Below are 57,397 nucleotides of genomic sequence, written 5' to 3'. Positions count from 1 at the left end.
AGCTGGTGGGCCGGGCCGGCGTACCGGCGGGCGAGCTGAACCCCGGCCCGCCGGCGGAGCTCACCCGGCGGGCGGGCGGCGCTGGACCCGGTCCTGCTCGGGGACCTCCCCGGCGTCGTACAGCTGCTCCACCCTGGCCCAGACGGCGTCCGCGGCCCGGTCCGGCTCCTGACCCGTCAGGGCCTCGGCCAGCCGGGCCTGCGCCTGGATCTCCAGGTAGGCGGCGTCGACGGTGGCGAAGCATCGCGCCGCTCGCCGGAGCTCCGCGACCTGCTCGGTGCCCCGGCCCCGGGCCCGCCACAGTTCGGCCAGCGACAGCCGGACCCGGCCCTCCAGCAGGGCGTCGGCGTGCTCGTGGGCCAGGGTCACGGCCTGACCCAGCTGGTCCTGCGCCCGGGCCAGGTCCTGCCGGTGCCGGGCCAGGTCACCGAGCCCGTGCAACGCGTACGCGTAGCCCAGGCCACTGTCGCCGACCACCTCCAGCACAGCGGCGAACGACTGCTGCGCCCGTACCGGATCACCGGCGGCCAGGTACGCGCACCCCGACCAGTACCGGGTCTGCGCGATCAAGCGCGGCTTGTCCAGCTCGGCGGCGATCTCGTCGGCGCGGGCCAGGGCGGCGGTCGCCTGATCGTGGTCGCCCCGGTCGAGGTGCACCTGGCCGATGAACCGCAACGTCTGCCAGCGGCCCACCGTGTCGCCGGCGCCCTCGTAGCCGGTCAGCGCCGCGTGGAACAGCGCGAGCGCCTCGGTCGACCGGCCGTGACGGCGTACGGCATTGGCCAGCGTCCGCCGCGCGATCGCCAGACCGTGCTCGTCCTTCTCGGCGCCCAGCAGTTCCACCGCCCGGACGAGGTCGCCGAGGCCGGAGAGCCCGGGCCGGCGCCCCCCGGCGACCAGGGCCGGCTGGCCGAGGCAGGTCAGCACGATGCCCTCGCCGCGGCGGTCACCGGCTTCCCGGCACGCCCGTAATGCCGTCATGTGCGTGTCGTACCAGTCGTCGTGCAGGCTGAGGATCGTATAGAACTCGTGCGCCGAGACGGCCAGGTCCCAGCACAGTGCGGTGAGCCCGAGCCGCGCGGCGAGCTCGACCGCCACCCGTACGGAGAGCCGTTCGGCCTGGAACCACGCGACGGGATCCGCGGCGACCTCGGCGTAGGCATCCTCCGGGAGGTCGGTGCCCGGCACGTCGCTGTGCACCACTTCGAAGTCGCCGCCGTACAGGCGGGCGTGGGCGTGCCGGGTCAGGTCCAGCAACGCCGCGCACACCCGGCGCAGCAGCTCGTCGCGGTCACGCTGGTCCGGGTGTTCGGCGAGGGCGCGGCGGTGGGCGTACTCCCGGGTCAGGTCGTGGAACCGGAAACGGCGCGGCACCGGCGCCGCCGTGGTCTCCACCATCGAGGCCGCGGCCAGTTCGACCAGCGCGGCCCGGCCCTGCTCGGGGTCGTCGCTGAGCGCGGCGGCCGTCCAGGCGCCGAAGGTCGCCAGCGGCAGCAGGCCCAGGTCGACGAACAGGCGCCGGTGCGCCGCCGCGAGCGGGGCCAGGCCGGTGTCGAGCGTGCGGGCCAGGCTGTCCGCGCCGTACGTGTACGCCGCGGGCCCGTGGGTGCGCAGCCGCCGCACCAGCTCGGCGGTGGGCTGAGGATCGTCGTGCACGCGCAGCGCGGCGGCGATCCGCAGCGCCAGCGGCAACCCGCCGCACAACCGCACCACCTCGCGGACCGCCTCGTGCTCCCGGCCCAGATCGATCCTCGACGCCGCCACGACGGACTCGAAGAGCACGGCCGCGTCCGGCTCGGCGAGCGGCTCCAGCGTGCCCACGTGGTGCGCGCCGGCCACGTCGGGCAGGTGGCGCCGGGCCGTGACCAGCACCTTGCAGCCCGCCCCGGCCGGGACCAGCGGATTGATCTGCGCGCCGTCGGCCGCGTCGTCGAGCACCACGAGCATGCGCCGGTCGGCCAGCAGGCTCCGGTAGAGCGCGGCCCGCTCGGCCAGCGACTCCGGCACGACCGGTGCGTCCAGTGAGCGCAGGAACTGCGCCAGGATCTCCGCCGGGGTGGCCGGGTCGGCCGAGGTCCCGCGCAGCTCGGCCCAGAGCTGGCCGTCCGGATAGTCCCCGCGGCGCTGGTGCGCCGCCCGCAGCGCCAGCGCGGTCTTGCCGATGCCGCCGGGCCCGGGCACCACCATGACCCGGTACGGCGAGTCGGGCCCGAGCAGCCAGTACAGCTCGGCGACCAGCGGGTCCCGGCCGACCAGGCCCGGCAGGGCGGCCGGCAGCTGCTTGGGCGCCGTCGGTGCGCTGCGGACCGGCCGTTCGTCCAGGGGGAACGCCCGGGCCACGGCCTCGTCGTTCCCGCTGCCGATCGCATAGGCCAGATCCCGCAGGTCGGCGTCGATGTCGCCGACGGCCGCACCGAACTCCCGCTTGTACCGCTCGTACGCGTCGACGGCCTCCGCCCGGTGCCCGCTGTGGTGGAGAGCCACCATCAGCAGCTTCTGCAACTGGTGATCGGTCGGGAACTCGGCCGCGATGCGCTGCAGGTCGTCCAGCACGCCGCTGAAGTCACGCCGCCGGATCAGCAGGGTGAACAGCCGTACCGCGAGCCGTTTGCGCCGCTGTTGCAGCGCCCGGACCAGCGGGGCCAGCATCGGCGCGGACACATTGGACAACGGCTGCGGCCCGCGCCACAGCCGCAGGGCCTGCCGGAGCAGCTCGGCCTCGTCCCCGGGGCCGGCCTGCTCGGCGGCGGCGGTCAGCTTCTCGAAGGCGAGCAGGTCGAGGTCGTCGTCGCCGGCTCTGAGCTCGTACCCGAAGCGGGGATGGGTGATGAGGTCCTCGGCCCGGCCGATCGGCCGCAGCATCGCCCGCAGCGCCGACACCGCCTTGTGCAGCTGGGCCTCCGCGACGCCGGCCGGGCCCCAGCCCATCCGCAGCAGGTCGCCGTGCGACAGTCGTTTGTTCGGCTGGACCAGCAGCGCAGCGAGCACGTTGAGCTGCCGTCCGGGCGGCAACCTCAGCGGTTGCCCGCTGCGTGGGTCTCGTATCTCCAGCTCACCCAGGACCCCGTAGATCACGTAGTGGACCTCCGCCCCTCACACCGCGTTGATCCCCCGCTCTCCGACCGTAGAAGGCGCGGGCAGTTGCCGCCAGCGCCGAACGGATTACCGCGAAGTCCGGGTAGTCATTCGGAAGCACTTCGGTAGCCGGTCGTGGATGAATTGCGCCACGTCATCGTCGGATGACGGACAGTGTTGAGGTGACCACAGATGATCGATGACCGTCACGGCGGCCTGGCCCGGATCGTGGACACGGAACGACGCCCGTTGCGCCCGATCGGGACATCGGCGTACGAGGTGGCGCGGCGGACCGGTGAGCTGCTGACCGGTCTGCTGCGGCTGCCCGGCGTCCGGCTCTACCAGGGCGTTCGGCTCAACGGCGACCCGCCGCTGCCGTACGCGCTCAGCGCCGGCTCCCGCGTCGTGCTCGTGGACGCGGTCGCCTGGCCACCCGGCTCGTACGCGACCAGCGCCGCCGGCGCGGTGTACTGCGGGGACGTCTACATCGGCCAGTCGGCCCGGCCACTGCTCGCCGCGGTCCGCCGCCTGCGCCGCCTGCAACCCCGGGGCCACCGGGTGAGCGCCGTGGTCGTGGTCCACCCGAGCCTCGACGGCCGCCTGGACCTGCCCGCGGCCACCGGCACCGAGGTGACCTGGATCGCGGCGGGCGATGCCGTGGCCGCCATCCGTGGCCGGCTGCGGTCGGGTCAGCTCCGCCGGGGACCGTCGCGCGCGGTGGCGGCGCTCGCTGCGGCCAGCGGCGGACTGCCTATCGGCTGAGCTGCTCATCGGCCACCTCGTACGGGCGGCCCACGGCCCACACGCGGTCGAACTCGGCGACGAAGTGCCGGAACCAGCGGGCGTCGCGGTCGGCGTACAGCGGCAGGGTCGGCTCCTGCGTGCCGCAGCGGTGTGAGTAGATGTCGACGCGTACCTGTCCGTGCGGGGTCTCCGCGTCCACCGCCACCAGCCCGAACGCCGGGACGAAGTCGAGCAGCCGTACCTGGAGCCGGCCCGGTCCGGCCGCCGCGCACTGGGCCAGGCCCTCGAGCAGGTCGAGGGTGGGCCGCAGCCGGTGCTCGAAGATCGCCGGGCTGTCGGCGATGGTGCTGCGCCGGGCGGCCTCGGCGATGGTCGCGGCCTCCGGCGCGATCAGGGCGATCCGTACGGTGGCGCCGGCGTCGAGCCGCTGCTGGAGGGCCGCGTAGTGGTTGCGGATCGTCCGGGCCAGGGTGACGCCCACGGCGCGGATGTCGTCGGCCGTGCCGAGGTCCAGGTCCACACCGGAGGTGGACGGGGCCAGCAGCCGATCGGCGCTGGCGCGGTCGCTCATCGTCCGGCCCAGCTCGGTGACCGAACGCGCTAGAGCGCCCAGAGTCGAGCGGCCGTGCAGGGAGCTCAACGCGAGCAGTCCGAGGGTGGTGAGGGTGGCACCACCGGTGACCGCGGGCCCGACCACATCCAGGGCGCCGAGCACACCGACGGCTACAGCCACCGCGATCGTCAGGACCAGATCGAGCGCACGAAACATCATGCCATCACCTCAGGGTGTCGGGGGGATACACCCACCGTAACAGACTTAGTGTCCTGTTGACACAAACCCCGGGCATAGTTATTGTGAGTTTGACAGTAAGGCGGATGAGCCGACGGCCGAGGCGGACGACCGGCCCGGGCCCACCCGCCGCACTGGGCAGGCCGGCGTTCCAGCCGGCCCGCCGGGGACCGGCCGCGCGGGGCGCCGCGTGGAGGCCGGCCAGCCTCCGGATCCCGCGTCGTCCGAACGCGGGAGAACGCGAGCGCCGGGTCCCCTCGCCGTCATCACGACTCCATGAAGCTCCGGGAAGGAATCACCATGCCCGCAACCCTGCGCCGCGCTGTGACCCTCGTCGTCACCGCAGCCGCCCTCGCCCTGGGCGCGGCCACCGCCGCGTCCGCCCCCGCCTCCGCCGAGCCGGTCTGCCAGGCCGGCACCAACTGGGACGGGGTCCTGAAGATCTGCCGCTGAACACGGCCCAGCACAAGGTGCCGGCGTCCCTCGGGACGCCGGCACCGCCGTGCGCCCGGCTCAGCGGGAACCGGTGCGCATGATCGGCGGGTTCAACGTGGTGGCCGGCCCGGCCCGGTAGAGCGCCGCCGGCCGGCCCGTGGCCGGCACCCGCTTGGTGTCGGTGGGCTCGACGAACCCCTCGGTGTTGATCACCTTGCGGCTGAAGTTCCGCGGATCCAGCGGCTCACCCCAGACCACCTCGTAGACCGAGCGGAGATCCCCGATGGTGAACTCGGCCGGACAGAACCTGGTCGCCAGCGTGGTCAGCTCCAGCCGCCGGCGCGCATTCTCCACGGCGTCGTCCAGGATGCGGTCATGGTCGAAGGCCAGACTGCCCCGGACCTTGTCGACCGGGATCCAGGCGGCGCTGCTGGCATCCGACCCGGCGGTCGGGATGGGCAGATCCGGCATGATCGCCAGGTACGCGACGCTGACGACCCGGCCCCGGGGGTCACGCTCGGGGTCGCCGTACACGGCGAACTGCTCAAGATGCAGCTGACCGCCGTCGAGGCCGGTCTCCTCACCGAGCTCCCGCACAGCGGCGGCATCGACGTCCTCACCGGTGCGCACGAAACCGCCGGGGAGAGCGGGTTGGCCGGCGAAGGGCTTGTTGCCCCGGGTGATGACTAGCACCTGCAGACTGCCCTCACGAACGGTGAGAACGGCAAGGTCCGTGGCGATGCGCAGCTGCGCATGGTCCCGATTGGTCACGTGCCGAGCATAGCTTGATGTTGTTCTGACATGAACCGCCCTGGCGGCCGGCGATACATTCGGTGGGAACGCGGGGAGGTATTGGTGGACGGCCCTGGTTTCCATGTCGACATCGCTGCGCTGGAGCGGGCGTCGGACGGCATCGTCCGCACTGTCGACGAGCAGAAACGATCGCAGCTCGAGGATGTCGGTAGAGGTGCCGAGATCTACGGCGACGAAGGCCTGCACGGTGCGTTGACCAACTTCTGCGACCGGTGGAGCGACGGGCTGGACCTGCTCACCGAGGACGCGAGGACGGTCGGCGACATTCTGGGCCGCGCCGCGAAGGCGTACCGGGCGGTGGACAACGCGGCGGCCGCTCGGCTGACGACCGACCCGGGAATGCGGGCCGTCGATGGCTGAACTCGGCGAGACAGACGATCCGCGGGCGCTCGTTCCAGGCGACCCCGGCGGAGTGCGCGCCGATGCCGGAACGCTGGGGCGGCGCGCGCAGAATGCCGAGCGTGCCGGTGACGGCCTCATCGACATCGACACCGGCGCTTGGGAGGGCAAAGCCGGGCAGGCGTTCCGCGACAAGTTCAGCTACGAGCCCAGCAAGTGGTACGACGCCGCGAACTGCCTGCAGACCGCGGCGGATGCCTTGTCGACGTATGCGGCAACCCTGGAATGGGCTCAGGGCCGGGCGGCGGAGGCGATTCGGATGTGGCACGCGGCGCAGACTGCGTCGCAACGCGCCCGGCAGGCGTACGACCAGGTGGCAGCGCAGGCCACGACGGCCCAGGCCATTGCGCCGTTCATTGATCCTGGGGATGCCGGCCGCCAGGCCGCGCATGATGCTCTCAGCGGCGCTCGACGCCAGGTGGCGGAGCCCGCCGGTGCGGCGGCCCGCGTCCTGAACGCCGAGGCGAACGCCGCGCCGGAGGAGAGCGGCTGGCTCGACGACGTAGGGGACTTCTTCACCGATGTCGGCGCCGATGTCGTCAACTCGCTGGCCTCGGTCGGCAACGCGATGCTGCACCATCCGGGTGAGGTGGCCGCCGCGGCAGCGGGGATCGGGCTGACGATGGTGAGTGCCGGCGGTGACGGCCTCGGGCTGGCTCTCGACGCGACCGGCGTGGGGGCGGTGGCGGGCGTCCCGCTCAACATCGTCTCGACCGCCGGCATCGTGGCCGGCGTCAGCATCACCACCGCCGCGGGGGCGTCACTGCTCCAGCACGCGGCGACCGAGGACGCGGTGTCCCCGATGCGGGGCAGCACTCCGGCGCGGTCGGCTCCCCGCAAGACCGACCGGATCAAGGAGCACCTGACCGAGAAGGACCTCGACGCCGCCCGGCGGGAGTTGGACGGCGAGGTGGTCGCGCGTAAGCCGGACGGGACCCCGTGGGATCACGTCGACGAGGTGCGCAACGCGCAACGCGGTCTGGTCAACCGCATCCGTCAGCTCAAGCGGGAGGTCGGTGACCCGCACCTCTCCGCAGCGGAACGCGCCGATGCCCAGGCGGAGCTGGGGGAGGCCAGCCGCCTGCTGGACCACTCCGAGCAGTATGTTCCCCGTATCAACCCGTGATCTGCATTGGTCCGACGAAGGCGAAGGAGCACCTGTGGCGGACACGCGAGAGTTGTCCCTCGAGCAGATCGAGGGCAGCGCCTGGGGCGATGCGCCGGCTGATGCCAGCACCTTGATCTCGACGGTGCACCGTCTGCGCCGCCAGCCGGTCGGTAGCCTGGACGCGGAGGATCTGCGCGTGCTGATCGGTCAGCGGGTGGGTCTGCCGGTGCTGGTGTCCCGCGCGTTGGACCTGCTGCAGAACGACCCGCTGGTGGAGGGCGCCTACTACCCGGGCGACCTGCTCGCCGCAGTCCTGCGGGTGCCGGCCGAACACTGGTCGGCGCGCCCGCAGGAACTGGCCCGGCTCCGCGCTCTCCTGCCGACGGTGGACCTGGACGACATCGACGACGACCTCCGCGCGGACGTCGTCGCCTTCCGATCTCAAGCATGACAAAGCCCGGCCGATCGCAGCGGATCGGCCGGGCTTCTCCGGTCGTAGCGGGATCAGGCGAGGTCGAAGCGGTCCAGCTCCATGACCTTGGTCCAGGCCGCGACGAAGTCCGTCACGAACTTCTCCCGGGCGTCCTGGCTGGCGTAGACCTCGGCGAGCGCCCGCAGCTGCGAGTTCGAGCCGAAGACCAGGTCGACCGCGGTGGCGGTCCACTTGACCTCGTCGGTGGTCACGTCGCGGATCTCGTACACGTTCTCGTCCGACTGCGACGTCTTCCACCGGGTGCCGGGGGAGAGCAGGTTGGCGAAGAAGTCGTTGGTCAGCACGCCCGGCCGGTCGGTGAGGACGCCGTGCTGCGACCCGCCGACGTTCGCGCCCAGGGAGCGCAGGCCGCCGATCAGGACCGTCATCTGGGGCGCCGTCAGGTCGAGCATGTAGGCGCGGTCGATGAGCAGGACCTCGGGCTGGGTCTTCTCGCCGGGGCGCAGGTAGTTGCGGAAGCCGTCGGCGCGGGGCTCGAGGACCCGGAAGCTGTCGGCGTCGGTCTGGTCCTGGCTCGCGTCGGTGCGGCCCGGGTGGAACGGCACGGTGATCTCGACGCCGGCGTCGCGCGCCGCCTTCTCGACCGCGGCCGAGCCGGCCAGCACGATCAGGTCGGCCAGCGAGATCTTCGCGCCGCCCGCGTTGTTGAACTCCTGCTGGATGCCCTCGAGGGTGCCCAGCACCGTCGCGAGCTGCTCCGGCTGGTTGACCTCCCAGTTGCGCTGCGGCTCGAGGCGGATCCGGGCCCCGTTGGCGCCGCCGCGCTTGTCGGTGGAGCGGAAGCTCGCGGCCGACGCCCAGGCGGTGGAGACGAGCTGGGCGGTGGTCAGGCCGGACTCCAGCACCTTCGTCTTGAGGGCGGCGATGTCGGCGTCTCCGACGAGCTCGTGGTCGACGGCCGGCACCGGGTCCTGCCACAGCTGCGGCTCGGCGACCCACGGGCCCAGGAAGCGGCTGACCGGACCCATGTCGCGGTGCAGCAGCTTGTACCAGGCCTTGGCGAAGGCCAGCGCGAACTCGTCCGGGTTCTCCAGGAAACGGCGCGAGATCTTCTCGTACGCCGGGTCGAAACGCAGCGACAGGTCGGTGGTGAGCATCGTCGGCTTGTGCTTGCGGGCCGGGTCGTACGCGTCCGGAATGATCTCCTCGGCGTCCTTGGCGACCCACTGCTTGGCGCCGCCGGGGCTCGTGGTGAGCTCCCACTCGTAGCCGAAGAGGATCTCGAAGAAGCGGTTGCTCCACTGCGTGGGGCGGTCGGTCCAGGTCACCTCGAGACCGCTGGTGATCGTGTCGGCGCCCTTGCCCGCGCCGTACGTGCTCAGCCAGCCCAGGCCCTGCGTCTCCAGGTCGGCGCCCTCCGGCTCCGGGCCGACGTGGTTGTCGGCCGGGCCGGCGCCGTGGGTCTTGCCGAAGGTGTGACCGCCGGCGATCAGCGCGACGGTCTCCTCGTCGTTCATCGCCATCCGGCCGAAGGTCTCCCGGATGAAGTGGGCCGCCGCCCGGAAGTCCGCGCTGCCGCGGGGACCCTCGGGGTTGACGTAGATGAGGCCCATCTCGGTCGCGCCGACGTCCTCGGCCATCTCGTTGTCGGAGACGTACCGCTCGTCGCCGAGCCAGGTGTCCTCGGGGCCCCAGAAGATCTCCTCGGGCTCCCACACGTCCTGGCGGCCGAAGCCGAAACCGAAGGTCTTGAAGCCCATCGACTCCAGGGCCACGTTGCCGGCCAGCACGAGCAGGTCGGCCCAGGAGATCTGCTGGCCGTACTTGGCCTTGACCGGCCACAGCAGGCGCCGGGCCTTGTCGAGGTTGGCGTTGTCGGGCCAGCTGTTGAGCGGGGCGAACCGCTGGCCGCCGTCGCCGGCGCCGCCGCGGCCGTCGTGGATCCGGTACGTGCCCGCGGCGTGCCAGCTCATCCGGATCATCAGGCCGCCGTAGTGGCCGAAGTCGGCCGGCCACCAGTCCTGCGAGGTGGTGAGCACCTCGGTGATGTCGCGCTTGAGGGCGTCGACGTCGAGCTTGGCGAACTCCCGGGCGTAGCTGAAGTTCTCCCCGAGCGGGTTGCCCTTGGACGAGTGGGCGTGCAGCACGGACAGGTCGAGCTGGTTGGGCCACCAGTCCCGGATCGTGTGCGGCCGGCCGCCGGTCTTCGGCGTCGGCGAGTCGATCGCCGGGTTCTCGCTCTCACTGCCGGTCGCGGTCACCGAGTCGTGCGCGACCGGGCAGCCTTCCGCCGCCATCTTGTCCACGCCCTGCGCGCTCGCCGGGGCGTTGTCCTGGGTGTCGCTCATCTGTTTCCTTCCGAACTGGCGGATCCTTGGGCAAGGCGTTCGGTCGCGCAGTCGGGGCAGGTGCCCCAGTAGACGACCTCCGCCTCGTCGACCACGAAGCCGTGGTCGTCGGAGGCGGTGAGACAAGGGGCATGACCGACCGCGCACTCGACGTCGGCGATGGTGCCGCAGGAGCGGCACACGACGTGGTGGTGGTTGTCTCCCACCCGGGACTCGTAGCGAGCCGTCGCGCCGGCCGGCTGGATGCGCCGGATCAGGCCGGTCTCGGTGAACGCGCGCAGCACGTCGTAGACCGTCTGGTGGGAGATCGCGGGATGCTCGGCCCGGACCAGCGCGATCACCGTGTCGGTGTCGACGTGCGGATGGTCCCGCAGCGCGGCCAGCACAGCCAGCCGTGGCCGGGTCACCCGCAACGAGACCGCCCGCAGCTGAGTCTCGAAGTCGGGCGTCACCTGATCAACGTAGAGGCTTTTCTGGAATAGTTCAAGTTTACGCGGTCAGCCCAGCGTGGCGGGTTCAAGTATGCGCGGTCAGCTCAGCGTGGCGGCGGCGTTCACCGCCAGCTGCCGGTTGAGCTGGTCGGCACGGTTCACGCCGATGGCGTCGGTGTCCTGCTCCCAGCCGCGCGGCAGCTCGACGGAGATGCCGCCGTGCTCGGCGACCCAGGACGCCGTGGCCTCGGCAGTGCCACCGGCCGCCTGGATCTTGGCGAGGGTGCCGGTCTGGAACTGGATCGGATGCCCCGCCGCGGCGCCGGAGATCATGTGGTCGTACATGCCCTGGTAGTCGGGGCGGGTCTGCTCGAGCACGCCACCGGTCCGGCGGGCGATCAACGAGTTGTTCTCCCAGACCCCGAACGCCCCCATCGTGGTCCGCTGGTAGTCCATGAGCTGCACGGTGACGGCGGGGTCGGTCTCCATCCGCCCGCTCGCGGCGATGAACTGCCAAGGGTTGTACGCCACCGAGGAAGTGATGCCCATGGGGGAGAAGGTGTCGTGGTGGACGGCGATCACCGTCTCCAGCGCCGCCCGGTCGGCCGCGGCGGTGTACCCCCGGTCGAGCGCCTGCTTCCGGTTGGCCGCCACCCCGAGCTGCTTGACGCACGGCTCGGCGAAGACGGTGCACGTCCCGGAAACGGTCACCTCACCCCAGAGCGGCTCGTCCTCCAGCGCGGCGGCCAGCCCGGGCAGGAAAGCGCTGTACGCGGCCAGGAAATCCTCCGCCCACCACACCGGTACGTCGTACAGGTCAGGCTCGACCGCGTCGGGATCCTCCCACTTGCACATCGGCCCACCGCCGAGCGCGAGCGCCCAGCCGGGCGACTGCCAACCGGCGAGCAGGCGCAGCTTGAGCCGGGAGTAGCCGCGCTGCCGGGCAAGGTCGGCCGCGGCCTGGAGTTTCGCCAACGCCGGGCTGCTCAGATCGCCGCCGGGTTCGGGCTGGGCCTCGGCCCAGGTGAGCGGCTGGACGAAGCCACGCAGGCGGGCCGCGCTCGCGTCGCGGACCAGCACCGGATCGCGGACCAGCAGACCGGTGACGCGGCCGCGCATCGGGGCGGCGCCCGAGGCCGCCCCCGCGGCAGTGCCGAAGGTCGGATCGGCGGCCGGCGTGGCGGTGCCGAAGGCGGGATCGGCGGCCGGCGTGGCAGTGCTGACGGTGGGCGCGGCAGCGGCGAATGCCGGTGAGGTGACGACGCCGGCGGCGGCAAGGGGCACGCCGGCGGCGACGGTCAGAAATCCACGGCGATTCATGTCCGGCGACGCTATCAGTCCGCGGACACCGGCGAGGGGTACCCGGACGGGTGCCCGTCCGCGGAACCGCCATGGGTACGCGGACCGCGTCCTAAGGTGAACCTATGGACTATCAGGTGAGCGTGAACGTGGAGAAGATCGCGCAATGGCAGGTACGCCTGAGCGGCCTCGCCGACGCGCACAAGGGACAGCCGATCGAGACGCACCTGCGGGCGGTCGCTGCTGAGCTGTACGCCGAGGTGCCGGAGGAGTGGTGGGCCAGCCAGCCCGCGCCGTTGGACAACCGAGTCCGCAACAGCTGAGAGTCGCCGCCCATCCACTGCCGGAGCGCGGCCGGCGCAGCGGTTGCCGGCGTCTTCAATCGCGACGATCGTCTCCCGTGCCAGGGCCGGAAAGGCGCTTGGTGCGGCGCCGCCTGGGCGTCTTCGAGCGGGACGGTACAACTGAGTTCGCCGCACTGGACGGCTTCCTCGGCTGTTGGCGGCGCAGCGGTGATGACGATCATCGTGGGCACTGGTGAGGTCACTCCGCCGGGTGTCGCGACCGGGTAGGTCGCTTCGAGCGTTACGGCCCGGCTCGGACAGCTGGTTGCATTCGCGTCCTCGTGTGCTTGTGTGGCCGGGACGTGTTCGTGTGCTCGCGCGGCCGGGACGTGTTCGTGTGCTTGCGCGGCGGGGACGTGCCTGTGTGGTCGGGACGTGCTTGCGTAGTTGGGGCGTGTTCGTGTGCTTGCGCGGCGGGGGCGTGTTCGCGCGCTCGCGCGGCCGGGACGGATTCGCTTGCTCGTATGGCCGGGACGTTTCCGCGCGCTCGCGTGGCCGGGGCGCCTCCGCGCGCGCCTCGGTCGTCTGCCGCGCCGGCTGGCACTACGCCGCGCGATCCGGTCGGTTGCCTCGCGAGGGGTTCCTGGCCGCAGGAACGCTGCTGCGGCCGTGCCCTGGCACCAGCCGCCGGTATCGCGCCGGGTTCGCGCCTAAGTCACTGCCTCCCGTTCGGCTGCGGTGCCGGCCGGTCGCTCACGGTCCGATGCCGACATTCCCGCCAGCAGGTGCCCCCGCCGGTCGTCCCCGGTGGTGAGCTGCCAAGATCTGTCACGCCAGGCGCAGCTCTGGATTTCCGGGCGTGTCGATCATGCTCGAACCCCGTATCCAGCTGCGGAGATGCGCACCGCCGACGATTTCAGCGGCATTTCGGCGGGGTGACGCCGACCCCCGCAGGATTCGGACTTTTTGGTTTGTAATCTTTACTTTCGTCGATGGCAAACATAGATTGCTGTCATCCGACGAAAGTTGTGGCGGTCGATGCGGAAAGCGCGGCCCCACCGTGGACATCCCTCGATCTTCTGCACCCCGTGACCGGTTGCGAACAGGTGGGCGAGACGCATGGAAGACAACGTTGTCAGCTGGCCTCGGAAGAACGTCTCACGGCGTTCGCTGGTCGTCGGTGGCGCCTTGGGGTTGACCTCAGCTGCCGGTGGTGCGGCTGCACTGCGCGCTGAACCGGCGCGGGCCGCGGCCGGTGCTACCCGCAAGATCACCATCTACGCCGAGGCGTTGCCGGGTGGGCTCTTCGGCTACGGGCTGGCCCCCGGCAAGGCCACCGTGCCGGGTCCGGTGCTGGAGATGTGGGAGGGCGACACCCTCGAGATCACCCTGGTCAACACGACCAACCAACGGCTCTCCATCCACCCTCACGGCGTCGACTACAGCACCGATTCCGACGGTAGCCCGCTCAATGATTCCTTCAACAAGCCGGGGGAGACCCGCACTTACGTGTGGCGGTCGCGGGAGATGTTCGCCGCCGAGGGGCGCCGGTTCATGCCCGGCAGCGCCGGCTACTGGCACTACCACGACCATGCGATGGGCACCGATCACGGCACCGGCGGAGTCGCCAAGGGACTGTACGGCGCTCTGATCGTGCGGCGCCGCGGCGACATCCTGCCTGAGAAGCAGTTCACCGTCGTCTTCAACGACATGATGATCAACAACCGGATGGCGCCGGACACGCCGATGTTCGAGGCGAATCTCGGGCAGCGCGTCGAGTGGCTGGCGATCGGCCACGGCGGCACGTTCCACACGTTCCACCTGCACGCGCACCGCTGGGCCGACAACCGCACCGGCATGCTCGAAGGTCCCGCTGATCCGGCTCAGGTCATCGACAACAAGGACCTCAACCCGGGCAGTTCCTTCGGTTTCCAGGTGCTGGCGGGCGAGGGCGTCGGGCCCGGCGCCTGGATGTACCACTGCCACGTGCAGTTCCACTCCGACGGCGGGATGGCCGGGATCTTCCTGGTCCGTAACGCCGACGGCAGCATGCCGCCCGGTGCCGAGGAGGCCATCCACCGTTTTCAGGGTCACGTCCACACAGCGCAGCACGGCTGACGAGCAAGGGGGCTTGGGATGAGACGAGGACTACTCCTGCGGAGGGCACTGGCTGTGGCCGTGCTCATGGTGGGCGGGTCGGCTGCGGTCGCGCACGCCGCTCCGGCCGTACGGGAAAATGCCGTGGCCGTGGAAGTGCTGGTCTTTCACGGGCCGGTCGCGGAGCAGCAGGATCCGGTGGCCCGCGCGGCCCAGGCGATCAAGGAGCTCGGGCAGGCGGACGGTATCGCGGTCACCGAGACCACCGACCCGGCGACGTTCACGCCCGCCACGCTCGCCCGGTACCGCGCGGTCGTGTTCCTGTCGGCCGCCGGTGCCGCGCTCAGCCGGCCGCAGGAGGACGCGCTGCAGAGCTATGTGAAGGCGGGCAACGGTTTCGTGGGCATCGCCGACGCGGCGAGTGCTCAGCTGGACTCGGCCTGGTTCACCGGGCTGATCGGCACCCGGCCCGCCGGCAGTGTCCCGGTGCCCGAGCCGGTCGCCAAGGTGACCGCGAGCGGGGAGAACGCGCCCAACGAGACCAAGGAAAAGCTGATTGATGGTGACGCGAACACGAAGTGGCTGGTGCGGACACCAACCGCCTGGGTCGCGTACGAGCTGAACAAGCCCACCGCGGTCACCGGATACTCGCTCACCTCCGCCAACGACTTCGTCGGCCGGGACCCGAAGGACTGGACCCTGCAGGGCTCGGCCGACGGCACCACCTGGTCCGATGTGGACAAACGTTCCGGGCAGACCTTCCCGGACCGTTTCGTCATGCGCAGGTTCGAGGTCACCGGCGCGGCCGAGTACAAGCACTACCGCCTGAACATCACCGCCAACGGCGGCGAACCGCTGATCCAGCTGGCCGAGCTGCGGCTGTTCACCGGCGCGACGACAGCGCCGCAGCCGCCGGGCGTCAACGAAGCGGTCGTGGACATCCTCGACCGGCAGCACCCGGCGACGAAGAGCCTGCCGACGACGGTCAAGCGCGCCGATCGCTGGTACAACTGGGATCCGAACCCGGTCGGCGCCGTGCACACGGTCGCGCAGGTCGAGGAACGCTTCTACGACCCCGGACCGAGCGCCAACGGGCCGTTCCACCCGGTCTCGTGGTGCCGCGACTACGACGGCGGCCGGTCCTTCTACACCGGCATGGGTCACACCGAGGGCAGCTACGGCGAAGCCGCTTTCCGCACGCACCTCGCCGGCGCACTGCGCTGGACCACCGGCGTCGAACGCGGTGACTGCCAGGCCACCATCGCCGCCAACTACAAGGTCGAACGGCTCACCGCGGCCAACAAGACCGGCGAGCTGGACCAGATCGGCGAGCCGCACGGGCTTACCATCGCCGACGACGGCACCGTCTTCTACGTCGGCAAGGCCGCCTGCCCGAGCGGACCGGTCGTGGACTGGGCGGATCCCAAGGTCGGCCTCGGCTGCGGCACCATCCACGCGTACGACCCGAAGACCAAGCAGGTCAAGCTGTTGACCACGTTGCCGGTGATGGGCAACCGGGGCAGCGGCTCCGAACTGGTCAAGAACGAGGAGGGCCTGCTCGGCATCGTGCCCGACCCGGCGTTCGCGACCAACGGCTGGCTCTACGTCTACTGGATGCCGCACGACTCCATCGACCGGGAGAAGCGGATCGGCCAGCGGACCATCTCGCGGCTCACCTACGACAAGGCGACCCGGACCATCGATCAGGCGAGCCGCAAGGACCTGCTGAAATTCCCGGTGCAGATCCACAGCTGTTGCCACGCCGGCGGCGGCATGGCTTTCGACAAGCAGGGCAACCTGTACGTCGGATCGGGCGACAACAACTCGTCGGAGGGCTCGAGCGGCTACTCCGGCAACAACTGGACCGCCGAGTACCAGGGCGTCTCGTTCCAGGACGCCCGCCGGACCTCGGGCAACACCAACGACCTGGCCGGCAAGATCATCCGGATCCACCCGGAGGCCGACGGCACGTACACGATCCCGGCCGGAAATCTGTTCCCGCCCGGCACCGACAAGGCCCGCCCGGAGATCTACGTGATGGGCGTGCGCAACATCGCCCGGCTCGCGATCGACCCGGAACGCCAGTGGCTGACCGCCGGCTGGGTCGGCCCCGACGCCGCCTCGCCGAGCCCGACGCTGGGCCCGGCCAAGTACGAGACCGCCACGATCATCACCTCGGCGGGCAACCAGGGCTGGCCGTACTGCATGGGCGACAAGCAGCCGTACCGGGACCGCAGCAGCACCGACGCCACCGTTCTGACCGGCTGGTACGACTGCGACAACCTCAAGAACGAGTCGCCGCGCAACACCGGCCTGGTCGACATCCCGCCGGCCCGCGACAACATGATCTGGTACGCGCCCGACGGCGGCGGACCGGTCTTCCCGCCCCGGGCCGACGGCAGCGGCATCCCCACCTACGTCAAGGCCGACGCGACCTACACCCAGCCGTACCTGCGCGGTGGCGGTCAGGCGATCATGTCGGGTCCGACGTACCACCGCGACCTGGTGGACACCGCCAGCGGTGTCGCCTGGCCGCAGTACTGGGACGACAAGTGGTTCATCGGCGACCAGTCGAACGCCGCGAACCGGGTCGCGGTCACCGTCGACCCGGCCGGGGTTCCGCGGCAGGCACCGCCGGTCTTCGGTGAGTCGCTGCGGGCCATCATCCCGAGTGGCAACGGCGACGCCCGGCTGCAGAGCTGGATGGACGCCAAGTTCGGCCCGGACGGTGCGCTGTATCTGCTGGACTACGGCGGCGGCTTCTTCAGCCTTCATGCCAACCAGAAGCTGATCAGGATCACCTATCAGGGCGGTGCGCCGACCCCGGCACCCACCGCGTCCTCGGTCGCCGTCCAGAACAAGCCGCTGACCGTCGCGTTCTCGGGGTCCCGGTCCGGCGGACTGTCGTACCGCTGGGAGTTCGGCGACGGCGGCACCTCGACCGAGGCCAACCCGCGTCACACCTACGCCAAGGTCGGCAAGTACACCGCCAAACTGACGGTGACCTACGCGGGTGGCGAGACAGCGACGACGCAGGTCGCCGTGACGGTCGGCTGTGCGACGCCGGACGCCCGCACCACAGTGTGGGTGGACGAGACCGACACCGTGGTTCCGAACAGGACGGTCGGCGAAGGCTGCACCATCAACGATCTCATCGACGACGAGAGCAACTGGGCGGACCACGACAGCTTCGTGCGGCATGTCACCGCGGTCACCCGTACCCTCGATCTCACCAGCCGCGAAGCCGGCGCCCTGACTCGCGCGGCAGCCGGATCGGCTGTCGGCCGGCCCGGGCACAAGGGCTACGAACCGCTGTACGACGGCACGGCCCAGTCGCTGCTCGGCTGGGAACAGGCACCCGCCGGGCAGTTCACGATCCAGCCGGACGGCTCTCTGCGGTCCAGCGGCGGGCTCGGGATGCTCTGGTACACCAAGCCGTTCGGCGACTTCTCCCTCAAACTCCAGTTCCGGGACGTGGCCCCGGGTACGGCCCGTGCCAACAGCGGCGTCTTCACCCGGTTCCCGGACCCGCGCATCCCGCTCGATGAACGCCCGCCGGGCAGCTGCGGCACCACGGGCTCGGCCCGGACGTCGCAGGCGTGGGTGGCCATCTACTGCGGGCACGAGATCCAGCTGTACGACGGCGACACCGGCGAACCGCAGAAGACCGGCTCGATCTACAACTTCGACCCGGTGACGCTCGCCGACGCCCGGGTCACCGCGAAGAACGTCTGGAACACCTACGAGGTGCGGGTCGTGGGCCAGCACTACACGATCCTGCGCAACGGCGTGGTCATCAACGAGTTCGACAACACGCCCGGCAAGCAGTCCTCCCGCGCCGGTGATCCGCCGACCGATCTGCGGCAGTTCACCAGCGGCTTCATCGGGCTGCAGAACCACAGCGACACCGACCTGATGGACTTCCAGAACATCCGGGTGAGGCCCCTATGATCCGCTTCTTCAAGGTGGCGCTGCTCGGCCTCCTGCTCGTGGTGTCCCCGGTGGCGGTCTCTCCGGCCGCCGCCGCGGGAACCCTGACCTGGACGGCTGATGACGACATCACCCGCTACAAGTCGACGCCCGCCTCGGCCACCGCGGGGGCGACGACGATCGTGTTCGAGAACAGCGCGGCTACCGGCAACACCACCGGCATGCCGCACACGCTCACCTTCGACACCACCAGTGAGGGTTACAACCATGATGTGAACCTGAACATCCTGGCGAGCCCGTTCGACACGAACAACGGCCGGCACCAGGCGACCGTCACCCTGACCCCGGGCAAGTACCGCTACTTCTGCTCGATCCCGGGGCACAGCTCGATGGTCGGCGAGCTGGTCGTCACCGATGGCGGTGGAGGCGGGGACACCACAGCGCCCACTGTCTCCGCGCAGGTCTCGGGAGAGCGAAACGCCGCCGGTGACTACCTGGGCAGTGCGACGGTGACGGTCTCCGCCTCCGACGCGGGTTCGGGCGTCGACACGGTCGAATATCAGGTCGACGACACGAGTTGGACGCCGTACTCGGCTCCGGTGACGGTCACCGCCATCGGTGACCACTCGGTGCAGTTCCGGGCCACCGACAAGGCGGGCAACGCCTCGGCGGCCGGCTCGGTCTCCTTCACGGTGGTCGAGCCGGGGCCGGGGGAGGACACGACTCCACCGGTGGTCACCTCTCAGGTCACCGGCGACCGGAACACCGCCGGACAGTACGTCGGCAAGGCCACCGTCACCATCACGGCCACCGACGCGGAGTCGGGGGTGAAGACGATCGAGTACAACGTGGACGGTGGTGCGTTCGCGGCGTACACGGCGCCGGTCGTGGTCGACACGGTCGGGTCGCACATGGTGCACTTCCGGGCCACGGACGCCGCCGGCAACACCACGGCCGAGCAGATGGCCAGTTTCACCGTGGTCGCCGCGCCGGTTCCTGACACCACGGCGCCGGTGACTTCGGCGGCGGTGCGTACCGAGGCGGACGGCAGCGCGGTCGTGACGGTCACGGCCTCGGATGCCGGATCGGGGGTCGCCTCGATCGAGTACGCGCTCGACTCGGGCGCCTGGACGGCGTACACGTCAGCGGTCGCCGTCCGGGCACCGGGCGCGCACACCCTGCGCTACCGGGCCACCGACGCAGCCGGGAACGCCGCGGCGGAGAAGTCGGTGACCTTCACGGTCGTGCCGCCGACGACCGGCGACTGCCCGGTCCCGGACACCCGCGCCACGGTGATCATCGGGGATCAGGACACCGGCATCGCCAACGCCGACACCGGCAACGGCTGCACGATCAACGACCTGATCGCCGAACACGCCGGCTATCCGACCCACGCCGCCTTCGTCCGGCACGTCGAAGCGGTCACGGCGCCGCTGGTCGCCGCGGGCCGGCTCACGGCCCGCCAGCAGGGAACCATCGTGCGGGCCGCGGCCCGCTCCGACGTCGTCAAGGGAGTACAGCGATGAGACGTACCGCCGCGAAGCTGGCCACCGTCACTGCCGTCGTCACCGCCGCGGCGCTGACGATCGCCCCCACCAGCGCCAGCGCCGACCTGGTCACCCACTGCGTCGGCACCGGCGGCGCGGTGACCGTGCCGAACGACCTGCTGGTGCCGGCCGGTAAGTCGTGTGCGCTGACCGGCACGACCATCACCGGCAACGTCAGCGTGGCCGCGGGCGCCAACCTCGTCGTGACCGGCGGCCGCATCAGCGGCGAGATCCAGGTCGCCGCGGACGGCTATCTGGACGCCGGCACGACCGCCATCGGCGGCGGCATCGAGCTGGCGTCCGGCGGCTACGGCGTGTTCCTCAAGGACACCGGAACCGGCTCGATCACGGTACGGCCCAAGGGATCCGCCACGAACGACAGCTTCCTGTTCGTGGAGAACGCGGCCGTCGACGGCACGGTGACCGCAAGCGCGGGTGAGATCCGGCTCGACCGGAACACGGACGTGACCGGCAACGTGAGCACGACGGGCAGCTACTACACCGACGTGCACGACTCATTCGTCGACGGCACGCTGTCGGTCCTCAACAGCGCGACCGGAAGCGTGGTCTGCGGCAGCGCGGTCCGCGGCCGGGCCACGTTCGCGGGCAACCTCGGCGGCGTCCAGCTGGGCCCGAACGGCACCTTGGACGGGTGCGCATCAGGTGGGTACTGGGGTCGTGACGTGAGCATCAGCAACACCACCGGCGGGGTGAATGTTGACGACAACATCATCGACGGCAAGCTGACGACAACATCCAACACGCCGGCGGCCAAGGTGGCGGCGAACAACCGCATCCGCGGCGGCGTCGCGGGGGAGCAGGGGTCGGCGGCGGCTCGGGTGTCGGCCAAGCGCAGCTTGCCGGAGCGCGAGGCGAAGGGCGAGGAGCGCGCCGCGGCGCGGACATCCTCAGCGGTCCAGGAAGCGGACGCGGCGGGAGACGCCGGACTCTGATCGGCAGGTGGCCCGGGGATCAGGCGATCCCCGGGCCGGCCTCCGTTCGACTGGACGCACATTTGCCCGGTCGTTAGCCGAGCGGCCCGTAGCCGTGGGGGTCCAGATGCTCGTCGCGGACCAGGTCTTCGGTCGAGCCGCCCTCCGCCCCCGTCAGGACGGAGACATCAGGTCCGCGGAGGCTCGCGCCCGTCGATGCCGTCAATCTCCCGGAGCCGGAGCCGGAGCCGGAGCCGGAGCCGGAGCCGGAGCCGGAGCCGTCGGGCCGAGCCGGCGGAATTCCACCTCGAACGTATAGGCCCGGTCGGCCGCCAACTGGTACTGCGGCAGTACACCCGGCCCGCATGAGGCAGACCCGAGCCCGTTCTGGCCGAGGTCAACATTGAGGTGCACCCGGTCGGACGGCTTCAGCTCGTACGGGTGCCGGGCCGCGGCCAGGTCCGCGCTCGTCCAGCGCCGCGCCGTCAGCTCGAACGTCGGGCGGCCGGTCATCTCCAGACCTGTGCCGTCCGGTGCGGTGATGCGGGCCCAGCGCACGCCGGTGCGGTTGCCGTTCTCCTGAGGGTGGACGTACGGCGTCTGCATCTCGTCCACCCGCAGGCGGTACCGGCCGAACCGCACCGCCTGCCGGCTGTCGGCGTACGCCTCGCCCGGGCCGTCGCCGAGCCACTCCACCACGTCCAGGTCCGCCGGGACGGCCAGGTGCAGACCCAGCCGGGGCAGTACGCCGCTCCAGGCTCCGATCGGCTCGGTGGCAACCGACAGCGTCACGCCGTCGTCCGCGGCCGTCCAGCAGTACGTGGCGAGGATCCCCAGGTCGGTGGCCGCCGGGGCGACGCGGGTGCGGACCACGAAGGTGTCGCCGTCCGCGCCGAGGTCGATGACGCGGTGCTGCAGGCGGTCCAGGCCGATCCTGCGCCAGTCGCTCGCCACCGCGTCGCGGACGTCGCGGGGTGGGGCGTCGTTGTCCGTCGGCGCGCGCCACAGGTCCAGCCGGGGGCCGGTCACCAGCAGGTCCGGGTGATCTCCGGGTTGAGCTCGACCATCCTGTCCCGGAACGTGGCCGTCGAGGCTCAGCAGCAGACCGGTACGCGGGTCGAATCGGGCGGCGCCGACCAGTACCCGTCCGCTGTCGTCGGTCCGCACCGGATGCCTGATCTTTCCGGGGGCGGGCTGCGCGCGGGCCGGGAGCCGCACCTGGGTCCAGGCGATCTCGTGGCCCATCGGGGCCCACGGCTCGTCCTGGGCCAGCCGGGCCCGGACCGTCAGCCAGGTGTCCGCGCCGGCGGCGGGCAGCTCCGGCAGACGGCCGGTGACCTGAGCGCCGGCCGCGGCGACCGGCACGGTGAGTCTGCCCTCGGTCAGGGTGACGCCCTGCTCCTGCACCGTCCAGTCGTAGGCCAGGTGTGAGGTGTCACGGAAGTCGTACTTGTTGGTGACCTGAACCTCAGCCAGGGCCGGATCGACGGACAGCCTGACCGGTGCACTGACCTTCTTGAGCTCGAGCAGGCCCGGTGACGGGGTGCGGTCCGGGAACACCAGGCCGTCCGCCACGAAGTTGCCGTCGTGCAGCGGTTCACCGAAGTCGCCGCCGTACGCGAAATAGTGCCCCTCGCCGCCCGGTACCGGTTGCCGGATGCCGTGGTCGATCCACTCCCAGACGAAGCCACCCTGACATCGGGGATACGTGTCGAAGAGCCGCTGATACTCCGCCAGCCCGCCCGGACCGTTGCCCATGGCGTGCGCGTACTCGCAGAGGATGAACGGCAGCGACCGGCGGTGGGCGTCGGCGGCCGGATCGCGGGTCGGTGGCTCCTCGCCGCGGCCGATCGTGGCGACCTCGTCCACCGAGGCGTACATGCGGCTGTAGCAGTCGGTGTAGCCGCTGTCCCGGTCGCCCTCGTAGTGGATCATGCGGGACGGGTCGCGGTCGCGGATCCAGTGGGCCATGGCCGCCAGGTTGCGGCCCGTGCCCGCCTCGTTGCCCAGGGACCAGGCGATGACGCTGGGATGGTTCTTGTCGCGTTCGACCATCCGCCGCGCCCGGTCCACAAAGGAGGGCGCCCAGCGGGGGTCGTCGCTGGGATTGCCGTGCCAGCCGGTCACGGCGAACCCGTGGGTCTCGAGGTCGCACTCGTCCACGACCCACAGGCCCAGTTCGTCGCAGAGCTCCAGGAACTCCGGCGCCGGCGGATAGTGGCTGGTGCGTACGGCGTTGAGGTTGTGCTGCTTCATCATCAGCAGGTCCTGGCGCATCACCGCCACCGGTACGGCCCGCCCGGCGTCGGGATCCCACTCGTGCCGGTTGACGCCGCGCAGCGACACGGGAGTCCCGTTGACCGTCCACCGGCCGTCGGCCAGCGCCACCGTACGGAAACCGATCCGGATGTCGGCACCTTCCGTTCCCGTCTCGAGCCGCGCGGTGTAGAGCCGGGGCGTCTCGGCCGACCACGGGTCCACCCGGTCGACGGCGTGCGGGCCGGCCGCGTCCACGTCGACCAGGCCGAGCTCGGCGATCGTCAGCCGGGCCGGGACGTCGGTGTCGACCGACACTGTGCCCTGCCCGGTGACATGGTCATAGGTGGCGTGCACGAACACGTCGCCCAGTCCGCCCTCGGGCCGGGCCAGCAGCCGGACCGTCCGGAAGATGCCGGACAGCCACCACATGTCCTGGTCCTCGAGGTAGCTGCCGGAGGACCACTGATGCACCCGTACCGCCAGCACGTTGCGGCCCGGCCGCAGCAGGCCCCCGACGGCGAACTCCGCGGGCAGCCGGCTGCCCTTCGCGTGCCCCAGCTCCTCGCCGTTCAACCACACCTTGTAGCAGGAGTCGACGCCCTCGAAACGGATCACCGCGGGACCGGCCGGCCAGCCGGCCGGCCGGTCGAAGACCCGGCGATACTCGCCGGTGGGGTTCTCGTCGGGCACGTGCGGCGGATCGACCGGGAACGGATAACGGACATTGGTGTACGCCGGTGCGCCGTACCCGTGCAGTTGCCAATGCGCTGGAACGGCGAGGGTGTCCCAGCTCCGGTCGTCGAAGCCGGGATCGGCGAAGCCGCCGGTGACAGCGTCGACCGTAGGGGCGAGGTGGAAGCGCCAAGGGCCGTCCAGGGACAGCGTCGCGGCGTCCGAGCCGACGTCGGCCCGGGGCGGGCACAGCCCTTCCCCGGGTCGCAGGTCCTCGTGATACCGGTCGGTCATCGGCCGCTCAGCTGGTGGGAACCATCGCGACTCCGCCGACTCGCCCATGGGCACCAGCGTAGATCCGGGCCGGCGTGGGTATGCGGCGGGCCGAGCCGAAACCGAGGAGACGACCATGTACGACGTCAGTGCGGCCGAGCAGGCCGCTCACCCGGCCCCGAGACGCCGCCGGACCTGGCTGCGGGTGTTCCTCACCGGCCTGGTGCTGTGGATCCTCACGGTCGCGGTCACCTTCGTGACGGGCAACCCCAATCTGATCCCGACCCTGGTCCTGCTGGGCAGCTTCCTCGTACCGGTGTCCTTCGTGGTCTGGGCCTTCGGCCGCCGGCACAGCGGTGAGGTCACCGCCGAGCTGCTGTTCACCACGTTCGTCACGGGCGGGGTGCTCGGGGTGCTGGCGGCCTCGCTGCTGGAGTCCTACCTGCTGCACCCCTCACCGGGCCTGTTCCTCGGCGTGGGCCTGATCGAGGAGGCCGCGAAGCTCACCGTCCTGGCCGTCCTGACCCGCCGGCTCCAGCACAAGTACGCCGCTGACGGGCTGATCCTGGGCGCTTCCGTCGGGTTCGGCTTCGCCGCCTTCGAATCGGCCGGCTACGCCTTCACCGCCCTGTTCACCGAGCAGGGGCTGTCGCTGATGCAGCTGGTCCAGACCGAGCTGCTGCGCGGGCTGCTCGCTCCCGTCGGCCACGGCCTGTGGACAGCCATCCTCGGCGGCGTGCTGTTCTCCGCGAGCGGCCGGGAACATTTCGCGCTGACCTGGCGGCTGCTGCTGGCGTACCTCGGAGTCTCCGCCCTGCACGCGCTCTGGGACAGCATGCACAGCATCGCCCTGCTGCTGACGCTGGTGCTGACCGGCACGCCGTACCAGTTCTCGCTGCTGGACCGCGGCTATCAGCCGCAGCCGACCGCCGGCCAGGCGCATCTCTTCACCGTGCTGTCCTGGGGTGGCCTGGTCGTCGTGTCGCTGGTCGGGATCGGCTGGCTGCTCGCCGTCCGGCGGCACGCCGACCAGGAAGCCCGGGCCGTGCTGTGGAAGATCCCGGCCCATCGGTGACCGGGCCTGCCATGACGGCGCGCGATGATCGACGTGATCGCCGATCGGCCGGCTGACCACGACCGTTGTCATGGCAGCATGGGCCCGGTGCGTCACGTGTCTGATCATGAGCGCCGCGCCCGGTTGGGGGTCCGGCACGCGCTGGCGCCCGCGTTCCGGGCCGGCTCCCCGGAATCCGTCACGCGGGCGATGACCGTGCTCCACGCCACCGAGCCGGCCACGGTCTACCTGTCCTGCTGGGCGCGGACCGGGTCGATCACGATCGCGGCCGTCGACCGGGCGCTCTACGGCGACCGTACGCTGGTCAAGCAGCTGGCCATGCGGCGCACGCTCTTCGTGGTCCCGCGCGACCTGCTGCCGGCGGTCTGGTCCAGCGCGTCCGCCCGGGTCGCGGGCACCGAACGGGCCCGCATGGCCAAGGACGCCGTCCTGGCCGGACTCGCCGAGGACGGGCACGACTGGATCGACCGCGCCCGCGCCGAGGTCCTCGCCGCGCTCGCGGACGCCCCGGACGGGCGCTCGGCGCTGGAGATCCGGCAGGCGGTGCCGCTGATCGACGTGACGGCGGTGGGGGCCGGTGGACTGTCGCCGGCGGGCCGGGTGCTGACCCACCTCGGGGCAACTGCCGACATCGTACGGGGCGTCAATGGGGCGGGCTGGTACACGTCCCGGCCGCGCTGGACCCTCATGCGGCACTGGCTCACCGAGGTGCCCGCGGTCGGCGGGGCGGCTGAGGGTTATCGCGAGATCGTGCGCCGCTGGTTGTACACCTTCGGACCGGGCACGGAGGACGACCTTGTCTGGTGGCTCGGGGCGACCCGAAGCGTGGTGCGGACGGCGTTCCGGGAGCTCGGTGCGGTCGCGGTCTCGCTCGACGGTGGCGCCACCGGCTGGCTGTTGCCGGACGACCTCGACGAAGTGCCCGACCCGGGACCGTGGGCGGCGCTGCTGCCGGTTCTCGATCCGACAGTCATGGGGTGGCAGCGGCGGGACTTCTACCTCGGGCCGCACCGCGAGCAGCTCTTCGACAACCGGGGGAACGCGGGCACGACGGCTTGGGTCGACGGGCGGGCTGTGGGCAGCTGGGTGCAGGACGAGACCGGCGTCGTGCGGGTGCGGTTGCTGGAATCGGTCCCCGCCGCCGCTCGCCGGTTGCTGAACGCGGAGGCGGCCCGGCTGACCGCCTGGCTCGGCGGCTTCCGCGTCCCGAGTCTCTACAAGTCGCCGGCCATGCGGCCGGAGCCGGCACCGGCGCCCGGACCGACCCCATGATGTTCAGGTCGGCCTCGTGATGTTCAGGTCGGGCTCGTGATGTTCAGGTTGGCCTCGTGATGTTCAGGTCGGGCCGGTGATGCTCAGGCCAGTCCGGTGAGGAAGAGCAGTCCGGCAACCATCAGGCCGGCCTCGACCAGCGCGACGAACACCCGGTCGCTGATCAGGGCGACGATCCTGCGGCCGGTCCACGCGCCGGCCATGATGACCGGCGTCAGCGCGGCGCCGTAGAGCACGATCCGCCCGGTGAGCAGATCACCGGCGCCGTAGGCGGCCGTCTTGGTCAGGTGCAGGGTGAGCGCGGCGGCGGCCTCGGTGCCGATGTACGCCGCGCGCGTCAACCCGTACGCCAGGAAGAACGGCGCCGTCAGCGGGCCCACCGACCCGAGCAACGCCGAACCGAATCCCGACGCGGCGCCGACACCGATGAACGCCCGGTCGCCGGGCCGGCCGGGGCGCGGGCGGAGCCGGCGCCAGGCCACCACCCCGATGAGGAACGCTCCCAGCACCCGCTTGAGCGGACTGAGCGGTGCGTGGCTCAACAGAACAGCACCGCCCACGGCGAACGGCACAGCGCCGAGCGCGAACCAGCCCACCAGCGGCCACCGGATCTCCCGGCGGTTGAGCCACAGCCGGCTGCCGTTGCTCGACAACTGCGCCAGCGTCAGCACGGGCACCGCGACCCGCAGCCCGAACAAGGCAGTGAGGACGGGCAGCAACAGCACCCCGCCACCGAATCCCGTGACGGCGGACAGCAACGCCAGCAGGAACGCCGCGGCGGCGGCGAGCGCCAACGTCTCCATCGGCTGCCGACTGTAGTCGCGGCCGGTCAGGAGCCGCGTGGGGCGTACATGATCACGGCGACGCCGGCCAGGCAGATGCCGGCGCCGATGATGTCCCACCGGTCCGGGTGGAATTTGTCCACGACCATGCCCCAGGCGAGCGAGCCGGCGACGAAGACGCCGCCGTAGGCGGCCAGAATGCGTCCGAAGTTGGCGTCAGGCTGAAGGCAGGCCACGAAACCGTACGCGCCGAGAGCGATCACACCGGCGGCTGTCCACCACAGGCCGCGGTGTTCGCGCCAGCCCTGCCAGATCAGCCAGGCGCCGCCGATCTCGGCGAGGGCCGCCAGGACGAAGAGCAGCAACGAACGAGCGATGATCACCCTGAGCACGGTATCCGTGCCGGATCGGTGGGACTGGTCACGGGGTGGCGCAGGAGCAGGTGTCGCCGGCGCAGCGGCGCTTGTGGCTGGTGCGCCACCAGGCGGCGGCGGCCAGGACAGTGAGTGCTGCGGCGGTGCCGGGCAGCCAGGACACGGCCACGGCCCAGGTCGCGCCGGAGAGGACTCCGGCGGTCAGGAGCAGTGGGATGGCGCAGCAGGCCGCGCAGGCGAGGGCGGCCAGGCTGGTCAGTCCGGGCGGTAGCAGTCGGCGTGTCCGGGCGGTCAGGCCGGGCGGTAGCAGTCGGCGGGTCCGGGCGGTCAGGCCGGGCGGTAGCAGTCGGCGTGTCCGGGCGGTCAGGCCGGGCGGTAGCAGTCGGCGGGTCCGGGCAGTCAGGCCCGTCAGACCGGGCGGCGGCAGTCGGTGGGCCTGGGCGGCCAGGCCGGAGGACTGCAGTCGGCGGGCGCGGTGAGCGGGGCCGGTAGAGCCGGAGGGCGGCGGGGGCGGGCGTTCGCGGTCGGCGGGGCCGGTCCGGGTGGGCGGCGGCAGCGGGTGGGCGGGGTCAGCGGGGGTCGGCATCCGGGGCTCCTACCGCGATGGTGGCGAACGGGATCGGGCAGCAGGGCTGGGCGGCGCAGGTCACCAGGTCGTCGCAGCCGGCGTCGACGGCCGCTCGGAGCGTGCCGGCGATGATCTGCAGGTCGCTGATCTTGGCTTCCACCTCGGCGAGCTTGGCCTGCGCCCGGGACCGCAGCCCGGCGTCGGCGCCGCCTCGTCCGTGCCGGTGCCGGCCGGTCTCCAGCAGGTCGGCGATCTCGTCGAGGGTGAAGCCGAGCCGCTGCGCCGCCTTGATGACGCGCAGCACGGTGACCGCCTCGGCCGGGTACATCCGGTGGCCGCCCAGGCTGCGGTCCGGTTCGGCGAGCAGGCCGCGGCGTTCGTAGTAGCGCAGCGTCTGGAGGTTCACTCCGGCGGCCGCGGCGACCGCACTGCTGCGCAGGCCGCTCACGCGGCCATCCCGGCGACTGCCCGGCCGGCGAGCGCGTCCAGCACGGCGATCTGTGCGGGCGGTACCTGTACGTCGACGTTCACCGCATCAGGCTCACCTTCACCAGATGTGGCGAAGGTGAAGGTGAAGAAGGAGCAGCACGAGCTCTCCCGGGCGGTGAGGTCGCGGACCACCGGCTCGGCGGCCGGATCGAGCCGCCACCGCAGCACGGTGGGCGACAGCCGCCGCTGATCACGCAGCGCGGTGGCGAAGAGGTCGTCGAACTCGGCCAGCCGCAGCGGCTGGTCGACGGTGGGCAAGGTGCACGCCTCGGGCACCCACACCTGGTCTTCTCCGGTCATGGTCCGACGGTAAACCTGTACCTGAGTACCGAGTGCAAGTCGGCCGGCCCTTGTCCTGACGCGGGACCGAGGCGTTCGGGTACTCGGCGGACCGGGATGAGTGCGGCGCGGGGAGCGGTGCGTTCGGGTGGGCGGACCGGGATGAGTGCGGCGCGGGGACCGGTGCGTTCGGGTGGGCGGACCGGGGTCAGTGCGGGGCGGAGACCGGTGCGCTCGCGTGGTGGGCTGGGCGGTCGGAGAACCGGTGCTCCGCCATCCGCAGCGCCTCGACCACCAGGCGGCGCACGTGCGGGTCCGTGACCGCGTACACCGACCGGCGGCCGTCGCGGCGGGCCCGGACCAGCCCGGCCAGGCGCAGCTTGCCGAGATGCTGCGACACTGCCGGACGCGCCGCACCCACCAGCCGGGTCAAAGCAGTCACGTCGCTCTCCGCGTCGACCAGAGCCGCCATCAGGCGCAGGCGAGTGCCATCGGCGAGCATCCCCAGGGTGACCGTCGCCGCCTGGATCACGTCGTCGCTCGTGAGTGGTTCCTGCAGGTCAGTGGCAGTTGCACCGTTGTCGCGTGCGTACATGAGCACATATTATCGGCGAGCGGCACCGACCGCCGGCACGGCAGGGGAGCACCGATGAGCGACCACCACCACAGCCACCACGACGGGTGGTGGGAGCGGCTCCGCCACCAGCTCACGCCGCACTCGCACGACAGCGCCGACAAGGTCGACTCGGCGCTCGAATCTTCGCGGGAAGGACTCCGCGCCCTGTGGATCTCGCTGGTCGTGCTGGGCGTCACCGCGGCCCTGCAAGCGGGCGTCGTCGTGTTCTCCGGCTCGGTGGCGCTGCTCGGCGACACCCTGCACAACGTCGCTGACGCGCTGACCGCCGTACCCCTGGGGGTCGCGTTCCTGCTCGGCCGCCGGGCCGCGACCCGGGCGTACACCTATGGTTTCGGCCGGGCCGAGGATCTGGCCGGCATCTTGATCGTGCTGGTGATCGCCGCTTCGGCGATCGCCGCCGGGTGGACCGCGGTCAACCGGTTGCTGCACCCGCAGACCATGACGCACCTGCCGTGGGTGCTGGCCGCCGGCGTCATCGGTTTCGCGGGCAACGAGGTCGTCGCCCGCTACCGCATCAGTGTGGGCCGGCGCATCGGATCGGCGGCGCTGGTCGCCGACGGCCTGCACGCCCGCACCGACGGCTTCACCTCGCTCGCGGTCGTCGTCGCGGCGGCCGGCGCCTGGGTCGGCTGGCGCTGGGCCGACCCGGCCGTCGGGCTGGCCATCACGGCGGCGATCGCCTTTGTGCTCAAGGACGCCGCCCGGGAGGTGTACCGGCGGCTCATGGACCGGGTGGATCCGGAGCTGGTCGACCGGGCCGAGGAATCGCTGCGGGCGGTTCCGGGCATCCGCGACGTGTCCGGGCTGCGGCTGCGCTGGATCGGGCACCGGATGCACGCGGAGGCGGCCGTGGTGGTGGATGCCGGCCTGAGCCTGCTGGCCGCGCACGAGATCGCCGCGGATGCCGAGCATCAGCTGACCCACCGGGTACCGCGGCTGACCGGCGCGACCGTGCACGTGGACCCGGCCAGTCATCCGGGCGACAGCCACCACACCGACCTGTCCCACCACCGCCGCGACCGCCTCTCCGCGCCGGCGGCCGGGCACTGACAGATTCCGGATAGGACCCCGGCCGGCCGAAGTGCCACCATCGAGGGATGGGCGACGATGCCGTGGTCATCGGGGCCGGCATGGCCGGCCTCGCCGCCGCGCGGGTGCTGGCCGACCGGTTCGACCGGGTCACGGTCGTCGATCGGGACCGGTTGCCGCCCGGGCCGGACAGCCGCCGCGGCGTGCCGCAGAGCGCCCACCCGCACGCCCTGCTCGCGGTCGGCCGCGACGCCCTGGAGAAGCTCTTCCCCGGGCTGACCGACGAGCTGCTCGCGCTCGGTGCCCGGTGGATCGACGTGGCCCGCGACGCGCACGTCTGGCAGCTCGACGGCTACCGGGTCCGGGTCGACAGTGGCGTCACGATGCTCGCCATGAGCCGGCCGTTGCTGGAGAGCTGTGTGCAGCGGCGGGTGCGGGCGTTGCCGCAGGTGAGCGTGCTCGACGAGACCGCGGTGGCCGGGCTGGCCGGACAGGCCGGCGAGCGGGTCACCGGTGTGACCCTGGCCGACGGCCGGGAGCTGCCGGCCGGGCTGGTGGTCGATGCCAGCGGTCGCGGCAGCCGCTCCGACCGCTGGCTGCACGACCTCGGCTTCCCGAGCCCGCCGGAGTCGGTGATCACCGTACGCGTGCACTACACGACCCGCCTGGTCAGCGGCCGGCCGCAGTGCCTGCCGGGCCCCGGGATGATCGTGCTCGCCGAGAGCCCGCCGGAGCACCAGCGCTACGGCGCCGCGTTCTCCGTCGAGGGCGACCGGTGGCTCGTCACCCTCGGCGGCTTCCACGGCGAGCAGGCCCCCACCGACCCCGAGGGTTACCAGCGCTTCGCCGAGAGCCTGCCGGACGGCACGATCGCCGAGCTGTTGCGCACCGGTGAGCCGCTGACCGACCCGGTCGCCTACACGTATCCGACCAGCCGGCGCCGGCACTTCGAACGGCTGCGCCGGATACCGGCCGGGTACGTGGCCATGGGCGACGCGCTGTGCAGCTTCAATCCCGTGTACGGGCACGGCATGACGGTCGCCGCGCTGGAAGCCGTCACGCTGGCCGAGTGTCTCGATCGGCATCGCGCTCCTGGGGTGGCGATGGCGCGTGACTTCTACCGCCGCAGCGCGAAGCCGATCACCGTCGCCTGGGAGATGGCCGCCACGACCGACTTCGCCTACCCCGGCACGCAGGGGCCCAGGCCGCGCGGGCTGGCCCTGACGCACTGGTACCAGCGGCAGATCTTCCGGGCCACCCATGTCTCGCCGGAGGTCATCCGGCAGGTCGTACGGGTGCAGCACCTGCTCGCGCCCGGGTCCGCGCTGCTCCGGCCGGCCATGGTCGCCGAGGTTCTCCGCGCCGCCCGCCGTGATCGCAAGGCGGCGGGCAGCTCTGCGGCCTGATCCTCGATCCTCTAGATTCAGCGGATGGCTTTGCTGCACCGCGCGGATCTGACCCCTTCCAAGCTTGAGCTGCTGGCGGGCTGGCTGCCCGGCCGCCCGTGGTTCGCCGGCCCGCCGGAGGGCGAGGTGACCCGGGTCTCGGCCTTCCGCTTCGACGACCCGGCCGGCGCGGTCGGCGTGGAGACGATGCTGGTCCGCGCCGGTGACGGCCCGGTCCTGCAGGTCCCGCTCACCTATCGCGACGCACCCCTGGACGGCGCCGACGAGTGGCTGATCGGCACGACCGAGCACTCGGCCCTGGGCCGCCGCTGGGTCTACGACGCCTGTGGCGACCCGGTCTACGCCGCGGTGCTGACCCGGGTGATCCACGCCGGCGGCACCCAGGCGGAGGAGTACTTCGAGGTCGACGGCCGGCGGGAGACCCGCGCGCCGGCCATGACCGTCAGCGGCAGCGGGACCGGGGATGCCCCGGTCCCGGCCGCCGGCACCGTGCGCCGGGTCGTCGACGAGGACCCGACGGTCATCGTGACGGACGACGTGGAGCTGGCCGTGCTGCGCCGCGTCGGCACCAGCCAGCGGGTCACCGGTCCGGTGCTGACCGGCATGTGGGGCGACGAGCCGCTGCCCGTCCCGCTGGCCTACGCCACCCCGCCGCGGTGACCGACCGCGGTCACTGAGCCGCGGTCCGGCCCAGTGACCATCCAGCGGTCACTGGGCCGCCACCTCGCCGCGGTGACGGACGGCGGTCACTGGGCCGCCACCCCGCCGCGGTGACCGACCGCGGTCACTGGGCCGCCGCCCGGTCGCCGGTCACCTGGAGCAGTCGGAGCGGGATCGCGTCCGCCATGGCCTGCATCCCGGCGTCGTTGGGGTGCAGGTGGTCGCCGCTGTCGTAGCGGGCGAGGATGCGCAGCGGCTGCGCCGGGTCCCGGACCGCCCGGTCGAAGTCGATCACGCCGTCGTACTCGCCGCTGGTCCGGATCCACCGGTTGACCGCGGCCCGCTTGGCCTCGTTCTCCGCGCTGTAGTAGCCGGTGATCGTGGTGTCCTGGAACGGCGTCAGGGTGGCGCCGATGATCCGCAGGCCGCGTTCGTGGGCTCGGGCGATCAGCTGCCGGTAACCGGCGATCAACTCGTCGACCGTCACCGCCTCGGACGGCGGGGCGATCGAGGTCGGCTGGCCGATGTCGTTGATGCCGAGCAGCACGATCACCGCGCGGGCGCCCGGCTGGGCGAGCACGTCGCGGTCGAAGCGGCTCAGCGCGCTGTCGCCGAAGAGCGGCCCGATTCCCCCGAACACCGGGTCGGGGAGGGTGTTGCCGTCGTACAGCAGGCGGTTGCCGCCGATGCCCTTGTTGAGCACGCCCAGATGCCGCAGCGCGGACTGGCCCTGCAACCGGCGGGCCAGGAAGTCGGGCCAGCGGTGGTTGGCGTCGACCGTGGTGATCGCGCCGTCGGTGATGGAGTCGCCGAAAGCCACGATCGAGGCCGCTCGCGGCGCGGTGGCGACGCTGACGCCGGAGAGGAAGTACCAGGACGTCACGGCCGTCGCGCCGGTCAGAGCGGGGGAGCGGGTGACGTTGCCGGCCGCGAGGTAGTTGGTCTGGAACGCGGAGCCGTGCACGGTCGCGGCCGCGGTGCGCCGCGGCAGGTGGATGCTCACCACAAGATCGGAGAGCGCCGGTACGGGCAGAGCCACCGGATCGCTGAGCGCGGGCGCACCGGGCGGGATGCTGAACGTGGACCGCCCGCCGAAGGTCAGCCTGCGGTCGGTGCCGGCCAGCAGCTGGGAACCGCCGGCACTGCGGGCCACTCGCGCCTCGCCGATCACCAGCGGCTCGGTGCCGTACTCGTTGGACAGCCGCACCCGCAGCGACCGGCCCGCGATGCTGGTGTGCACGATCTGGCGCAGGGTCTGGTTCTCGAACACGGTCTGCGGCATCGGTGGGGTGGCCGCGCCGGTCACGGCCGTGGTCCAGGTGCCGGTCCAGGTGGCCGGGCGGCCGGCCGCGACGGCCGAGCCGGTCAGGGTGAGGGTCGCGACGCCGAACGTGGCGAGCGCGGTGGCGCCCAGGCGCCGGAGTCGCAGGGATGCAGTCATCGTCGACCTCCGTTCCGGACCAGCCCAGCTCAGCCCGGCGGAGGTGTCAAGACATCGACGAACATCAAGTTCTGGCGCTCGCCACCAGGGCCGCGGCCAGCTGGTCCGACCAGGCGCGGACCACCCGGGCCCGGCGGCGGGAGTCGTCGGTGAGCACGTCGGCCAGGGCCAGGCCGCGGGCCAGATCGAGGGTCGCCTGGATGAGACCGCGGACGGCCGGGTCGGTGTCGTCGACCCGTAGCAGCCGTACGGCCCGCCGGTGCACGCCGCGGGCGAAGTGCCGTTCCAGCGGGACCACCGCCGCCCGCAACTCGGGGTCGGCGGCGGCCACGGTCCACACCTGCAGGGCGGCCCGGAACAGCTCGCCGCCGATCGCGTCGACCAGGCCCGTCACCACGGCGTGCACCCGGTCCGGGCTCGAACCCCCGGGGTCCGGCAGGGCGTCGAGCAGGGCCGCCCGCTCCTCGAACATGGCCTCCAGCGCGGCCAGGATCAGCGCCTCCCGGGTCCGGAAGTGGTGTTGGACGGCTCCGCGGCTGATGCCTGCCTCGGCGGCGATGAAGGCCACCGTCGAAACCTCCCACCCGTGCCGCGCCAGGCTCCGGATGGTCGTCTCCAGCAGGCGCCGGCGCGTCTCCCGCGAGCGGTCCTGCTTGGGAGCCGAGTCGTCAGCCATCCTTGGTCACCACCGCCAGCGGCGTGCCCTGGCTGACCTGCCGGCCCACCGGAACCGGCAGCTCCGTCACCGTGCCGTCCGCCGGGGCGCGCACCACGTGCTCCATCTTCATCGCCTCCAGCCAGATCAGCGCCTGGCCGGCCACGACGGCCTCACCGATCCGCACGTCCGTGCGCACCACCGTGCCGGGCATCGGCGCCACCAGGGCACCCGCCGGCAGCTGGGCCGAGGGGTCGGTGAAGCGCGGCACCCGGCGCAGCTCCAGCGAGCCCTGCGGCCCGTCGACGACCACGCGGTCGGCGAACCGGCCCACCGTCCACCGGCGGCGGACACCGTCGAGGTCGAGCACCACCGCGTCGGGGCCGGCGTCGACCAGGACGACGTCGTCCCGGCCGGCCACCTCCAGGCCGTCGCGGCCGAAGCGGTACCGCACCTCGATCCCGGTGTCGCCGGCGGCGTAGGCGCGGCTGCGGTAGCCGACCGGGATGTTGCGGAAGCCGCGCGCGAGCAGCGGCACCAGCGCGGCGTCGGACAGCGCCGCGACCAGGGCGCCGAGAGCCGGGTCGAGTCCGGTCCCGGCGGTCAGCCCGGCCGGCGGATGGTCGGTGTAGAAGGCGGTCCCGGCGGTGCCGGCCAGGAACTGCGGGTGCAGCAGGCTCGCGACCAGCAGGTCCCGGTTGGTGGCCACCCCGTGCACCCGTGCCCGGCGCAGGGCGGCGGCCAGCTGCCGGGCCGCGGCTTCCCGGGTCGACGCGTACGCGATGACCTTCGCCAGCATGCCGTCGTAGTGGGTGCCGACGACGCTGCCGTCCACCACGCCGGAGTCGAGGCGGAGGCCGTCCAGTCCCGCGCGTTCGAAACGGGCGGTCACGCCGGGGACGTCGAACGTCACCACGGTGCCGGTCTCGGGGCGCCAGTCGTCGGCGGGGCTCTCGGCGTACAGGCGGGCCTCGACGGCGTAGCCGGTCATCGCCGGCTCCGCACCGCTGAGCCGGCGGCCCGCCGCGACATCGAGTTGCAGGCCGACCAGGTCGGTGCCGGTGACGCACTCGGTGACCGGGTGCTCGACCTGCAGGCGGGTGTTCATCTCCAGGAACCAGAAGTCGCCGTTCGCGGCGGCGATGAACTCCACCGTCCCCGCGCCGCGGTAGCCGACCGCGGCCGCGGCCTGCCGGCCCGCCGCGAGCAGGCGTTCGCGCAGGTCACCGCCGAGCCGCTCGACGAGCGGCGCGGGCGCTTCCTCGATCACCTTCTGGTGCCGGCGTTGCAGGGAGCACTCGCGTTCGCCGAGCGCCCAGACGGTGCCGTGGGCGTCGGCCATGATCTGCACCTCGAGGTGGTGCCCCTCGTCCAGGTACCGCTCGCAGAAGACGGTGGGGTCGCCGAACGCGGCGCCCGCCTCGCGGGCCGCGGACGCGACGGCACCGCGCAGCTCGGCCAGGGTGCGCACGATCCGCATGCCGCGCCCGCCGCCGCCGGCCGACGCCTTGACCAGTACGGGCAGCTCGGCCTCGGTGACGGCGTCCGGTTCGAGCAGGTCGAGCACGCTCAGGCCGGCCGCCGCCATCCGGCGCTTGGATTCGATCTTGGAGCCCATCACCTCGATCGCCGTGGGGTCGGGTCCGATCCAGGTCAGGCCGGCCTCCTGCACCGCGCGGGCGAAACCGGCGTTCTCGGCCAGGAAACCGTAGCCGGGATGGACGGCGTCGGCGCCGGCCCGCCGGGCCGCCGCGATGATGAGGTCACCGCGCAGGTACGTGTCGGCCGGCGTCGAGCCGGGCAGGCGTACGGCGCTGTCCGCCTCCCGTACGTGCGGGCTGTCCGCGTCCGGATCGGAGAAGACGGCCACGGTCGCGAGGCCCCGACGCCGGCAGGTGGTGAAGATCCGCCGGGCGATCTCACCGCGGTTGGCGACCAGAACGGCGTTGAAAGTCATGCTGCTCACATCCGGAAGACGCCAAAGGCGTCGGTGCCCGACACCGGCGCGGTGTGGATGGCGGACAGGGCGATGCCCAGCACGTCACGGGTGTCGCGGGGGTCGATGATCCCGTCGTCGTAGACCAGCCCGGACAGCACCATCGGCATCGCCTCGGCGCTGATCTGCGACTCGATCGCCTGCCGCATCAGCTGCGCGGCGTCCTCGTCGAACGGCCGGCCCTGGGCCAGCGCGGAGGCCCGGGACACCATGGTGCTCACGTCGGCGAGCTGCTGGGCGCCCATCACCGCGGACCGCGCGCTGGGCCAGGCGAAGACGAACCGGGGATCGTAGGCCCGGCCGCACATGCCGTAGTGGCCGGCGCCGTACGAGTTGCCGATGAGCAGTGAGATGTGCGGGACGGTCGAGTTGGACACCGCGTTGATCATCATGGCGCCGTGCTTGATGATGCCGCCCTGCTCGTACTCCGCGCCGACCATGTAGCCGGTCGTGTTGTGCAGGAACAGCAGCGGGGTGTGCGAGCGGTTGGCGAGCTGGATGAACTGGGCCGCCTTCTGGGCCTCGGCGCTGAACAGCACACCGCGGGCGTTGGCCAGGATGCCGACCGGGTAGCCGTGCAGCTGCGCCCAGCCGGTCACCAGCGAGCTGCCGTACAGCGGCTTGACCTCGTCGAAGTCGCTGTCGTCGACGATCCGGGCGATGACCTCACGCGGATCGAAGGGCGCCTTGAGGCCGGGCGGGACGATCGACAGCAGCTCCTCGGCCGCGTACCGCGGGGGTTTCGGGGTGGCCGTGACCGGACCGGCCGCCTTGCGCCAGTTGAGCCGCGCGACGACGCGCCGTCCGATCCGGATGGCGTCCTGCTCGTCGCGGGCGAAGTGGTCGGCCAGGCCGGACACCCGGGCGTGCATCTCGGCGCCGCCGAGCGACTCGTCGTCGGATTCCTCGCCGGTGGCCGCCTTGACCAGCGGTGGACCGGCCAGGAAGACCTTCGAGCGCCGCTCGATCAGCACCACGTGGTCACTCATCCCGGGCAGGTACGCGCCGCCCGCCGTCGAGTTGCCGAAGACCAGCGCGATGGTCGGGATACCGGCCGCGGACAGCCGGGTGAGGTTGCGGAAGACCGCGCCGCCGGGGACGAAGACCTCCTTCTGGGTGGGCAGGTCCGCGCCCCCGGACTCGACCAGCGAGATCACCGGCAACCGGTTGTGCAGGGCCACCTCATGCATCCGCAGCGTCTTGCGCAGCGACCACGGGTTGCTGGCGCCGCCCTTGACCGTCGGATCGTTGGCGATCAGCAGGCACTCCACCCCGCTGACCACGCCGATCCCGGCCACGACGCTGCCGCCGACGGTGAACGACGAGCCGTAGCCGGCCAGCGCGGCCAGCTCCAGGAACGGCGAGTCCTCGTCGAGCAGCAGCTCGATCCGCTCCCGGGCGGTCAGCTTGCCCCGGGCGTGGTGCCGGGCCATCGCCTTCTCGCCGCCGCCGGCCACCGCCCGGGCGGTCTCGGCCGTGATCTCGGCGAGCGCCTCCAGCATCGCCTGCCGGGCGGCCCGGGCCTCGTCGGTGGCGGGTTCGAGGGTGGACCGCAGGACGGTCAATGTTCCTCCCGGTCGGTCAGCAGTGCTACGGGAATCTCGACGTGCCGGGACCGCAGCCACTCGCCGAGGCCCTTGGCCTGCGGGTCGAAGCGGGCGTGGTAGGCGACGCCCGCGCCGAGGAGCCCCTCGACGACGACGTTGACGGCCCGGATGCCGGGGAGGCGGGTGATCCGGATGGGCATCGCGGCGGTCTCGGGGAGCAGCTCGCGGATGGTCTGTTCGGTGATCAGGGCGGCCAGCCACGGGTATGCGTCGTCGTCGCGCACCCAGAGGCCGATGTTGGCGTTGCCGCCCTTGTCGCCCGAGCGCGCCCCGGCCAGCGTGCCCAGCGGCATCCGCCGCGTCGGTCCGGGTCCGACGCGGATCTCGGGGCCGGCGGGTGCCGGCGGCTCGATCGGCGTCGGCCGGGTCGGTCTCTCGGGGCCGGCCGGTGCCGGCGGCTCGATCGGCGCGCGGCCGGCCGGACCTTCGGCGACCGGCGGTCCGCCGGCGTGGGGGCGGAGCGCCAGGGTGACCGGCGCCGGCTCGATCGATTCCACCGTGCCGTCGTGGTGGACGACCTCGTGCGCCGGGACGGCCTGGGGGACGAAACCCGCGGTGAAGACGCCGTACGGCTGGGCGCCGGCCGGTGGGGTGGTGCTGAAGAAGCCGGGGTACGACGAGAGTGCCAGCTCGACCGCGGCCTTGCTGAACGCGCGGCCCGCCACCTTCTCGTCCGGGTCCCTGGCGACCACGGTGAGCAGCGCGGACGCCTGCTGCTGGGTGGCCGCGTCGGCGGTGTCGAGCCGGGCCAGGCTCCAGGTCACCTCGGCCGGCGCGGGGCCGGGAGCGGCCTCGAACTGGCGGCGGAACAGCGCCGCCTTGGCCTCGATGTCCAGCCCGGTCAGCACGACGGTCAGCTCGTTGCGGTAGCCGCCGACGGTGGTGCACGAGACCTTCAGGTCAGGTGGAGGCGCCTCACCGCGTACTCCGGTGATCTCGACCCGGTCCGGGCCGGCCTGGCGCAGCGCCACCGTGTCGAGGCGGGTGGTGACGTCCGGACCGGCGTAGCGGGCATCGTCCACTTCGTACACCAGCTGGGCCGTGACCGTGCCGACGGAGACGGCCCCGCCGGTGCCGGGGTGCTTGGTGATGACGCTGGAGCCGTCCTGGTGCAGCTCGGCGATCGGGAAGCCGGGTCGCAGCGGGTCGCCGATCTCGGTGAAGAACGCGTAGTTGCCGCCGGTGGCCTGGGCGCCGCACTCGATGACGTGACCGGCGACCGTGGCTCCGGCGAGCGCGTCGAGGTCGTCGCGGCCCCAGCCGAAGTGGGCGATCGCCGGCCCGACGGTCAGCGAGGCGTCGGTGACCCGCCCGGTCACCACGACGTCGGCGCCGGCGGTGAGCGCCCGGGCGATGCCGAAAGCGCCGAGGTACGCGTGCGCGCCGAGCGGTGTGCCCAGGCCCAGCTCGCCGGCTCGGGGGGTGAGGTCGTCGCCGCGTACCAGAGCGACCCGGGCCGGGGTCCCCAGCTCGCGGATCGCGGCCACCAGGGCGGGCGGGTTGACACCGCCCGCGTTGGCGACGATCCGCACGCCGCGCTCCAGCGCCAGCTCGAGGCACTCCCGAAGCTGCAGCAGGAACGTCTTGGCATAGCCGGTCGCCGGGTCCCGCGCGCGGTCCCGCCCGAGGATCAGCATGGTCAGCTCGGCCAGGTAGTCCCCGGTGAGCACGTCCAGCTCGCCGCCGGTGAGCATCTCGCGCATGGCCGGGAGCCGGTCGCCGTAGAACCCGGAACAGTTGCCGACGCGCAGCATCTCGGGCCTCATGCCGACCGACCCTGGCACAGGTTCAAAAAACAAGCAAGCGCGCTTGTTTCTGCCCGGTGCCCTTCGCTAGCGTCGGCCCATGCGCCTCAACGAGGACCACCGTGCCTTCCGGGACAGCGTCCGCCGGTTCGTCGACACCGAGGTCAACCCGCACGTCGACGCCTGGGAGGCGGCCGGCCGGGTGCCCCTGCACGACCTGCTGCCCAAGGCCGCGGCCCTCGGTCTGCTCGGCCTCGAGTACGACGAGGCCTACGGCGGCGAGGGCGCCGACGCGAGCTTCCAGTTGGTCGCCGCTGAAGAGTACGGCCGGATGCACGCCACCGGGGTCGGAATGGCCATCGGCGTCCAGGCGATGATGGCCACGCCCTCGCTGCACGATTACGGTTCACCTGAACTGAAGGAGCGTTACCTGACCCCGGCCGTCGCCGGCACCGCGGTCACCTCGATCGCCGTGACCGAGCCGGACACCGGCTCGGACGTGGCCCAGCTGCGCACCCGAGCGGTCCGCGACGGCGACGACTGGGTCATCACCGGCCGGAAGGCCTACATCACCAACGGCGCCCAGGCCGACTGGCTCTGCCTGCTGGCGCGCACCTCGGACGAGGGCGGCTACCGGGGCATGTCCCAGATCGTCGTGCCCACGGACCTGCCCGGCTTCAGTGTGGCCCGCACCTTCGACAAGCTCGGCAACCGCTGCTCGGACACGGCGGAACTGGTGCTGGACCAGGTGCGCGTACCGGTCTCCAACACGATCGGCGAGGTCGGGCGGGGCTTCCAGCAGCAGATGCGGCAGTTCGTGACCGAGCGGATGTTCGCCGCGTACACCACGGTCGGTGGCTGCCAGTACGCCCTGGACCGTACGCGTCGCTTCGTCCTGGACCGGCAGGTCTTCGGCCGTCCACTCGCTGACCGGCAGTACGTGGCGTTCCGCCTCACGGAGCTTCAGGCTGAGGTGGACCTGCTGCGCAGCCACAACCTCGTGACGTGCGAGGCGCTGATGGCCGGCGAGGACATCACCCGGATGGCGACGGTGGCGAAGTTGAAGGCGGGGCGGCTGGTGCGGGAGGTGGCGGACTGGTGCCTGCAGTTCCACGGGGGGATGGGATATCTGGAGGACAACTGGACGGCCCGGCTGTTCCGCGACACGCGGCTCACGTCGATCGGGGCGGGGGCGGACGAGGTGATGTTGCAGGTGCTGGCCCGGCTCGACGGGCTGCCGGCCTGAGCGCGGTCAGGGGACGGGCCGGCCGTCCGGGCCGATGACGTAGCCGAACTGGGCGATCGAGCCGGCCCGATCGATCTCGTCCAGGACGTCGTCGCTGAACACGGTCATCGGGGGATCGCCGGCCCGGTTGCGCCAGCCGGCCATGCGGACGGACTTGTACTCGAGGTTGACTTCGCCGTTCTCCGTGTGGAAGCCGCCGTCGCGCTCGAACATGCGGATCAGCGGTTCGAACGGATCCTCCAGGCCCGGGGGGTAGGCGAATCCAGGTGTGGCGCTCAGCGCTGCCCAGTGCAGGATGAACGGAACCACCTGCCGGACGTTCCAGCCGCTGGACCGCACCGACTCCAGCAGCTCGTCGATCACGCCCCGGTCGGCGCGCACGTTCGGATCGACACACAGGGCGATGTCGAAGAACGGAACTTTGGTATCGCAGTCGTAGGCCGCTGCCCACCGGGCCGCTCGCCGGAAGTACTCCTTGAGCAGGACGGACTTCGACCAGGTCTTGTCGCCATGGCGTTCCCAGCCGACGGTGCTCAGGCGAGCTGCCACGGCCCGAACGGCTTCATCGGGGGTCATCGGCCCAATCCTCGCAGAGCCGCGTCGACGACGTCATCGAGGTTCGACAGATCGTCGGCCATCTGCAGGCCGGACCCATCAAGGCCGAACAGCCGCCAGTGATCGAAGGCGGCGTTGGGCCGCCACTCGTTGGGCGCCAGCTCGTGGGCACCCGGGTGGTCGCGGTTGATGATGCGGTCGCCGGCGGCATCGAAGGCATCCGGATGGGAAGACCGGTAGGGCACACCCGCTTCCATGAGTCTGTTCTCCACGTACTCGTGGGCGGCGAGGTTCCGGAAAGCCGCCATGTCGTCCGGGCTGAGTGTGCCCCGGGTGGCCCCGTCCCAGAGATCGGCGATGCGCTCGTCCGGGGTGAAGTACCCGCGCTCGACCCGGTTCGGGCCGAGTGAGACGTCGTGTTGCTGGACGAAGAGGTTCTGCCGCATCCGCTCGATGACTCCTTCGTCGATGCCGGTGTTCGCCGCGGCGCGGGGCGTGTCGTCCGCGCTGTCACGGATCCGCCGATACGCGTCAGCCGCCCGGTCGGAGAACCCCTCGCCGCTGTCGATGAAGTCGGAGCCGCGGGGGAAGTCGGGCCGGAACTCGCCCGGGTCGGTGCGGGCCAGGGCGCGATTGCGGCCGTTCAGGTCCGAGAAGATGCCGGCCAGGTCGTCCAGCTTGGTGCTGAGCCGGCGCAGGCTGCTGAGCAGGCCCCGGACGAAGTGCTGGATCCGGTTGACCCACCTGGCCACGAGGGTGGCGACCTGGCCGATGACCACCGGCGTGGCGATGCCCAGCGTCAGTCCGGCCTCGGCGAGCCACTGCGGCAGGCGGGCGGCGAGCGTACCGATGAACTCCGCGATCAGGTCGCGGACGATGCCCCGGACCAGGGCGACCAGCAGGCCCGCGCCCTCCACGGCGTACGAGATGCCCTGGGCCGCCGTGGCGAGTCCCTCCAGCACCTGCAGCTGCATGCCGGCGTGCGCGCGGTACGCGTCACCGGAGGCGCCGAACCAGCCGGACACCTCGGTGCGGAGGCGGTCGGTGTACTGCCGGTGGGCCTCGTCCGTGAAGGCCGCGACGTTCGACCAGGTGCGGCATGGGCGGCAACCTCGTCGGCATTGCCGGCGAGCCAGTCGAGGGCGTCCTTGAGGGGTTGGACGTGCTCCATCAGCCAGGCGACACCCCAGGACACCAGCGTGCCCAGCGGGTCGACCGCAAGGGAGAGCATGTCCAATGACGCGCCGACGCCGCCGAGTGTGCCGTCGACCCAGCTGTTGTCGCGGATGCCGTCGGTGATGGCGGCGGCGTCCTCCACCAGACCGAGGCCGGTGTACCAGGTCGTCGAGTCCTGGCTCTGCGCCACCAGCGGGTTGGCGCTCACAGGGGCAGTTCGAGGTGCTGGCCGGCCGCGCGTGTCCCGTGAGCGGCCGACTCGTCGGTGGCCGTCGTGCTGCTGACGACGGCCCGGAGGTTGTCGGCGGTCTCTCTCAAGGCGTCCTCGGCGTCGTCAAGAGCGCCGATCGCCAGGGCGAAGACCGGGCTCAGCAACGTGGGCAGGAACTGGCACAGCTGCCCGTAGGCCTGCGTGTCCATGGTGACCTCGTGCACCGCCGACCGGCCCTGCCGGACAGCGTCCGCGATCCCGTCGACGCTGCCCGCGTGCCCGCGTACGGCATCGGCCGGGAACTGGATTTCCTCACCGGGCATGGTCGTCGCCGGCCGGCGGCTCCGGGAACCGCTCCGCGAACGAGTGGATCACCGCGCGGCCGGTCTCGGTGTCGGCGCCGACGGTCTGCTCCACCTGGGAGGCGACGCGGGCGCAGAGCTGTGCCTGGGCGCGGCCGATCAGGCCCATGATCTCCCGGCTGAGCTGCGCTCCGGTCAGCTGGCCCGGCCGGTCCTCGATGTCGAGGCGTTCGAGCTGGCCGGCCGACCCGACGACGACGGAGATGGATCCGTTGCGGCTCCGGGCCTCCCCGGTCAGGGCGGCGACCCGGCGCGACAGCTCCACGGCCCGGGCGGCGTTCGCATCGACGCCGGCCGCCCACGTCTCGAGCCATTCCTCGGCCGAATCGATATCTCTCATGACATAGCCCCCCGATCTGCCGAACCCTAGGTCGATGGCTGCGACGCCGCAACCCCGTCGCGTGGCCCCCGGAAGAGCCGGACCGGGGTCAGGATCGGCCGAGGATCCGGATGGCGGGCCTGGCCTCGCGCAACGCCGAGATGTGAGCCGCGTCGACGGCCGTGTCCTCCAGGTCAACCTCTTCAAGCTCAGGTGAGGATCGCAACGCCGACAGGTCCGTCACCCGGGTTCCGGCCAGGCTCAGCTCCCGCAGCCCCGCCAGAGAGGCGAGCGGACCGACGTTCTCAACCGGAGTGTTGTCCAGACGGAGCACCCGCAGTCCCCGCAGGGCGGCCAGCGGCGTGAGGTCACGGATGCCGGTGTCGTGCAGGAACAGCTCCTGCGCGGCCGTCGCGTTCTCGATGCCTGCGGCCGATTCCAGAGCCGTGCCGCCGAGGTCGAGCCGTCGGGCCGCGGCGAACCACGGCAGGGCGGCGAGGCCCGTCAGCGACGTGATCGGCAGCCGGTCGACCGACAGCTCGGCCAACCCGGTGAGTCCGGCCAGCGGCTTCAGATCGGTCACCGCGCAGCCCGCCAGGTACAGCTCTCGCAGCTCGGTCAGAGCCGTGATCGGTTCCAGGTCGGTGATCGGCGTGTGCGCGATGTCCAGGACCCGAAGCCCGGTCAGCTCCCGGATCGGTTCCAGCGTGCGTACGCGGGTGGCCCGCAACCGCAGCACCCGCAGCTCTCCCGCGTGCTGGAGGGGCGCGAGGTCATGGATCCGGGTCGCGCTGACGTCGATCTCGCGCAGCCGCGTCGCATTCCGTAGCGGTCCCAGGTCGAGCACCGCCCGGCCCGGCACGATCAGCACCTCCAGGGCGGTCGCAGCGGTCAGGGGCTCCAGGTCCCAGGGCAGGCCGCCGGGGGTCCGGTGCGGGTTCGTGGTGCGCAGCCGCAGCTCACGCAGCCGCGGCAGCAGGCGCAGCGGTTCCAGGTCGGCCGGGGAGACGTTGACCAGGTCGACGACCTCGGCGTCCGGAGCCAGCCGGGTGCCGCCGAAATCCACCGGGGCGGTCACGGCGGGCCCGGCAGTGTGCGGAAGTGCGCGGCGAGCCAGTCCACCAGGGCCTTGTCCCGGGCCGGGTCGTGCAGCAGACGGCCGTATTTCTTGGTGGCTTCCGCGACCATCACGTCGGCGGCGCCCTTGTCCGACAGCGGGCCGCTCGGCAGCGGCTCCGAGTCGACCAGGCTGCCGACAATGCCCATGGCCCGGACCACGCTCTCGATGATGGTGATGTCCAGCGTGGTGAGCCGAGCGTGCGCCACGGCCTGGTGGTGGACGGTCATGTCGCAGAGTTTCGAGAGCTCCAGGATCAGCGCCTTGTCGGCGGTGAACGGCGCTTTGTCCTTCTTGGTCACCCACGCCTTGCGGACCCCGCGCAGCCACATGTGCGCGTCGGAGGCGGCGTCCCAGGCGTGCTGGACATGGTCACTTGCGATCTTGCGGACGGTGTCCGTCCGGGTGACGGCGGCGCCGCCCTTCTTGATGCCGGGCGTGAACGTGTGGCCGGCGAAGGAGCTGGTGCCCAGCAACCGGCGCGGAAGTTCCTCGTAGTGGGCCGCGTTGCCGACCTTGGCGGCCTCGTCCATGGCCTCGAACGCCGCGGTGCCGTAGTAGCCGAGATCGTCGACCGACCCGTGGCCCAGGTGGGCGGCCTCGTGGACCAGCGTGGACTTGCTCTCGGCGGGATCCTTGCCCTGCACGATGCCGACCAGCAGGTGCATCAGCTGCGTCGAGTGCTGGGCCCAGCCGCCGAGGAAGGTCTCCGGGTCGTCGAGGTTGTAGTCGGTCGTGACGTGCTTGTCGAGGTCGCCGGCGGCGGTGGCCAGCGCGGCCCGTCCGGCGGCGTACCGGGCCTTGGCCACGGTGTCCTGCGAGCCGAAGACGGCCTTCAGCCCCGCGGTGTCCCCCTCGGCCGTACGCATGAGGTCGCCGGCATCCTTCATCAGCACCTTCAGGGTGGCCCGGTCGGCCTTCTTCACCGTGGTGTGCGCGTCCAGCACGGTCTTGTAGATCTGGGTGCGGTCGGCCGGGTCCAGCGCCTTGTTGAACGCGGCCTCGCTGATCACCCCGGGTGCGGGAAAGATCTTGGCGACGATCGTGGCGGCGGCATCCTTGGACCGGAGCCGCTTCTCCTTGGCCATCCGGTCCAGCAGCTGCGTCACCGCGGTCTTGATGACGGCCTCGGGGATCCGCAGCTTCTTGTCGGTGTAGGCGGCCTTGAGGTCGGCGAACCCGGGCATCCGGGCCCGGACGTCGGCAGCCGCGAGCATCGCCGCGCCCCGGTGCCGCTGCCCGGGCACCAGCCGGTCGAGGGCGCCGGGCGTGGTCATCGCCGCGGTCAGAGCCCGGTTGCCCGCGAGACGCTGCATCGCCAGCATTCCCGTGGGCGCCTCGGCCGGGCCGTCGTGTTCGCGACTGCGGCCCTGATCGCCCACGGGGGCTCGGCCACGGTCGGCGCGCGGCCGTACCCGGGCCGGCACCGGCTCCCGTGGGTGAGCGGCGAACGTCGCCATGGGCCGACCCTATCGTCGCGGGCAGTGCCGCCCGAGGACATCGGGGCGATCCCGGGCGCCCGATCGGGCAGGAAGTAATGCCTTCCCGGGTGCCTGGCCGGGTGCTGCGCCGGTCGGGCCGGTGCGGTGACGCTCGGGGGATGACGGGCGCACGTCAGACGGCCGAGGGTGCGCGGGCTCAGGTGAGCGACGCCCTCGCCGCCGGCCGGCAGCGGACCGGCGGCGATCATCGGCGGCCGGTGGCCGGTCGGCAGGCCGTGCTCGCCCTGCAACGGGCCGCGGGCAACGCGGCGGTCGGTGCGCTGCTGGCGGCGCGGCTGCGGTCGCCCGGCGAGCAGGCCCGGACCGATGTCGATGCCGCGCTGAAGGAGATGCGCCGCGACGAACCGGCGGTCGACACGGTGGAGAAGGGGCTGCGCGCGGCGAAGGCTGTGGGCGTACCCGTCGATCTTGAAGGTCCGCGGCCGCCGGCGTCGGCGCTCGCGGTGACCACGACCGGGTTCGGGCCGGCTTCGGTCGCGCCGAAGGCGCCGGTGCCGCCGCCCAAGCCGGTGCCGGCCGTCAGCCCGCTCGGCAAGGCCGCGGCCGTCGTGCCCAGGCCGGGTGCGACTCGCGGCGGTGCTCCAAGCGCGGCGCCGGTCGCGGCCGCCGGCGGCGCTCCGCCGGCAACGGCTCCCGCCGCGCTCTCCCAGGACCAGCTTCTGCAGCCACCGGTCGCGCCGGCCGGCGTGCGGCCCGACGACGATCCGGCCTTCGCCCAGGTACGGCGCAACGTCAAAGGTTTCGCCCAGCAGAAGCGGGCCCACCCGACCGCGGCCGCCAAAGCGAAGGAGGCCCAGGACGCGGCGCTGGCGCCCAGCGACGACGTCACCGGGCAGGCCCGGGCGGCCAAGGTCGACACGATGGACGCCCAGCCGGCCGGCACCTTCGACAAGCAGGCCTTCATCGCGGCGGTGAAGACGGCCATCGAGGCCAAGTCACCCAAGACCCTGGAGGAGGCCGACACCTACCGCAGTTCAGGTAAGGCTGGTGAGGTCAAGGACAACATCAAGGGGCTGGTGACCCAGGGCAAGCAGGGCCAGGCCAAGGACATCGAGGCGGCGACGGCAGCACCGCCGGACACCTCCAAGGCGATCCCCAAGCCGGTCACGCCGATGGTCGAGGAACAGCCGGGGCCGGTGGCCGCGATCCCGGCCGCCGGCGCTGTGCCGAAAACGGCCCCGGCCGAGCAGGTCAATCTGGCCGCCGGCAAGCACCAGGCCGATCAGGAACTGGCCGACGCCGACGTCAGCGAGCCGCAACTGGCCCGGTCCAACGAGCCGGAATTCCAGCAGGCCCTCACCGACAAGCGGGCCGCGGCCGTGCATGCCGACACCGCCCCGGCCGAGTTCCGCCGGCAGGAACAGCAGGTCCTGACCCAGGGTCGGGCCGAAGCCGCCGCGCAGACCACCGCGGGCGTCGCCGGCATGCAGGGCGCCAAGGGGGCGGCGCTCGCGGCCCTGGTCGCCGGCAAAGGCAAGGCCAAGTCCAAGGACGAGGCCAAGCGGGCCGAGGTCACCGGCAAGATCCAGGGCCTCTTCGCCGCCACCGAGGCCGACGTGCGCAAATTGCTCGACGGCATCGACGCCAAGGTGGAGGCCGAGTTCAACCAGGGCGAGGCCGGGGCCCGGGCGGCGTTCGAGACGTTCGTCGCGACCAAGATGGCCGCGTACAAGAAGGACCGCTACGGCGGCTGGCTGGGCGGCTTCCGGTGGGCGAAGGACAAGCTGTTCGGGATGCCGGCGAAGGTCGACGAGTTCTACCGCGCCGGGCGCGAGCTGTACCTGCAACGGATGGACGGCGTCATCAGCCGGGTCGCGACCATCGTGGGCGGCGAGCTCACCGCGGCGAAGCAGCGCATCGCGCGGGGCCGAACCGAGATCACCGCGTACGTGCAGAGCCTGCCCACCGACCTGAAGAAGGTCGGCGCCGAGGCCTCGACGGAGATCGGCGACCGCTTCAGCCAGCTGGAAAGTGACGTCGACGCCAAACAGGAATCGCTCGTCGACACGCTCGCCACAAAGTATGTCGACGCGCGCAAGGGCCTCGACGAACGCATCGAAGCGCTGCAGGCGGAGAACAAGGGCCTGGTCGACAAGGCGATCGGCGCGATCAAAGCGGTCATCAACACGATCCGCGAACTCGTGGCGATGCTCAAGAACGTCCTGTCCCGGACGGCCGGCGTGGTCGGCGAGATCATCAAGAACCCGATCGGTTTCCTCGGCAACCTGATCGCCGGGGTGAAGGGCGGCATCGGAAAGTTCAAGGAAAACATCGTCGACCACCTCCGCAAAGGCCTGCTGGGCTGGCTGTTCGGCGCGCTGGCCGAAGGCGGCGTCGAGCTGCCGGAGACATTCGACGTCAAGGGGATCATCCGGCTCCTGGCCTCGATCTTCGGCCTCACGTGGGCCAACATCCGCAACCGGATCGTCAAGCAGATCGGCGCCCCGGCGATGGCGGCGGTCGAGAAGGGCGTGACGATCTTCCAGATCCTGGCGGCCCAGGGCGTCGGCGGGCTGTGGGAGATGCTGCTGGAGAAGCTCGGCGACATCAAGGAAATGATCCTGGAGAAGGTCCGCGACTTCGTCGAGGAGAAGATCATCGCGGCCGGCATCACGTGGCTGATCGGCCTGCTCAACCCGGCAGCGGCGTTCATCAAGGCCTGCAAACTGATCTACGACGTGGTGATGTTCTTCGTGACCAACGCGGGGCGGATCGCCCGCTTCGTGGACACGATCCTGGACTCGGTCGCGGACATCGTGCGGGGCAACGTCAGCGGGGTCATCAACAAGATCAACGACGTGTTGGGGCAGATGCTGCCGATCATCATCGGGTTCCTGGCCAGCGTGATCGGGCTGGGTGGGATCGGGCAGAAGATCCGGTCGATCGTGGAGACGCTGCAGAAGCCGGTGAACCAGGCGCTGGACTTCGTGATCAAGACGGGGCTGAAGTTGGCGGGGCCGGTGATCCGGGGAATGGCCGGCATCAGCGGCAAGGTGAGGGCCAAGGTCGCGGCCGGCAAGGTTTGGGCGAAAGGCAAGGCCGAAGCGGCGATGGCTCGGGTGAAGGGGACCGATGTCCGTTCCCTGGCGCGTCGTCGGGTGCTGGTGGCGTTCCAGGACGGGGCGAGTGTCGACAAGGTCCGCGGCGATCTTCCCGCCATCCGAGCCGACCTGGCGCCGCGGGGCCTCAAGCGACTCGAGCTGGGTCCGGTCGGTCCGGGGGGCGCCGTCGACGTCATGGCGGAGGCAAGTCCGTTTGATCGTCTCGTGAGCCTCATTCCTCGATACCTCAAGAAGCGGGAGGACGACGAGACCGGCAAGCTCAAGGAAGGAACGCCCCACGTCACGATGAAAATCACTCTGACGCTGGCCGACGCGACCGACCAGCTGCCGGCGGAGATGCGTGGCCGTCGGCCGTCAGGATCGCAGGTGGCTCGTGATGAGCAGGGCCGGCCGTTGAAGGACAGCAGCGGCCACTACGTTTTCACCGATGCGGTCCATGAGATGCCGGGTGTGGAGCTCGACAAATCGGCCAAGCCGAAGCGCGGACGCGCCCTCAGCTCCACCCAGCAGCGTTCCGGTGGTCTGATCGAGCCGCCGAAGCCGGGGGAGAAGACCCTGCGGATGGTCACTTTCAACACCGCTGAGGGAAGCAGCGTCCAGTCGAATGCAACGCATGCCGAGCGGCAATTGGCCAGCTGGCTCCAGAATGTGGCCGACGACAAGTGGCGGAGCCGGATACAGAGAATAGACGCGGAGATCAACTACAGCCCTTGCACCTTATGCAGCGTCGACCTCAAGACGATTGCCGTGCTGACGCCGAACGCCGAGGTGGCGAGCCGAGTGCTTTCCTGGACCCGGCCCTACATCGACAAGAAGCGGCAGGGAGCCGACAACCGCAGCACCACGAATGCATCGCTGGGGGAGATCGCCAGTGCCGGCTGGACGGTGACTCCGGGACACGTCGGCGAGGTGCCCACGGCGGACAAGGACGACAAACTGCTTGTCCCGAGCAAGAAGTAGTGCGGACGCGAGTGTCATCGCTCCTCGTGTCGTGTTCCTGACCGGTGTCAATTTGTACCCGGAGGTAACGGCCCGGCCGGTGCAGACTGTTGCGGGGGACCGACCGCTCCGGGGTCCGCCCACCGAGGCGGTGATCACCGTGCCGACGTTTCGACATACTGGCGCCACCGGGCTGGTTCGGTCTCGCCTGTTGATGGAGCTCGGCCCGCTTCGTCGGGCTCCGCTGGCGCTCATCGTCGCGCCGGCCGGGTTCGGGAAGACGACGCTTCTCGCGCACTATGCGCATGCCTTCGACGGTCCTGTCGTCTGGATCACCGCTGATTCCGGTGACACCGATCCTCACACCCTCAACCGGCGCCTGCGCCGGGCCTGCCCGGTCAGCCTGCCCGTTCCGCACCGGCCGTACGATCTTGTCGAGTTCGCCGAGAATCTCGGGGCCGGGCTGCGCCAGGACACCCTGCTCGTGATCGACGACGCGCAATGGCTGGAAGGGTCCGACGGTGAGCGCGCCGTCGAGCGGATGCTCGTCGCCGCCCCGCCGCAGTTGCACACCGTTCTGGCCGGGCGCCGCATGCCCGGCGTCAACACGGCCCGGCACGAGCTCACCGGTCTGCTCACCGTCGGTCCCGACCAGATGCGGTTCCGGTCCTGGGAGGCCGAGGAGCTGCTCCGTGACGTCTACCGTGAGCCGCTTCCGCCCGGAGACATCGCCGCGCTCACCCGCCGGGTCGGTGGGTGGCCCGCCGGACTTCATCTTTTTCATCTTTCGACCCGCGGCCGGCCGCTGGCCGACCGCCGGGCCGCCGTCGCCGCGCTCGACGGGCGAGCGTCACTCTGCCGCGCCTACCTTGCCCGTACGGTGCTCGCCGACCTCCCCGCCCACCTGCATTCCTTCCTCATCCGCACCGGGGTTTTCGACACGCTCACCGGGCCGCGCTGCGACGAGCTGCTCGGCCAGCGGGACAGTCACCTGATCCTGGCCGAGCTGGAACGTCTGCAGGCCTTCACCACCAGCGCCGACGGCGGCTGGACCTATCGGTACCACGAGGTGCTCCGGTCGCATCTCGCCGCCACGCTGGTCGACGATCTCGGCGATGACGGCGCCCGGCAGTGGCACGTGCGGGCGGCGCAGATCCTGGAGCGGGAGAACGCGCACGCTGAGGCCGCCCGCTCGTACGCGCGCGCCGGCCGCTGGTCGAGCGTGCGCCGGCTGCTGGGCCGGCTCGGGCCGGGCCTGATCGCGGACGGTGTGGAGCCGTGGCGGGACGTGCTGCCGGCCGGGCTCGTCGCCGAGGATCCGTGGCTGATGCTCGCCGAGGGCCGGCACCGGTTCAGCCGGGGGCAGCTGGTCGGGGCCATCGAGTCGTTCCGGCACGCGCACGGGCTGTTCACCGATGCGGACGGGCGGGCGCACTGTCAGCAGGCGCTGGCTCGGGCGAACGTCTGGTTGGCCGGCCCGCAGCGGGCCCAGGGGGCGTGGCCGAACTGGTTGCGGGCTGCCACCCAGGGGCACCCGGCGATGGTGGCCGGGCGCGCCGATGAGCTGCCCGGTCCCGGCGGGCGGCTGGTACGGGTCGTCGCCCGTACCCTGGCCGGTGATCTGCTCGGGGCCCGCCGCGAGCTTGCCGCGACGGACGCGCAGGTGCCGGGGATCCTCGGGATGGGTCTGCGGCTGGTGCACGGCGCGGCGCAGGCCGCCGCCCACTCACCCGCCGGGCTGGTCACCTTGGCCCAGGTCGCGCTGGAGGCCGAGCACGAGGCGCCGTGGCTGGCGCGGATGGCGCGCGCGGCCGTGGCCGTCGACGGCAGCGAGCACGGCGCCAAGACGGCGCTGGCGATCGCGGAGGAGTGCGCGCGCGAGGGTGACGCCTGGGGCGAGGTCGTCGCGGCTGCGCTGGCCTGGCTGCCGCACGCCGGGAGCGCCGATCCGGCTGAGATCGCCGATCTCGTACGGCGGTGCCGGCAGCTGGACGCCGCGGTGTTGCTCGCCTGGGTGCAGGCCGTGCACGCGCTGGCCGCGGCCGTGGCGGATCTGCCCGACGCCGAGCTGCTGGCCGCTCAGGCCGCGGCGGTGGCCCGGTCGGCCGGGGTCCCGGGTGCGCGGGCGCTCGCGTTCGCGGCGACGGCCGGCGTGCCGGGGTGCCCGCCCGGGTCGGCGGCGCGGGCGCGGAGTTTCGCCGCCGAATGCGGGCTGCCCGGCAGCCTGACCGAGGCGTGGCTGGACGCCGCCGAGCCGCCGTACGCCGGGGCCGGTGCGGCACCGCCGATCACCGTGCGATGCCTGGGTGGCTTCAGCGTCGAGCGGGCCGGGCTGCCGGTGGACCAGTCGATGGTCAAGCCTCGCGTCCGCAGCCTGTTGCGCCTGCTGGCCATGAACGCCGGGGCCGCAGTCCACCGGGATGCCCTCGTGGAGGCGTTGTGGCCCGGCCTGTCGCCGGCCACTGCCGCGCACAACCTGCACGTCGCCGTGTCCAGCCTGCGCAAGCTGCTGGAGCCGGAGTCCCCGCGCGGGCACGCCCGGCTGCTGGTGCGCGAGGGCGACGGCTACCGGCTGGCCCTGCCGCCACCGTCCTCCTGCGACGTCACCGAGGTGCGCGCCGCGCTCGACGACGCGCGCCGCCGGCAGCTCGGCGGGGACCGGGCCGGTGCGGTGCAGGCCCTGCGGGCGGCGGTCGGTGGTTACGGCGGCGACCTGCTGCCCCAGGACGGTACGGAGGAATGGGTGGTCCGCGAACGCGACGTCCTGCGTACCGCGGTGGCCATCGCCGCTGCCCAGCTCGCCGCGTACGAGCTGGACGGGGGTGCGGCGGTCGCGGCCATCGTGGCGGCCGAGCGGTGCCTGGCCATCGACCGGTACCACGACGAGGGCTGGCGGGTGCTCGTCGCGGCGTACGAGCGCAACGGCGACCTGGGCGCCGCCCAGCGGGCCCGCGGCCGCTATGCCGAAGCCCTCGCCGAGCTGGGCATCTCGTCGCGGGCCGGTCACTGATCGCGGTGCACCCGGGCCCGGCCGACGGCGACCGACTCCGCCCGGACCGTGACCGGTACGTGCGCCGGCAACGAGTCCACGATCAGCGTCCGGATCCGGGCCGGGTCGACCGGGGCGCCGGCGCGGGTCCGGACCGTCACCTCGATCCGGGGTTCCGGCGTGCCCGGCAGCCGTGAACCGGGGTGCGGGGACCAGCCGCAGCCGCCGGTGTCCACCACCTCGACGGTGCCGCCGGTGAGCAGCTCGACGTGTTTGGCCAGGCCGCGCCGTGTGCCGCGCCACCGGTGCAGCTGCACCGCCTCAGCCACCAACGCCCGCCGCTGCGCCGGCGGCCACGTCCCGTCCAGCGGGTACGCGACCCAGCCGGCGAGCCAGTCGAGAAAGTCCTCCGGCGCCAGGTGCGGGTCGAGGTACGCGGCGAAGCTGTCCAGGGTCAGCAGCGCCGGGGCCAGCACCTCGTCCAGCGCCGCGGTGAGCTGCTGGACGAACTCGTACTCCTGGTAGACCGCCGGCAGGGTCTGGGCGATCGGATGGGCGGTCGGCGCCCGGTCGAGTCCCGTACGCATGTTCATCCTTCGGTGATCCTGATCTGGTGGCCGCGAGAAATGACCAGGCCGTGCGACGGCAGGTCGATGCGCTGCACCGGCCGCACGTCGGGTGAGCTGCGCGCCCGGGCCTCGTACAGCTGGACGTCCTCGACCAGGTCGACCCCGGGCAGCCGCTGGAGCACGGCGAAGACCTCGCCGGACTGCACCGGCCGGCCGAACGGCCAGCCGGTGCCGTCCGGGCCGCCGACGACCGGGTTCAGGTAGCGGTACAGCGCTTCGGTCGCCTGGCTGAGCAGCGTGTCGCGAGTGATACGCGTCCGCGCGTGCAACTGCGCGACCACCGTGACGCCCAGGTAGTACGGCGGCTCGACCATGACGCGGGCGCCGAGGCACCGCCGCTCCTCCAGGTAGTCGGCGATCCGGGCGAGAGTCTCGTCGCTCGGCTGCGGTTCGGCCGCGGCGGGATCCAGCGCCTCGGACACCTTCGGTACGACCAGCAGCCGCACCGCCCCGGGCTGATCCGGCACCGGTACGCACTTGACCCGGGCCACGTCCGGCGCGGCCTCGCGGGCCAGGTACTCGTAGTCGTCCACGGTCACCGCCCGGTCCCGGGTCCGCAGCAGCAGCGGCCCGCGCAGCGCCGCGTCGGCCACCGATTCGCCGTCGACTCCGCCGCTGCCCGCCCGCCGGTTGGTCACGCTGGTCACGAACGGCACCGGATCACGCTGTACGCGCAGGACGTTGCGGGCCACGTTGCCGCGCTTGCCGCCGCCGGTGCGGTACCGCGGCACCCGGATCGGCGCGGCCTTCGGCGGGACCTTGCCGTAGTAGCGCAGGGTGCCGTCCGGCTCGCGGGTCGCGGGCCCGAACACCACCTCGCCCTGCACCCGGTCGACCATGAAGTGCGGGTCACCTGAGCCTGAAGCGGCGAACGTCTGCACCTCCTGCCACTGCTCCCAGTCGTTGCCGCCGGCGACCTCGACGACCAGATCACCGGTGGCGGCCACCGGCCGGCGCTGCAACGGGAAACGCTGACCCGGTACGCCCTCCGACATCCCGACCACCTCGTGCTCCACCGTGTCGGAGTGCTCGGCGCCGATCGTGCCGCCGATGGTCGCGGCGCTCACCCCGAGGATCCCCGGAGTGTTGGTGTAGTACGCCTGCTTGGGCCGTGGTTCGACCGTCCGGCAGCGCAGCCAGCCCGCGCGGTGCCGGCCGATCAGCGACACGACGTGCGACGGCGGCACGTGCAGCACCACGTCGCCGGGCTTGTTGAGGCCGCCGGTGTCGTCCCGGTCGACCTCGCACGGCGCCCATTCCGTACCGGTCCAGGCCTCCCACTGCAGCGGGGGATCGTCGGGCCGGACACCCACGCCGCGGACCGGGCAGTCGAGCCGGAGCAGCACCGCGCACCGGGGGACCGCGGCCGACAGTCCGAACAGGACCGCGTCGCCGATACCGGGCGGCTGCGCGAAGCACTCCACGCCGGCCCCGCCGCGCAGATCCTCGGTGCGGTCGAACGGCTGACCGCCCGCGCTCCAGGTCATGATCCGCGACAGCGAGCACGGCACGATGAACAGGTCGTCGCGGGTGTGGAAGACGACCGGTTCCTCCGCCTCGGTCTGCACGCACGCCACTTCGGCGCCCGCCGGAACCGTCACGGCGGCGTCCCGCGCGGCCGACAGCCAGAAGGTGACGTCGCACCGGGCCGCGGTCGGCGGGAACAGCCGCAGTCCGATCAGCTCCAGGAACCGCAGGTAGTGCAGGTCCGGGACCCGGTTGAGGCGGTAGATGAGCTGGTCGACCATCATGGCGAAGGTCTCGATCAGGGTGACTCCCGGATCGGAGACGTTGTGGTCCGTCCATTCCGGACAGTTGCGCTGCACCAGGCGCTTCGCCTCGTCCACGAGGTCCTGGAAGCGGCGGTCGTCGAGGTTGGGGGCCGGCAGCGACATCAGACACCGTCCTGCTCGATAGCGCCGTCGCCGCCGTCGTGGGCGGGGATGACGTAGAAGGGGAAGACCAGGTTGCGCGGATCGTTGTCGCCGCGGATCAGGTAGCGGATCTCGATGAGCAGGGTGCCGCGGTCGGCCCGGTCGAAGGACACCACGACGTCGCTGACCACGATCCGCGGCTCCCAGCGGTCCAGGGCCAGCCGCACCTCGTACGCGATCTGCCCGGCCGTGGCCGCGTCCGCCGACGCGAACACCAGGTCGTGGATGGCGCAGCCGAACTCCGGCCGCATCGGCCGTTCCCCGGGGGCCGTGGCCAGGATCAGCTGGATGCTCTCGATCACCTCGCGCTCCCCGGCGACCAGCGCGATCGAGCCGGTGACGTCGGTGTGCACCGGGAAGGCCCAGCCGGCGCCGATGAACTCCTCGCGCATCTCAACCTCCGATCAGCACGGTGAAGCAGCCGGCCACGATCGGCGCCCCGCAGGCGGCCAGGTCACCCATCCGGGCAGCGGGCATGCCACCGATGAGCACGGTGGGGCAGCCCGGCGGGGCGATCGGGGTCGGCGGATGCACGGCCGGCGGCGGGAACGAGCACGTGTGCAGCCCGCCGACGGTGGCGGCCGGCAGCCCGCCGATCAGCACGGTGGGCACGCCCGGCGGCGCCAGCACGCCCGGGTGACCGGTGGGATCGCCGACCCTCGCCGCCGGTGGCATCGTGACCGTCTCCTCTAGTTGATCCGGACGATTCCGCCGCGCACGGTCAGCGCGCCGCCGGCGGTCAGCTCCGCGGTGCTCTGGCCCGCGATCTTCACCTGCGCGCCCTTGAGGTCGAGCAGCCCGGCCCCGGCGTCGACCGTGACGCCCATCCCGCTGATCTTCACCGGGCCGGCGCTGGTCAGCTCCACGGTGTTCGCGGTGCCGTTCAGCTTGAGCAGCAGCTTGCCGCTGCCGGTGCGCAGCAGCACCGCGTCGCCGCGCGGGGAGTCGATCAGCTCCAGGCGGTGCCCGGTCCGGCTGACGATCGCCCGTACGCCGATCTCGCCGCTCGCGTCGTCGATGGCCGGCACCTCGGTGGCCGGCGGGGTGTCCTTGCCGTTGTGCAGCCCGCCGAGCACGTACGGCGTGTCCAGGTCACCGCCGGCGAACCCGACCAGCACCTCGTCACCGACCTCGGGCAGCACGAAGAACCCGCGGTCGCGGCCGGCCCCGGCGTGCACTGTTCGGGCCCAGCCGCTGGTGAAGTCCTTGGACAGCCAGGGCAGCGTGACCCGGACCCGGCCGACCTTGAGCGGATCCCGGACGTCACTGACGATGGCCGGTACCAGCCCGCCGGTCACCCGCGGCGTCGTCGCCTCGGCGCCGCCGGCGACCAGCCCGTAGAGCGAGCGTTCCTGGCGGCCGGACACGGTGAACGCGGTGGTGTAACCGGCCTGGTCGCCGAACTGGTGCCGGGTGCTGGTCAGCGTGTACTTGCCGGCGAACGGCTCGCCCAGGCCGGCCAGGGTGACGGC

At 71.9% G+C, this 57,397-nt stretch carries 48 protein-coding genes (2 of these 48 only partly in view); 19 read left to right on the top strand and 29 right to left on the bottom strand.

From position 1 onward, the window contains the following. On the top strand, positions 1-39 hold the 3' end of the coding sequence (locus AB0C12_RS06170; RefSeq protein ID WP_360544705.1) for a hypothetical protein. 1,926 nt of this gene lie to the left of the window's left edge; the window shows 39 of its 1,965 coding nt (coding positions 1,927-1,965); the start codon falls outside the window, past its left edge; the stop codon is at positions 37-39. A 21-nt stretch (positions 40-60) separates the two neighbouring features. Here AB0C12_RS06170 and AB0C12_RS06165 read toward each other — a convergent pair whose 3' ends face one another. Beyond that, positions 61-3,075 carry a BTAD domain-containing putative transcriptional regulator gene (locus AB0C12_RS06165; RefSeq protein ID WP_360544703.1) on the bottom strand — a complete coding sequence of 1,005 codons (3,015 nt, stop codon included), beginning with the start codon at positions 3,073-3,075 and terminating at the stop codon, positions 61-63. 192 nt (positions 3,076-3,267) lie between these two features. Between AB0C12_RS06165 and AB0C12_RS06160 the strand changes: the two genes are divergently transcribed. Beyond that, positions 3,268-3,837: a hypothetical protein gene (locus AB0C12_RS06160; protein ID WP_360544701.1), complete on the top strand. Its 570-nt coding sequence runs from the start codon at positions 3,268-3,270 to the stop codon at positions 3,835-3,837. Here the strand turns inward: AB0C12_RS06160 and AB0C12_RS06155 are convergent. Next, positions 3,827-4,591 carry a hypothetical protein gene (locus tag AB0C12_RS06155; protein ID WP_360544699.1) on the bottom strand — a complete coding sequence of 255 codons (765 nt, stop codon included), beginning with the start codon at positions 4,589-4,591 and terminating at the stop codon, positions 3,827-3,829. The two genes, AB0C12_RS06160 and AB0C12_RS06155, sit on opposite strands and share 11 nt — an antisense overlap. 318 nt (positions 4,592-4,909) lie before the next feature. Between AB0C12_RS06155 and AB0C12_RS06150 the strand changes: the two genes are divergently transcribed. Next, positions 4,910-5,062 (top strand): hypothetical protein, encoded by a 153-nt coding sequence (locus AB0C12_RS06150; RefSeq protein WP_360544697.1) that lies wholly within the window; start codon positions 4,910-4,912, stop codon positions 5,060-5,062. Positions 5,063-5,122: 60 nt separating this feature from the next. On the opposite strand, the gene AB0C12_RS06145 is transcribed toward AB0C12_RS06150, so the two are convergent. Then, positions 5,123-5,815, bottom strand: coding sequence for an NUDIX domain-containing protein (locus AB0C12_RS06145; protein WP_360544695.1), 693 nt, complete (start codon positions 5,813-5,815; stop codon positions 5,123-5,125). An 84-nt stretch (positions 5,816-5,899) separates the two neighbouring features. Here AB0C12_RS06145 and AB0C12_RS06140 point away from each other — a divergent pair, with 84 nt between their 5' ends. From AB0C12_RS06140 to AB0C12_RS06130, 3 genes are read left to right on the top strand one after another with little or no spacing between them, the layout of a single operon-like run. Next, the gene (locus AB0C12_RS06140) at positions 5,900-6,217 is read left to right on the top strand and encodes a hypothetical protein (protein WP_360544693.1); all 318 of its coding nucleotides are present in this window, start codon (positions 5,900-5,902) and stop codon (positions 6,215-6,217) included. Next, positions 6,210-7,382, top strand: coding sequence for a putative T7SS-secreted protein (locus AB0C12_RS06135; protein ID WP_360544691.1), 1,173 nt, complete (start codon positions 6,210-6,212; stop codon positions 7,380-7,382). Before AB0C12_RS06140 ends, AB0C12_RS06135 begins: the two co-directional genes overlap by 8 nt. Before the next feature lie 34 nt (positions 7,383-7,416). Next, a complete protein-coding gene (locus AB0C12_RS06130) occupies positions 7,417-7,815 on the top strand; it encodes a contact-dependent growth inhibition system immunity protein (RefSeq protein ID WP_360544689.1) in 399 nt (132 codons plus the stop codon). 53 nt (positions 7,816-7,868) lie between these two features. Here the strand turns inward: AB0C12_RS06130 and katG are convergent, their stop codons facing one another. From katG to AB0C12_RS06115, 3 genes are all read right to left on the bottom strand, one after another. Continuing rightward, positions 7,869-10,145, bottom strand: coding sequence for a catalase/peroxidase HPI (katG, locus tag AB0C12_RS06125; protein WP_360544687.1), 2,277 nt, complete (start codon positions 10,143-10,145; stop codon positions 7,869-7,871). Beyond that, entirely contained in the window at positions 10,142-10,597 is a 456-nt protein-coding gene (locus tag AB0C12_RS06120) for a Fur family transcriptional regulator (protein ID WP_360544685.1), read from the bottom strand. The genes katG and AB0C12_RS06120 overlap by 4 nt, the downstream gene beginning before the upstream one ends. A gap of 78 nt (positions 10,598-10,675) precedes the next feature. After that, positions 10,676-11,896 (bottom strand): hypothetical protein, encoded by a 1,221-nt coding sequence (locus tag AB0C12_RS06115; RefSeq protein WP_360544683.1) that lies wholly within the window; start codon positions 11,894-11,896, stop codon positions 10,676-10,678. 104 nt (positions 11,897-12,000) lie between these two features. Here AB0C12_RS06115 and AB0C12_RS06110 point away from each other — a divergent pair, with 104 nt between their 5' ends. From AB0C12_RS06110 to AB0C12_RS06090, 5 genes are all read left to right on the top strand, one after another. Further along, a complete protein-coding gene (locus tag AB0C12_RS06110; RefSeq protein ID WP_360544681.1) occupies positions 12,001-12,198 on the top strand; it encodes a hypothetical protein in 198 nt (65 codons plus the stop codon). Between the two features lie 1,080 nt (positions 12,199-13,278). Next, complete coding sequence (locus AB0C12_RS06105; protein WP_360544679.1) at positions 13,279-14,277, top strand: multicopper oxidase domain-containing protein; 999 nt, start codon at positions 13,279-13,281, stop codon at positions 14,275-14,277. Positions 14,278-14,295: 18 nt separating this feature from the next. Continuing rightward, on the top strand, positions 14,296-18,207 hold the full coding sequence (locus AB0C12_RS06100) for a ThuA domain-containing protein (protein WP_360544677.1): 3,912 nt from the start codon (positions 14,296-14,298) through the stop codon (positions 18,205-18,207). After that, entirely contained in the window at positions 18,204-19,712 is a 1,509-nt protein-coding gene (locus AB0C12_RS06095) for a plastocyanin/azurin family copper-binding protein (RefSeq protein WP_360544675.1), read from the top strand. Before AB0C12_RS06100 ends, AB0C12_RS06095 begins: the two co-directional genes overlap by 4 nt. Then, entirely contained in the window at positions 19,709-20,686 is a 978-nt protein-coding gene (locus tag AB0C12_RS06090) for a hypothetical protein (protein ID WP_360544673.1), read from the top strand. The genes AB0C12_RS06095 and AB0C12_RS06090 overlap by 4 nt, the downstream gene beginning before the upstream one ends. A 201-nt stretch (positions 20,687-20,887) precedes the next feature. Here the strand turns inward: AB0C12_RS06090 and AB0C12_RS06085 are convergent, their stop codons facing one another. Next, positions 20,888-23,890 carry a glycoside hydrolase family 2 TIM barrel-domain containing protein gene (locus AB0C12_RS06085; RefSeq protein ID WP_360544671.1) on the bottom strand — a complete coding sequence of 1,001 codons (3,003 nt, stop codon included), beginning with the start codon at positions 23,888-23,890 and terminating at the stop codon, positions 20,888-20,890. 115 nt (positions 23,891-24,005) lie between these two features. Here AB0C12_RS06085 and AB0C12_RS06080 point away from each other — a divergent pair, with 115 nt between their 5' ends. Next, positions 24,006-24,944, top strand: coding sequence for a PrsW family glutamic-type intramembrane protease (locus tag AB0C12_RS06080; protein ID WP_360544669.1), 939 nt, complete (start codon positions 24,006-24,008; stop codon positions 24,942-24,944). Between the two features lie 96 nt (positions 24,945-25,040). Further along, the gene (locus AB0C12_RS06075; RefSeq protein ID WP_360544667.1) at positions 25,041-26,216 is read left to right on the top strand and encodes a winged helix DNA-binding domain-containing protein; all 1,176 of its coding nucleotides are present in this window, start codon (positions 25,041-25,043) and stop codon (positions 26,214-26,216) included. 83 nt (positions 26,217-26,299) lie between these two features. Here AB0C12_RS06075 and AB0C12_RS06070 read toward each other — a convergent pair whose 3' ends face one another. From AB0C12_RS06070 to AB0C12_RS06045, 6 genes are all read right to left on the bottom strand, one after another. Further along, the gene (locus AB0C12_RS06070) at positions 26,300-27,019 is read right to left on the bottom strand and encodes a sulfite exporter TauE/SafE family protein (RefSeq protein WP_360544665.1); all 720 of its coding nucleotides are present in this window, start codon (positions 27,017-27,019) and stop codon (positions 26,300-26,302) included. Between the two features lie 26 nt (positions 27,020-27,045). Further along, positions 27,046-27,381 carry a YnfA family protein gene (locus AB0C12_RS06065; protein ID WP_360544663.1) on the bottom strand — a complete coding sequence of 112 codons (336 nt, stop codon included), beginning with the start codon at positions 27,379-27,381 and terminating at the stop codon, positions 27,046-27,048. A gap of 37 nt (positions 27,382-27,418) precedes the next feature. Beyond that, positions 27,419-27,958 carry a hypothetical protein gene (locus tag AB0C12_RS06060; protein WP_360544661.1) on the bottom strand — a complete coding sequence of 180 codons (540 nt, stop codon included), beginning with the start codon at positions 27,956-27,958 and terminating at the stop codon, positions 27,419-27,421. Next, positions 27,942-28,388: a MerR family transcriptional regulator gene (locus AB0C12_RS06055; protein ID WP_360544659.1), complete on the bottom strand. Its 447-nt coding sequence runs from the start codon at positions 28,386-28,388 to the stop codon at positions 27,942-27,944. The genes AB0C12_RS06060 and AB0C12_RS06055 overlap by 17 nt, the downstream gene beginning before the upstream one ends. Continuing rightward, the gene (locus AB0C12_RS06050) at positions 28,385-28,729 is read right to left on the bottom strand and encodes a hypothetical protein (RefSeq protein WP_360544658.1); all 345 of its coding nucleotides are present in this window, start codon (positions 28,727-28,729) and stop codon (positions 28,385-28,387) included. The genes AB0C12_RS06055 and AB0C12_RS06050 overlap by 4 nt, the downstream gene beginning before the upstream one ends. 187 nt (positions 28,730-28,916) lie before the next feature. Beyond that, the gene (locus AB0C12_RS06045) at positions 28,917-29,303 is read right to left on the bottom strand and encodes a metalloregulator ArsR/SmtB family transcription factor (RefSeq protein WP_360544656.1); all 387 of its coding nucleotides are present in this window, start codon (positions 29,301-29,303) and stop codon (positions 28,917-28,919) included. Positions 29,304-29,357: 54 nt separating this feature from the next. On the opposite strand from AB0C12_RS06045, the gene AB0C12_RS06040 reads away from it, so the two are divergent. Genes AB0C12_RS06040 through AB0C12_RS06030 form a run of 3 tightly spaced genes read left to right on the top strand, consistent with a single transcriptional unit; the run spans position 29,358 to position 32,440 of the window. After that, positions 29,358-30,395, top strand: coding sequence for a cation diffusion facilitator family transporter (locus tag AB0C12_RS06040; RefSeq protein ID WP_360544654.1), 1,038 nt, complete (start codon positions 29,358-29,360; stop codon positions 30,393-30,395). Positions 30,396-30,442: 47 nt separating this feature from the next. Then, the gene (locus AB0C12_RS06035; RefSeq protein WP_360544652.1) at positions 30,443-31,780 is read left to right on the top strand and encodes an FAD-dependent oxidoreductase; all 1,338 of its coding nucleotides are present in this window, start codon (positions 30,443-30,445) and stop codon (positions 31,778-31,780) included. Positions 31,781-31,804: 24 nt separating this feature from the next. After that, positions 31,805-32,440 (top strand): hypothetical protein, encoded by a 636-nt coding sequence (locus AB0C12_RS06030; RefSeq protein ID WP_360544650.1) that lies wholly within the window; start codon positions 31,805-31,807, stop codon positions 32,438-32,440. 124 nt (positions 32,441-32,564) lie between these two features. On the opposite strand, the gene AB0C12_RS06025 is transcribed toward AB0C12_RS06030, so the two are convergent. The 5 genes from AB0C12_RS06025 to AB0C12_RS06005 all read right to left on the bottom strand — a co-directional run bounded on the left by AB0C12_RS06025 (position 32,565) and on the right by AB0C12_RS06005 (position 39,905). Then, positions 32,565-33,881, bottom strand: coding sequence for an SGNH/GDSL hydrolase family protein (locus AB0C12_RS06025; protein WP_360544648.1), 1,317 nt, complete (start codon positions 33,879-33,881; stop codon positions 32,565-32,567). Between the two features lie 64 nt (positions 33,882-33,945). Continuing rightward, the gene (locus AB0C12_RS06020) at positions 33,946-34,557 is read right to left on the bottom strand and encodes a TetR family transcriptional regulator (RefSeq protein WP_360544646.1); all 612 of its coding nucleotides are present in this window, start codon (positions 34,555-34,557) and stop codon (positions 33,946-33,948) included. Continuing rightward, entirely contained in the window at positions 34,550-36,493 is a 1,944-nt protein-coding gene (locus AB0C12_RS06015; RefSeq protein ID WP_360544644.1) for a biotin carboxylase N-terminal domain-containing protein, read from the bottom strand. Before AB0C12_RS06015 ends, AB0C12_RS06020 begins: the two co-directional genes overlap by 8 nt. 5 nt (positions 36,494-36,498) lie before the next feature. Further along, positions 36,499-38,097, bottom strand: coding sequence for an acyl-CoA carboxylase subunit beta (locus AB0C12_RS06010; RefSeq protein ID WP_360544642.1), 1,599 nt, complete (start codon positions 38,095-38,097; stop codon positions 36,499-36,501). Then, the gene (locus AB0C12_RS06005; RefSeq protein ID WP_360544640.1) at positions 38,094-39,905 is read right to left on the bottom strand and encodes an acyclic terpene utilization AtuA family protein; all 1,812 of its coding nucleotides are present in this window, start codon (positions 39,903-39,905) and stop codon (positions 38,094-38,096) included. Before AB0C12_RS06005 ends, AB0C12_RS06010 begins: the two co-directional genes overlap by 4 nt. Before the next feature lie 79 nt (positions 39,906-39,984). Here AB0C12_RS06005 and AB0C12_RS06000 point away from each other — a divergent pair, with 79 nt between their 5' ends. Beyond that, a complete protein-coding gene (locus AB0C12_RS06000) occupies positions 39,985-41,130 on the top strand; it encodes an acyl-CoA dehydrogenase family protein (RefSeq protein WP_360544638.1) in 1,146 nt (381 codons plus the stop codon). Between the two features lie 6 nt (positions 41,131-41,136). Here AB0C12_RS06000 and AB0C12_RS05995 read toward each other — a convergent pair whose 3' ends face one another. The 6 genes from AB0C12_RS05995 to AB0C12_RS05970 all read right to left on the bottom strand — a co-directional run bounded on the left by AB0C12_RS05995 (position 41,137) and on the right by AB0C12_RS05970 (position 46,330). Then, positions 41,137-41,706 carry a hypothetical protein gene (locus tag AB0C12_RS05995; protein WP_360544636.1) on the bottom strand — a complete coding sequence of 190 codons (570 nt, stop codon included), beginning with the start codon at positions 41,704-41,706 and terminating at the stop codon, positions 41,137-41,139. Continuing rightward, on the bottom strand, positions 41,703-42,710 hold the full coding sequence (locus AB0C12_RS05990; protein ID WP_360544634.1) for a hypothetical protein: 1,008 nt from the start codon (positions 42,708-42,710) through the stop codon (positions 41,703-41,705). Before AB0C12_RS05990 ends, AB0C12_RS05995 begins: the two co-directional genes overlap by 4 nt. Before the next feature lie 355 nt (positions 42,711-43,065). Then, positions 43,066-43,395, bottom strand: coding sequence for a hypothetical protein (locus AB0C12_RS05985; RefSeq protein WP_360544632.1), 330 nt, complete (start codon positions 43,393-43,395; stop codon positions 43,066-43,068). Further along, complete coding sequence (locus AB0C12_RS05980; protein WP_360544630.1) at positions 43,385-43,774, bottom strand: hypothetical protein; 390 nt, start codon at positions 43,772-43,774, stop codon at positions 43,385-43,387. Before AB0C12_RS05980 ends, AB0C12_RS05985 begins: the two co-directional genes overlap by 11 nt. Positions 43,775-43,862: 88 nt before the next feature. Beyond that, positions 43,863-44,831: a leucine-rich repeat domain-containing protein gene (locus AB0C12_RS05975; protein ID WP_360544628.1), complete on the bottom strand. Its 969-nt coding sequence runs from the start codon at positions 44,829-44,831 to the stop codon at positions 43,863-43,865. Then, positions 44,828-46,330 (bottom strand): hypothetical protein, encoded by a 1,503-nt coding sequence (locus AB0C12_RS05970; RefSeq protein WP_360544626.1) that lies wholly within the window; start codon positions 46,328-46,330, stop codon positions 44,828-44,830. The genes AB0C12_RS05975 and AB0C12_RS05970 overlap by 4 nt, the downstream gene beginning before the upstream one ends. 140 nt (positions 46,331-46,470) lie before the next feature. Between AB0C12_RS05970 and AB0C12_RS05965 the strand changes: the two genes are divergently transcribed. Together AB0C12_RS05965 and AB0C12_RS05960 are read left to right on the top strand one after the other, a co-directional pair. Further along, the gene (locus AB0C12_RS05965; protein ID WP_360544624.1) at positions 46,471-50,394 is read left to right on the top strand and encodes a hypothetical protein; all 3,924 of its coding nucleotides are present in this window, start codon (positions 46,471-46,473) and stop codon (positions 50,392-50,394) included. A 193-nt stretch (positions 50,395-50,587) separates the two neighbouring features. Next, complete coding sequence (locus AB0C12_RS05960; protein WP_360544622.1) at positions 50,588-53,383, top strand: winged helix-turn-helix domain-containing protein; 2,796 nt, start codon at positions 50,588-50,590, stop codon at positions 53,381-53,383. Here the strand turns inward: AB0C12_RS05960 and AB0C12_RS05955 are convergent. The 5 genes in view from AB0C12_RS05955 to AB0C12_RS05935 are tightly spaced (at most 14 nt apart) and all read right to left on the bottom strand, a layout consistent with a single transcriptional unit that may run on beyond the window. Next, positions 53,377-53,949: a phage tail protein gene (locus tag AB0C12_RS05955; RefSeq protein ID WP_360544620.1), complete on the bottom strand. Its 573-nt coding sequence runs from the start codon at positions 53,947-53,949 to the stop codon at positions 53,377-53,379. The two genes, AB0C12_RS05960 and AB0C12_RS05955, sit on opposite strands and share 7 nt — an antisense overlap. Positions 53,950-53,951: 2 nt before the next feature. After that, entirely contained in the window at positions 53,952-55,886 is a 1,935-nt protein-coding gene (locus tag AB0C12_RS05950) for a putative baseplate assembly protein (protein ID WP_360544618.1), read from the bottom strand. Then, on the bottom strand, positions 55,886-56,317 hold the full coding sequence (locus AB0C12_RS05945; RefSeq protein ID WP_360544616.1) for a GPW/gp25 family protein: 432 nt from the start codon (positions 56,315-56,317) through the stop codon (positions 55,886-55,888). The genes AB0C12_RS05950 and AB0C12_RS05945 overlap by 1 nt, the downstream gene beginning before the upstream one ends. 1 nt (position 56,318) lies before the next feature. After that, entirely contained in the window at positions 56,319-56,600 is a 282-nt protein-coding gene (locus AB0C12_RS05940; RefSeq protein ID WP_360544614.1) for a PAAR domain-containing protein, read from the bottom strand. A gap of 14 nt (positions 56,601-56,614) precedes the next feature. Continuing rightward, positions 56,615-57,397, bottom strand: partial view of a VgrG-related protein gene (locus AB0C12_RS05935; protein ID WP_360544612.1) — the 3' end only. It continues 960 nt past the right edge of the window; 783 of the gene's 1,743 nt are visible here — the last part of the coding sequence; its start codon lies off the right edge, out of view — the gene reads right to left on this strand; the stop codon is at positions 56,615-56,617.

This window comes from Actinoplanes sp. NPDC048967 (assembly GCF_040649415.1).
Classification (GTDB): domain Bacteria; phylum Actinomycetota; class Actinomycetes; order Mycobacteriales; family Micromonosporaceae; genus Actinoplanes.
This window is presented reverse-complemented; position numbering and strand designations above follow the sequence as displayed.

Coding starts and splice junctions, on each gene's coding strand:
- AB0C12_RS06160 (WP_360544701.1), top strand. CDS start 3,268: ATGATCGATGACCGTCACGGCGGCCTGGCCCGGATCGTGGACACGGAA.
- AB0C12_RS06155 (WP_360544699.1), bottom strand. CDS start 4,591: ATGATGTTTCGTGCGCTCGATCTGGTCCTGACGATCGCGGTGGCTGTA.
- AB0C12_RS06150 (WP_360544697.1), top strand. CDS start 4,910: ATGCCCGCAACCCTGCGCCGCGCTGTGACCCTCGTCGTCACCGCAGCC.
- AB0C12_RS06135 (WP_360544691.1), top strand. CDS start 6,210: ATGGCTGAACTCGGCGAGACAGACGATCCGCGGGCGCTCGTTCCAGGC.
- katG (WP_360544687.1), bottom strand. CDS start 10,145: ATGAGCGACACCCAGGACAACGCCCCGGCGAGCGCGCAGGGCGTGGAC.
- AB0C12_RS06115 (WP_360544683.1), bottom strand. CDS start 11,896: ATGAATCGCCGTGGATTTCTGACCGTCGCCGCCGGCGTGCCCCTTGCC.
- AB0C12_RS06110 (WP_360544681.1), top strand. CDS start 12,001: ATGGACTATCAGGTGAGCGTGAACGTGGAGAAGATCGCGCAATGGCAG.
- AB0C12_RS06105 (WP_360544679.1), top strand. CDS start 13,279: ATGGAAGACAACGTTGTCAGCTGGCCTCGGAAGAACGTCTCACGGCGT.
- AB0C12_RS06100 (WP_360544677.1), top strand. CDS start 14,296: ATGAGACGAGGACTACTCCTGCGGAGGGCACTGGCTGTGGCCGTGCTC.
- AB0C12_RS06095 (WP_360544675.1), top strand. CDS start 18,204: ATGATCCGCTTCTTCAAGGTGGCGCTGCTCGGCCTCCTGCTCGTGGTG.
- AB0C12_RS06090 (WP_360544673.1), top strand. CDS start 19,709: ATGAGACGTACCGCCGCGAAGCTGGCCACCGTCACTGCCGTCGTCACC.
- AB0C12_RS06085 (WP_360544671.1), bottom strand. CDS start 23,890: ATGACCGACCGGTATCACGAGGACCTGCGACCCGGGGAAGGGCTGTGC.
- AB0C12_RS06080 (WP_360544669.1), top strand. CDS start 24,006: ATGTACGACGTCAGTGCGGCCGAGCAGGCCGCTCACCCGGCCCCGAGA.
- AB0C12_RS06070 (WP_360544665.1), bottom strand. CDS start 27,019: ATGGAGACGTTGGCGCTCGCCGCCGCCGCGGCGTTCCTGCTGGCGTTG.
- AB0C12_RS06060 (WP_360544661.1), bottom strand. CDS start 27,958: ATGCCGACCCCCGCTGACCCCGCCCACCCGCTGCCGCCGCCCACCCGG.
- AB0C12_RS06050 (WP_360544658.1), bottom strand. CDS start 28,729: ATGACCGGAGAAGACCAGGTGTGGGTGCCCGAGGCGTGCACCTTGCCC.
- AB0C12_RS06045 (WP_360544656.1), bottom strand. CDS start 29,303: ATGTACGCACGCGACAACGGTGCAACTGCCACTGACCTGCAGGAACCA.
- AB0C12_RS06040 (WP_360544654.1), top strand. CDS start 29,358: ATGAGCGACCACCACCACAGCCACCACGACGGGTGGTGGGAGCGGCTC.
- AB0C12_RS06035 (WP_360544652.1), top strand. CDS start 30,443: ATGGGCGACGATGCCGTGGTCATCGGGGCCGGCATGGCCGGCCTCGCC.
- AB0C12_RS06030 (WP_360544650.1), top strand. CDS start 31,805: ATGGCTTTGCTGCACCGCGCGGATCTGACCCCTTCCAAGCTTGAGCTG.
- AB0C12_RS06025 (WP_360544648.1), bottom strand. CDS start 33,881: ATGACTGCATCCCTGCGACTCCGGCGCCTGGGCGCCACCGCGCTCGCC.
- AB0C12_RS06020 (WP_360544646.1), bottom strand. CDS start 34,557: ATGGCTGACGACTCGGCTCCCAAGCAGGACCGCTCGCGGGAGACGCGC.
- AB0C12_RS06015 (WP_360544644.1), bottom strand. CDS start 36,493: ATGACTTTCAACGCCGTTCTGGTCGCCAACCGCGGTGAGATCGCCCGG.
- AB0C12_RS06005 (WP_360544640.1), bottom strand. CDS start 39,905: ATGAGGCCCGAGATGCTGCGCGTCGGCAACTGTTCCGGGTTCTACGGC.
- AB0C12_RS06000 (WP_360544638.1), top strand. CDS start 39,985: ATGCGCCTCAACGAGGACCACCGTGCCTTCCGGGACAGCGTCCGCCGG.
- AB0C12_RS05995 (WP_360544636.1), bottom strand. CDS start 41,706: ATGACCCCCGATGAAGCCGTTCGGGCCGTGGCAGCTCGCCTGAGCACC.
- AB0C12_RS05985 (WP_360544632.1), bottom strand. CDS start 43,395: ATGCCCGGTGAGGAAATCCAGTTCCCGGCCGATGCCGTACGCGGGCAC.
- AB0C12_RS05980 (WP_360544630.1), bottom strand. CDS start 43,774: ATGAGAGATATCGATTCGGCCGAGGAATGGCTCGAGACGTGGGCGGCC.
- AB0C12_RS05970 (WP_360544626.1), bottom strand. CDS start 46,330: ATGGCGACGTTCGCCGCTCACCCACGGGAGCCGGTGCCGGCCCGGGTA.
- AB0C12_RS05965 (WP_360544624.1), top strand. CDS start 46,471: ATGACGGGCGCACGTCAGACGGCCGAGGGTGCGCGGGCTCAGGTGAGC.
- AB0C12_RS05960 (WP_360544622.1), top strand. CDS start 50,588: ATGGAGCTCGGCCCGCTTCGTCGGGCTCCGCTGGCGCTCATCGTCGCG.
- AB0C12_RS05955 (WP_360544620.1), bottom strand. CDS start 53,949: ATGCGTACGGGACTCGACCGGGCGCCGACCGCCCATCCGATCGCCCAG.
- AB0C12_RS05950 (WP_360544618.1), bottom strand. CDS start 55,886: ATGTCGCTGCCGGCCCCCAACCTCGACGACCGCCGCTTCCAGGACCTC.
- AB0C12_RS05945 (WP_360544616.1), bottom strand. CDS start 56,317: ATGCGCGAGGAGTTCATCGGCGCCGGCTGGGCCTTCCCGGTGCACACC.
- AB0C12_RS05940 (WP_360544614.1), bottom strand. CDS start 56,600: ATGCCACCGGCGGCGAGGGTCGGCGATCCCACCGGTCACCCGGGCGTG.